This window comes from Cronobacter sp. 153480017-3 (genome assembly GCF_053627815.1).
The window spans coordinates 1-55,140 of sequence record NZ_JBSEYN010000002.1 but is presented as its reverse complement, the minus strand read 5'-3'; the positions used below and the strand labels follow the sequence as shown (position 1 = coordinate 55,140).

The 55,140-nt window shown below is 51.0% G+C and carries 65 protein-coding genes (1 of these 65 only partly in view); 18 read left to right on the top strand and 47 right to left on the bottom strand.

Going from position 1 to position 55,140, the window contains the following annotated elements:
- From tssB to tssH, 6 genes are all read right to left on the bottom strand, one after another.
- Positions 1-291 carry the 5' portion of a type VI secretion system contractile sheath small subunit gene (tssB, locus tag ACUW6V_RS04745; RefSeq protein WP_007848138.1) on the bottom strand. Its footprint begins 240 nt before the window's first position, so 291 of the gene's 531 nt are visible here — the first part of the coding sequence; its start codon is at positions 289-291; its stop codon lies off the left edge, out of view.
- An 89-nt stretch (positions 292-380) separates the two neighbouring features.
- The gene (locus ACUW6V_RS04740) at positions 381-920 is read right to left on the bottom strand and encodes a fimbrial protein (protein ID WP_227001536.1); all 540 of its coding nucleotides are present in this window, start codon (positions 918-920) and stop codon (positions 381-383) included.
- Positions 921-961: 41 nt separating this feature from the next.
- Positions 962-3,562 carry a fimbria/pilus outer membrane usher protein gene (locus ACUW6V_RS04735; protein WP_454038074.1) on the bottom strand — a complete coding sequence of 867 codons (2,601 nt, stop codon included), beginning with the start codon at positions 3,560-3,562 and terminating at the stop codon, positions 962-964.
- A gap of 87 nt (positions 3,563-3,649) precedes the next feature.
- Positions 3,650-4,408 (bottom strand): fimbrial biogenesis chaperone, encoded by a 759-nt coding sequence (locus ACUW6V_RS04730; RefSeq protein WP_180552843.1) that lies wholly within the window; start codon positions 4,406-4,408, stop codon positions 3,650-3,652.
- 86 nt (positions 4,409-4,494) lie between these two features.
- The gene (locus ACUW6V_RS04725) at positions 4,495-5,025 is read right to left on the bottom strand and encodes a fimbrial protein (protein ID WP_007865470.1); all 531 of its coding nucleotides are present in this window, start codon (positions 5,023-5,025) and stop codon (positions 4,495-4,497) included.
- A 63-nt stretch (positions 5,026-5,088) separates the two neighbouring features.
- Positions 5,089-7,782, bottom strand: a complete 2,694-nt coding sequence (gene tssH, locus ACUW6V_RS04720; protein ID WP_454038212.1) for a type VI secretion system ATPase TssH — start codon at positions 7,780-7,782, stop codon at positions 5,089-5,091.
- 530 nt (positions 7,783-8,312) lie between these two features.
- Here tssH and tssF point away from each other — a divergent pair.
- The 8 genes from tssF to ACUW6V_RS04680 are packed head-to-tail and all read left to right on the top strand — an operon-like array spanning position 8,313 to position 17,353.
- On the top strand, positions 8,313-10,193 hold the full coding sequence (tssF, locus tag ACUW6V_RS04715) for a type VI secretion system baseplate subunit TssF (protein ID WP_454038073.1): 1,881 nt from the start codon (positions 8,313-8,315) through the stop codon (positions 10,191-10,193).
- The gene (tssG, locus tag ACUW6V_RS04710) at positions 10,193-11,221 is read left to right on the top strand and encodes a type VI secretion system baseplate subunit TssG (protein WP_014729368.1); all 1,029 of its coding nucleotides are present in this window, start codon (positions 10,193-10,195) and stop codon (positions 11,219-11,221) included. The genes tssF and tssG overlap by 1 nt, the downstream gene beginning before the upstream one ends.
- Before the next feature lie 54 nt (positions 11,222-11,275).
- A complete protein-coding gene (locus ACUW6V_RS04705; protein WP_454038072.1) occupies positions 11,276-12,322 on the top strand; it encodes a type VI secretion system protein TssA in 1,047 nt (348 codons plus the stop codon).
- Positions 12,323-12,326: 4 nt separating this feature from the next.
- Positions 12,327-13,322, top strand: coding sequence for a fimbrial protein (locus ACUW6V_RS04700; protein ID WP_097648934.1), 996 nt, complete (start codon positions 12,327-12,329; stop codon positions 13,320-13,322).
- Positions 13,323-13,333: 11 nt separating this feature from the next.
- The gene (locus ACUW6V_RS04695) at positions 13,334-14,668 is read left to right on the top strand and encodes a GlcNAc-transferase family protein (protein WP_454038071.1); all 1,335 of its coding nucleotides are present in this window, start codon (positions 13,334-13,336) and stop codon (positions 14,666-14,668) included.
- Positions 14,662-15,258: a hypothetical protein gene (locus ACUW6V_RS04690; RefSeq protein WP_454038070.1), complete on the top strand. Its 597-nt coding sequence runs from the start codon at positions 14,662-14,664 to the stop codon at positions 15,256-15,258. Before ACUW6V_RS04695 ends, ACUW6V_RS04690 begins: the two co-directional genes overlap by 7 nt.
- A gap of 57 nt (positions 15,259-15,315) precedes the next feature.
- The gene (locus ACUW6V_RS04685; RefSeq protein WP_454038069.1) at positions 15,316-16,875 is read left to right on the top strand and encodes an OmpA family protein; all 1,560 of its coding nucleotides are present in this window, start codon (positions 15,316-15,318) and stop codon (positions 16,873-16,875) included.
- Positions 16,868-17,353 (top strand): DcrB-related protein, encoded by a 486-nt coding sequence (locus ACUW6V_RS04680; protein ID WP_104658732.1) that lies wholly within the window; start codon positions 16,868-16,870, stop codon positions 17,351-17,353. Before ACUW6V_RS04685 ends, ACUW6V_RS04680 begins: the two co-directional genes overlap by 8 nt.
- A 63-nt stretch (positions 17,354-17,416) precedes the next feature.
- Here ACUW6V_RS04680 and ACUW6V_RS04675 read toward each other — a convergent pair whose 3' ends face one another.
- The 3 genes from ACUW6V_RS04675 to ACUW6V_RS04665 form a co-directional block, all read right to left on the bottom strand.
- On the bottom strand, positions 17,417-18,370 hold the full coding sequence (locus tag ACUW6V_RS04675; RefSeq protein ID WP_319704083.1) for a helix-turn-helix domain-containing GNAT family N-acetyltransferase: 954 nt from the start codon (positions 18,368-18,370) through the stop codon (positions 17,417-17,419).
- A 78-nt stretch (positions 18,371-18,448) separates the two neighbouring features.
- A complete protein-coding gene (locus tag ACUW6V_RS04670) occupies positions 18,449-18,973 on the bottom strand; it encodes a rhodanese-like domain-containing protein (protein WP_171964049.1) in 525 nt (174 codons plus the stop codon).
- Between the two features lies 1 nt (position 18,974).
- Positions 18,975-19,280, bottom strand: coding sequence for an ArsR/SmtB family transcription factor (locus tag ACUW6V_RS04665; RefSeq protein WP_454038068.1), 306 nt, complete (start codon positions 19,278-19,280; stop codon positions 18,975-18,977).
- A gap of 205 nt (positions 19,281-19,485) precedes the next feature.
- Between ACUW6V_RS04665 and ACUW6V_RS04660 the strand changes: the two genes are divergently transcribed.
- Both ACUW6V_RS04660 and ACUW6V_RS04655 read left to right on the top strand, forming a co-directional pair.
- The gene (locus ACUW6V_RS04660; protein ID WP_454038067.1) at positions 19,486-20,679 is read left to right on the top strand and encodes an MFS transporter; all 1,194 of its coding nucleotides are present in this window, start codon (positions 19,486-19,488) and stop codon (positions 20,677-20,679) included.
- A gap of 66 nt (positions 20,680-20,745) precedes the next feature.
- The gene (locus tag ACUW6V_RS04655) at positions 20,746-21,099 is read left to right on the top strand and encodes a DUF1304 domain-containing protein (protein ID WP_063264958.1); all 354 of its coding nucleotides are present in this window, start codon (positions 20,746-20,748) and stop codon (positions 21,097-21,099) included.
- 4 nt (positions 21,100-21,103) lie between these two features.
- Here the strand turns inward: ACUW6V_RS04655 and ACUW6V_RS04650 are convergent, their stop codons facing one another.
- Both ACUW6V_RS04650 and ACUW6V_RS04645 read right to left on the bottom strand, forming a co-directional pair.
- The gene (locus tag ACUW6V_RS04650) at positions 21,104-21,583 is read right to left on the bottom strand and encodes an RES family NAD+ phosphorylase (protein WP_454038066.1); all 480 of its coding nucleotides are present in this window, start codon (positions 21,581-21,583) and stop codon (positions 21,104-21,106) included.
- Positions 21,584-21,633: 50 nt separating this feature from the next.
- Positions 21,634-22,017, bottom strand: coding sequence for a winged helix-turn-helix transcriptional regulator (locus tag ACUW6V_RS04645; RefSeq protein ID WP_097582220.1), 384 nt, complete (start codon positions 22,015-22,017; stop codon positions 21,634-21,636).
- A gap of 100 nt (positions 22,018-22,117) precedes the next feature.
- Here ACUW6V_RS04645 and ACUW6V_RS04640 point away from each other — a divergent pair, with 100 nt between their 5' ends.
- Complete coding sequence (locus tag ACUW6V_RS04640) at positions 22,118-22,846, top strand: SDR family NAD(P)-dependent oxidoreductase (RefSeq protein WP_054623839.1); 729 nt, start codon at positions 22,118-22,120, stop codon at positions 22,844-22,846.
- A gap of 183 nt (positions 22,847-23,029) precedes the next feature.
- Here ACUW6V_RS04640 and ACUW6V_RS04635 read toward each other — a convergent pair whose 3' ends face one another.
- Entirely contained in the window at positions 23,030-23,539 is a 510-nt protein-coding gene (locus tag ACUW6V_RS04635; protein WP_007865408.1) for an AraC family transcriptional regulator, read from the bottom strand.
- Positions 23,540-23,895: 356 nt separating this feature from the next.
- On the opposite strand from ACUW6V_RS04635, the gene ACUW6V_RS04630 reads away from it, so the two are divergent.
- From ACUW6V_RS04630 to ACUW6V_RS04610, 5 genes are all read left to right on the top strand, one after another.
- The gene (locus ACUW6V_RS04630) at positions 23,896-24,288 is read left to right on the top strand and encodes a nuclear transport factor 2 family protein (RefSeq protein WP_007865406.1); all 393 of its coding nucleotides are present in this window, start codon (positions 23,896-23,898) and stop codon (positions 24,286-24,288) included.
- A gap of 72 nt (positions 24,289-24,360) precedes the next feature.
- The gene (locus ACUW6V_RS04625) at positions 24,361-25,047 is read left to right on the top strand and encodes a hypothetical protein (protein ID WP_454038065.1); all 687 of its coding nucleotides are present in this window, start codon (positions 24,361-24,363) and stop codon (positions 25,045-25,047) included.
- Between the two features lie 254 nt (positions 25,048-25,301).
- Positions 25,302-25,664: a GtrA family protein gene (locus ACUW6V_RS04620; protein WP_085343132.1), complete on the top strand. Its 363-nt coding sequence runs from the start codon at positions 25,302-25,304 to the stop codon at positions 25,662-25,664.
- On the top strand, positions 25,661-26,590 hold the full coding sequence (locus tag ACUW6V_RS04615; protein WP_029039584.1) for a glycosyltransferase family 2 protein: 930 nt from the start codon (positions 25,661-25,663) through the stop codon (positions 26,588-26,590). Before ACUW6V_RS04620 ends, ACUW6V_RS04615 begins: the two co-directional genes overlap by 4 nt.
- Positions 26,583-28,046, top strand: coding sequence for a glucosyltransferase domain-containing protein (locus ACUW6V_RS04610; RefSeq protein ID WP_165756517.1), 1,464 nt, complete (start codon positions 26,583-26,585; stop codon positions 28,044-28,046). The genes ACUW6V_RS04615 and ACUW6V_RS04610 overlap by 8 nt, the downstream gene beginning before the upstream one ends.
- Before the next feature lie 56 nt (positions 28,047-28,102).
- Here the strand turns inward: ACUW6V_RS04610 and ACUW6V_RS04605 are convergent, their stop codons facing one another.
- The 28 genes from ACUW6V_RS04605 to ACUW6V_RS04470 form a co-directional block, all read right to left on the bottom strand.
- Positions 28,103-30,091 carry a tail fiber/spike domain-containing protein gene (locus ACUW6V_RS04605; RefSeq protein ID WP_085406969.1) on the bottom strand — a complete coding sequence of 663 codons (1,989 nt, stop codon included), beginning with the start codon at positions 30,089-30,091 and terminating at the stop codon, positions 28,103-28,105.
- Positions 30,092-30,147: 56 nt separating this feature from the next.
- A complete protein-coding gene (locus ACUW6V_RS04600; protein WP_454038064.1) occupies positions 30,148-32,625 on the bottom strand; it encodes a host specificity factor TipJ family phage tail protein in 2,478 nt (825 codons plus the stop codon).
- Positions 32,612-33,028 (bottom strand): NlpC/P60 family protein, encoded by a 417-nt coding sequence (locus ACUW6V_RS04595; protein ID WP_161593535.1) that lies wholly within the window; start codon positions 33,026-33,028, stop codon positions 32,612-32,614. Before ACUW6V_RS04595 ends, ACUW6V_RS04600 begins: the two co-directional genes overlap by 14 nt.
- A complete protein-coding gene (locus tag ACUW6V_RS04590) occupies positions 32,991-33,461 on the bottom strand; it encodes a hypothetical protein (RefSeq protein ID WP_105517433.1) in 471 nt (156 codons plus the stop codon). The genes ACUW6V_RS04595 and ACUW6V_RS04590 overlap by 38 nt, the downstream gene beginning before the upstream one ends.
- Entirely contained in the window at positions 33,461-33,958 is a 498-nt protein-coding gene (locus tag ACUW6V_RS04585) for a hypothetical protein (protein ID WP_454038063.1), read from the bottom strand. Before ACUW6V_RS04585 ends, ACUW6V_RS04590 begins: the two co-directional genes overlap by 1 nt.
- Positions 33,958-36,597, bottom strand: coding sequence for a tape measure protein (locus ACUW6V_RS04580; RefSeq protein WP_454038062.1), 2,640 nt, complete (start codon positions 36,595-36,597; stop codon positions 33,958-33,960). The genes ACUW6V_RS04585 and ACUW6V_RS04580 overlap by 1 nt, the downstream gene beginning before the upstream one ends.
- Before the next feature lie 3 nt (positions 36,598-36,600).
- The gene (locus tag ACUW6V_RS04575; protein WP_129560377.1) at positions 36,601-36,816 is read right to left on the bottom strand and encodes a hypothetical protein; all 216 of its coding nucleotides are present in this window, start codon (positions 36,814-36,816) and stop codon (positions 36,601-36,603) included.
- A 416-nt stretch (positions 36,817-37,232) separates the two neighbouring features.
- Positions 37,233-37,931, bottom strand: coding sequence for a DUF6246 family protein (locus ACUW6V_RS04570; protein WP_085391842.1), 699 nt, complete (start codon positions 37,929-37,931; stop codon positions 37,233-37,235).
- The gene (locus ACUW6V_RS04565; RefSeq protein WP_097604577.1) at positions 37,913-38,506 is read right to left on the bottom strand and encodes a hypothetical protein; all 594 of its coding nucleotides are present in this window, start codon (positions 38,504-38,506) and stop codon (positions 37,913-37,915) included. Before ACUW6V_RS04565 ends, ACUW6V_RS04570 begins: the two co-directional genes overlap by 19 nt.
- Entirely contained in the window at positions 38,488-39,945 is a 1,458-nt protein-coding gene (locus ACUW6V_RS04560; RefSeq protein WP_105597559.1) for a glycosyltransferase family 2 protein, read from the bottom strand. Before ACUW6V_RS04560 ends, ACUW6V_RS04565 begins: the two co-directional genes overlap by 19 nt.
- A 40-nt stretch (positions 39,946-39,985) precedes the next feature.
- Positions 39,986-40,480, bottom strand: a complete 495-nt coding sequence (locus tag ACUW6V_RS04555; protein WP_044594432.1) for a phage tail protein — start codon at positions 40,478-40,480, stop codon at positions 39,986-39,988.
- Positions 40,481-40,503: 23 nt separating this feature from the next.
- Positions 40,504-40,887, bottom strand: a complete 384-nt coding sequence (locus ACUW6V_RS04550; protein WP_105597561.1) for a phage tail termination protein — start codon at positions 40,885-40,887, stop codon at positions 40,504-40,506.
- The gene (locus ACUW6V_RS04545; protein ID WP_012125622.1) at positions 40,884-41,252 is read right to left on the bottom strand and encodes a hypothetical protein; all 369 of its coding nucleotides are present in this window, start codon (positions 41,250-41,252) and stop codon (positions 40,884-40,886) included. The genes ACUW6V_RS04550 and ACUW6V_RS04545 overlap by 4 nt, the downstream gene beginning before the upstream one ends.
- A gap of 1 nt (position 41,253) precedes the next feature.
- On the bottom strand, positions 41,254-41,604 hold the full coding sequence (locus tag ACUW6V_RS04540) for a hypothetical protein (RefSeq protein WP_105597562.1): 351 nt from the start codon (positions 41,602-41,604) through the stop codon (positions 41,254-41,256).
- Positions 41,601-41,873, bottom strand: a complete 273-nt coding sequence (locus tag ACUW6V_RS04535) for a hypothetical protein (protein ID WP_129560331.1) — start codon at positions 41,871-41,873, stop codon at positions 41,601-41,603. The genes ACUW6V_RS04540 and ACUW6V_RS04535 overlap by 4 nt, the downstream gene beginning before the upstream one ends.
- On the bottom strand, positions 41,873-42,253 hold the full coding sequence (locus ACUW6V_RS04530; protein WP_007847582.1) for a DUF7370 family protein: 381 nt from the start codon (positions 42,251-42,253) through the stop codon (positions 41,873-41,875). Before ACUW6V_RS04530 ends, ACUW6V_RS04535 begins: the two co-directional genes overlap by 1 nt.
- 2 nt (positions 42,254-42,255) lie before the next feature.
- Positions 42,256-42,453 (bottom strand): hypothetical protein, encoded by a 198-nt coding sequence (locus tag ACUW6V_RS04525; RefSeq protein ID WP_007847581.1) that lies wholly within the window; start codon positions 42,451-42,453, stop codon positions 42,256-42,258.
- Positions 42,454-42,462: 9 nt separating this feature from the next.
- Positions 42,463-43,554 (bottom strand): major capsid protein, encoded by a 1,092-nt coding sequence (locus ACUW6V_RS04520; protein ID WP_454038061.1) that lies wholly within the window; start codon positions 43,552-43,554, stop codon positions 42,463-42,465.
- 12 nt (positions 43,555-43,566) lie between these two features.
- Complete coding sequence (locus ACUW6V_RS04515; protein WP_007706555.1) at positions 43,567-43,995, bottom strand: hypothetical protein; 429 nt, start codon at positions 43,993-43,995, stop codon at positions 43,567-43,569.
- A gap of 5 nt (positions 43,996-44,000) precedes the next feature.
- Positions 44,001-45,401 carry a DUF2213 domain-containing protein gene (locus ACUW6V_RS04510; protein WP_454038060.1) on the bottom strand — a complete coding sequence of 467 codons (1,401 nt, stop codon included), beginning with the start codon at positions 45,399-45,401 and terminating at the stop codon, positions 44,001-44,003.
- A gap of 162 nt (positions 45,402-45,563) precedes the next feature.
- The gene (locus ACUW6V_RS04505; RefSeq protein ID WP_454038059.1) at positions 45,564-45,743 is read right to left on the bottom strand and encodes a hypothetical protein; all 180 of its coding nucleotides are present in this window, start codon (positions 45,741-45,743) and stop codon (positions 45,564-45,566) included.
- Between the two features lie 25 nt (positions 45,744-45,768).
- A complete protein-coding gene (locus ACUW6V_RS04500; protein ID WP_454038211.1) occupies positions 45,769-46,662 on the bottom strand; it encodes a phage minor head protein in 894 nt (297 codons plus the stop codon).
- 37 nt (positions 46,663-46,699) lie between these two features.
- Complete coding sequence (locus ACUW6V_RS04495; protein WP_454038210.1) at positions 46,700-48,088, bottom strand: DUF1073 domain-containing protein; 1,389 nt, start codon at positions 48,086-48,088, stop codon at positions 46,700-46,702.
- Positions 48,089-48,168: 80 nt separating this feature from the next.
- A complete protein-coding gene (locus ACUW6V_RS04490) occupies positions 48,169-49,464 on the bottom strand; it encodes a PBSX family phage terminase large subunit (protein WP_084997559.1) in 1,296 nt (431 codons plus the stop codon).
- The gene (locus ACUW6V_RS04485; protein WP_041460581.1) at positions 49,448-49,894 is read right to left on the bottom strand and encodes a terminase small subunit-like protein; all 447 of its coding nucleotides are present in this window, start codon (positions 49,892-49,894) and stop codon (positions 49,448-49,450) included. Before ACUW6V_RS04485 ends, ACUW6V_RS04490 begins: the two co-directional genes overlap by 17 nt.
- A gap of 9 nt (positions 49,895-49,903) precedes the next feature.
- Positions 49,904-50,044 (bottom strand): hypothetical protein, encoded by a 141-nt coding sequence (locus tag ACUW6V_RS04480; RefSeq protein ID WP_454038058.1) that lies wholly within the window; start codon positions 50,042-50,044, stop codon positions 49,904-49,906.
- Positions 50,045-50,201: 157 nt separating this feature from the next.
- Positions 50,202-50,888 (bottom strand): Rha family transcriptional regulator, encoded by a 687-nt coding sequence (locus ACUW6V_RS04475; protein WP_069682509.1) that lies wholly within the window; start codon positions 50,886-50,888, stop codon positions 50,202-50,204.
- Between the two features lie 5 nt (positions 50,889-50,893).
- A complete protein-coding gene (locus ACUW6V_RS04470; RefSeq protein WP_179142935.1) occupies positions 50,894-51,103 on the bottom strand; it encodes a hypothetical protein in 210 nt (69 codons plus the stop codon).
- 193 nt (positions 51,104-51,296) lie between these two features.
- Between ACUW6V_RS04470 and ACUW6V_RS04465 the strand changes: the two genes are divergently transcribed.
- Positions 51,297-51,593: a hypothetical protein gene (locus tag ACUW6V_RS04465; protein ID WP_319738021.1), complete on the top strand. Its 297-nt coding sequence runs from the start codon at positions 51,297-51,299 to the stop codon at positions 51,591-51,593.
- Positions 51,594-51,751: 158 nt separating this feature from the next.
- Here the strand turns inward: ACUW6V_RS04465 and ACUW6V_RS04460 are convergent, their stop codons facing one another.
- The 3 genes from ACUW6V_RS04460 to ACUW6V_RS04450 are packed head-to-tail and all read right to left on the bottom strand — an operon-like array spanning position 51,752 to position 52,849.
- Entirely contained in the window at positions 51,752-52,117 is a 366-nt protein-coding gene (locus tag ACUW6V_RS04460; protein WP_105546209.1) for a hypothetical protein, read from the bottom strand.
- Complete coding sequence (locus tag ACUW6V_RS04455) at positions 52,107-52,610, bottom strand: lysozyme (RefSeq protein ID WP_454038057.1); 504 nt, start codon at positions 52,608-52,610, stop codon at positions 52,107-52,109. The genes ACUW6V_RS04460 and ACUW6V_RS04455 overlap by 11 nt, the downstream gene beginning before the upstream one ends.
- A 2-nt stretch (positions 52,611-52,612) precedes the next feature.
- Positions 52,613-52,849 (bottom strand): phage holin, encoded by a 237-nt coding sequence (locus tag ACUW6V_RS04450; protein WP_085371626.1) that lies wholly within the window; start codon positions 52,847-52,849, stop codon positions 52,613-52,615.
- 227 nt (positions 52,850-53,076) lie between these two features.
- Here ACUW6V_RS04450 and ACUW6V_RS04445 point away from each other — a divergent pair, with 227 nt between their 5' ends.
- The gene (locus tag ACUW6V_RS04445; RefSeq protein WP_012125412.1) at positions 53,077-53,358 is read left to right on the top strand and encodes a DUF1456 family protein; all 282 of its coding nucleotides are present in this window, start codon (positions 53,077-53,079) and stop codon (positions 53,356-53,358) included.
- A 260-nt stretch (positions 53,359-53,618) separates the two neighbouring features.
- Here the strand turns inward: ACUW6V_RS04445 and ACUW6V_RS04440 are convergent, their stop codons facing one another.
- The 4 genes from ACUW6V_RS04440 to ACUW6V_RS04425 all read right to left on the bottom strand — a co-directional run.
- On the bottom strand, positions 53,619-54,383 hold the full coding sequence (locus ACUW6V_RS04440) for an antitermination protein (protein ID WP_012125413.1): 765 nt from the start codon (positions 54,381-54,383) through the stop codon (positions 53,619-53,621).
- Positions 54,380-54,559, bottom strand: coding sequence for a hypothetical protein (locus tag ACUW6V_RS04435; protein WP_012125414.1), 180 nt, complete (start codon positions 54,557-54,559; stop codon positions 54,380-54,382). The genes ACUW6V_RS04440 and ACUW6V_RS04435 overlap by 4 nt, the downstream gene beginning before the upstream one ends.
- Entirely contained in the window at positions 54,556-54,813 is a 258-nt protein-coding gene (locus tag ACUW6V_RS04430; RefSeq protein ID WP_029039641.1) for a DUF7740 domain-containing protein, read from the bottom strand. Before ACUW6V_RS04430 ends, ACUW6V_RS04435 begins: the two co-directional genes overlap by 4 nt.
- Positions 54,810-55,140: recombination protein NinG (locus ACUW6V_RS04425; RefSeq protein WP_454038056.1), on the bottom strand; the 331-nt coding region annotated here is incomplete at its 5' end. The genes ACUW6V_RS04425 and ACUW6V_RS04430, both read right to left, overlap by 4 nt.

Here is a 55,140-nt window from a genome sequence, read left to right as displayed (position 1 = left end):
CACCATCAGCTGTCCTTCGCCGGAAAGCGTATTCGGGACACTAATAGCTACGCGCGGTTTCATCGCTTTCATGCGTTCATCGAAATTATCGATGTCGATGTCCAGAAATTTTCTGTCCGCGACAGCCGGCAATGGCTCCAGTGGCTTACCGGATAAATCCGCCAGTACGCCCATAACGAAAGGAAGCTCAATCTTTTTTTCACTGCCATAAATTTCCACATCGTACTCAATTTGTACGCGCGGCGCCCGGTTCCTGGCTATAAATTTCTGTGAATTACTTTTATTTACCATATATACCTTCATCCCTATCCGGTTAACAGCACTACTACTATTCCACGTAGAAATTTCAATTCATTAAATAAGACGTCAGGTTATCGTCTCTATTTATAAATCAGGTCTATATTTGCCAGCGTACCGACTTCGCCTGGCGTAACGTTACCATTGCCTGCCGCATAATAAGCCGCGATGTAATAATGAGTAATGGCATCACCTGTCGCAGGGATAACATATTCTTGCGTGCTGGTCTCATCGTTAATTACCATCTGAGCTCCATCAGCGTTACGCAATCTGATCTGAACGTTTTCGCTATAACCTGTTCCACTTTCGTTAAGCAAATTACCGGTGTTCATATCAGCGAGGCCATTATCATTAACAAACCGCAGCAATACTGTTTTATCAACAGGGCAGTGTGTAAGCGTTACTGAAAATTGCTGACTTCCTGCCTCTGTGCCCGCTTTTTGTAGTACGGTCGTTGACAGTACAGGCAACGTAATTGTCTCTGCCGAAGAGGCATTATTGATATTTACGGCACAGGTTTCTTCCATATAAGTGCCCGTAAAAGACACATTTATTTTGCAGTCACCCGCGTTTATGCATTTCTCAGCAAAGCAACATGTTGCGTAGCAGATGAATAGTAACATTCCTGCAAACCTGGAGAATAGCCGAATTAATCGGGGTAATATTATTGCGGTATACATGACACCTCCATTTGCACGATTTTTCCTGCAGGCATATCCTGTGCATATTGTTTAGCACTATTCGTTTTAATGAGACATTTATTCTTATCCCATTCAACGTAAAGATGCTGTTGCTCCGGATCCCATCCGCGCACGAATGCCATACCGCCCTGACCAATAATGCTTTGGCTTGTATTTTTATCATCAATAATTTGCGCGCCTATCGGCAAAAACTCTCCAGATACATCTCTGACTATCAGAATTATGGGGCGCCCGACGAGGGTTTTCATATCCACGGTAATGGCTGAACCCATACGTGGAACTACGGTTTTCTGGTTTTCAAGCACATCGACCGTGTCCGGCAAACCGGAATAATCAATAGCGACAATATTTTCCTGATACGGGGTCAGAGAAGGAACAATCGCATAACCCGCGCCATCCACTTTGGCACCATGTCCGTTATAAACTCTTGCGCCCTCCGCACCCGGTACGCCGACAATCGCAAACGGATAATCGCCGATGGTCGGGCCAGCAGTGATCCCACCTTTATGGGCAACAAGACTACCGTTAGCTGTTGCCGATAGTTGCCGCGCCGAACGGTTGTTCATTGACGCCGTCGCGGAGAACTGGCCTACCGGCGAATCATAGCTAATGTTGCCCCTGAGTTGCTCTTCACTGGGCATATCGTCATTTTTATTCATTGTGGTGCCAACGCCATAATTTATTACATTTTGTTGGCCCTGAGATCCAGTAGCATTAACCTGCCATAACGTATCCCCAGAATCGTTATTTGACATCGTAGAATATAAAGAGTCGAAGAGTGGTTTTTCATTTTCCCCCTGGCCCAAAGGCACATTGATGGTAACCATATATGTATCATCATAGTTATCATCTTCATCACGCGTTCTCATCGCGCTTAGCGTCCATGAAAAATAGCGCTGCGCCTGCGTCCAGGAAACCGAATATTGCTTTGAGGCTGCTCTGTTGTTCCAGTATCGATAAATACTGGCCCTAAAGTTGATGAAACTCCCGCTCCACAGCGACTGTGATATGTTTGCCGTCAGGCGCTGACGGGTACGGTAATCACTGGCGTAGTAATTATTATCATCTCCATACCGTGCAATGCTGGCCTCCCTGAAGCTATAAAACCCCTTAGAAGAGTATCGATAAGCCGCCAGCGTCAGGTTAGTATCGGTGGGGCTGACATATTTTGTTAAACCAATTTTGAAGCTATTACCGCTGGATTCTTTTGAATCGGCCAAATCGCTTTTCGCATGGGTAATATCGATGGATATGCCGCCAATAGGCGTATTAACAGCATGCCCCACTGCCATAGAATAATAGTGGCCTGAGATCTGAAAGCCAGTATAAACGGTATAATTACTTGTCAGGCCATAATGATAAACGCTTTGAAATATGGTGGGCTCATTATGAACAGCATCATCTTTAAGTTTGCCTGCTGAAATCGCAAAGCGTGAGATTGATTTATGCAACAGCATGGGCGGCGCTGAAAAAGGAATGTTCTGGATACGCTGTCGCCCATCTGCTTCAGTAATCGTCATTTCAAGATCGCCGCCATACCCCATGGCACCGATGTCAGTAATTTCAAATGCGCCTGGTGGCACGACCGTTTCGTAAATTGTCTGACCACGTTGAGTAATCTTTACTCTTGCGTTGGTATCCGCCACACCACGCACGATCGGCGTGTAATTACGTAAACTTTCAGGCAACATCCGTTCGTCCGATTCGAGTTGTGCCCCTCTGATATTGTAGCTATCAAAGAGGTCGCCGGAAGTATTCGAATCGCCGAGCGTCATCTGGCTTTTTAACGGAGTGATGTCGGTTTGCGCATAGCCGGCCAGGTTTTGTGTGCGAAGACTTTTGTCATTACTCCAGTCGGAGTTAATACGTTTACGCAACCTCCAGCCCGCAAAATTCAGACCAGTTAACAAACCGAGATTGCCCTGAAAAGAATCTCCATCTTCTCCACGGTTATTCTGAAAGAGGCTATAAAAATTACCACTATAATCCAAAAAACCTACCGTACTCCCTGCATCCCACCGACTGGGGTCGATATAGCCTCGGGGCTGGGGTATTAAATTAATTTGCGGTACATCGAGTGTCAGTTCGAAATCGGCAGGGTTATAATTAACCTGACTTTTAGGGATAAGTTCATCGAAGCGATAACAACGTTCATCTGAGAGTTGTTTTTCAGATAGTGGTATCTCCAGACGAATCCCGGCCTCTTGCAGTTGCTTCAACAGTAAGCAAGGGCGAGCATTTTTCTCGGCTGCATATTGCTCAAAACGAATATCATGTTGCCCATGATTTTGCCCATTGATAATTAATGTAACGTTATAAACACCAGGGGTGACAGGGTTGCCATCTGCATAACGAGATATATCAAATTTTTGCCCATGAATAAATGCCTGGTTGAAATCCACCGAATCTTTCGCTGATACGGTATTGTTGTCCCTGGCTGCAACGTTAAATACAACTAAAACGGAAAAGGCAGTTACAGACACACTAATAAAAGAATTAACACTGAAAGCAATCCCTTGTAATGCCGGGAGAAAGCGGGCTTTTTTGAAGTGAATTTTAATCATAAGGTTAACTTCTCCCAAAAAGTGAGCGCTTAGAAATCCATTATTTCCCGAAAAAAGTCAGGAGTGACACACACTTTACTTATTCTTTTATTTCCCGGAGAGATTTAAAGAGTTGCCACCTGCTGGTTTAAGTATCTTCATAACGGACGCGCCATAATCATTCAAAAGCCAAAAGGTGACTGAATCAACAGACATTGAGCCGGTCAATTTTTTTGCTGGATAAAATCTTTCTGTAGCGCCTGGGGCCACCATATCCATAATTAAATCTATTTTTGCTGTCTTTGTATTTAACCTGGCGGTATCAAAAGAAAAGAAGTAAGGTGTCGCGTTTGTCACTTCTACGCCAATGCCCTTCACATTATCATTTATTATTTTCCAGCGAAGTTTATCAACATTTGCTTCACTACTACTGGTAAGCGTTTGAGGTCTGAAGAAGATTTTTATACGCGTACGAAATGCCAGCTCCAGGCGATTTTTTTTCACATTTCCATCAGGTGCTGGCGGGATCTCCAGCATATTGAACCAGAAAACCGATTCACGATCTTGTGGTAACGTCATCCCGTTATAAACAAGACGGACACTTTGTCCTCTCCCCGGTTCTACACGATAAACCGGTGGCGTAACAACAAAAGGAACTTTGACCTGATTAATATCAGAATCCGTTTTACCATCATCAACCCATACTTGTACCAGAGCAGGTTGGCTGCCTTTGTTATTCGTGCGTACACTGACATCTTTTTCATTACCAGGAAATATTATGCGCGTACCGCTGATTGTCATTGACGCTGAGCAAACAGAAATGCCGCACAAAAAAACAGCCATTATCTTTAAAAGTTTGAAAGACATAGCAAAACCCTAATTAACTATTTTTATGAAATGATGATATAGCACTCATTAATGGCGACCCTTTTCAGAGTCGCCATATTTAAATATCAGGGATAACTTAAGGTATAATTTACTTTAGCCGTGACATCACCCGCTTCGGTGGCGGCAGTAGCATAATAGCCACCGATATAACGCATTAAAGCTGTCTGGTCAGACTGTACATCAAACGCAGCACCAGTCTCGCCAACGGCAATAACACTTGAGTCGGTATTATATAACCGTACCTCTACGTTTTTAGCGCCTCCCGTTGCAGCAGCATTTGTCAGGTTACCTGTAACCGGATCGAATCCTGTGGAATCCAGGGCTTCAAAATGCGCAGCCACCTTAGTAATGGCAGCAGGGCAACTGACTGCTTTAATCGTAAATGTCGTGCTACCTGCTTCATCTCCCGCTTTAGCAAGGGTTTGTGTGGATATCGTCGGCAGCGTGACGGTTTTATCCACATCATTGGTGTCGATTTCGCATGTTTCAGCAATCAGTTTTCCGTTAAAAGTAACGGTCCCTTGCGAAGCTGCGCTGGCATAACCAGAAATTAAGCCAAGCGCCAGAGCGCAGTATGCAAAACGTAATTTACGCATGATAATCCTTCATTTATTCACATAATAGCTTTCGAAAACGAACCATCCTTGTATGGTTCCCGTTTATTGCACAGTAGTGCTTTTTTCTGCTATGTCATCCTCGCAATAAGGTGCTACCAGAAGACATTCTGTTCCCGTTGAGATCGTCACGCCTGAAAGCTTCGCTTTTTGGGCGTTATTCATAAGAATCCCTCCTATCTGGGGTAAAATATTCTGCTCGATATAACGAATTAACACTCTCGCACCGGTATCGGATACGTGGCATTGGTCAATAATGTAGTTAATCACTTCATCGCTATATTCAAGCGTTACTTTATGATTTTCATAAAGACGCTTTGCCACCCGCTTAAGCTGAGCATTTATAATGAATCCTAATGCTTCTCGCCTCAAAGGGAGATAAGGAATTACCGTTAGCCGGCCGAGAAATGCAGCAGGGAAAAATTTTAATAACTCAGTATGCAGTAGTTCTGCCAGCATTTTCTCTTCAGGCAGTGTATTTTCATCACGCGATAACGAGATTAGCTTTTCACTACCCACATTGCTTGTTAACAGGATGATGGTATTACGAAAATCAATTAATCGGCCCTCGCCATCTTCCATCCGTCCTTTATCAAAAACCTGGAAAAACAACTCATGCACATCAGGATGGGCTTTTTCAATCTCATCCAGCAAAATAACGCTATAAGGTTTACGGCGAACCGCTTCGGTAAGAACGCCTCCTTCACCATAACCAATATATCCCGGCGGTGATCCTTTTAAAGCGGATACGGTATGCGCTTCCTGATACTCACTCATATTAATAGTAATGAGATTATGCTCGCCGCCATACATTTTTTCCGCAATGACCAGCGCGGTTTCCGTTTTACCGGTCCCGGACGGCCCCGTCAGCATAAAGACGCCTGTCGGACGGCCAGGATCCGCCAGGCCTGCACGGGCCATTAAAATACGCTCACTAATTTGCTTAAGCGCAAAAGGCTGGCCGGTGACACGTTCAGCAAGATGCAAAGGAAGTTCGCGGACAATATTCATCTCATCCTGAAGCATCTGGCCAATCGGAACACCTGTCCATTCACTTACAATAGCGGCAACGACATTTGCGCTAACCTCCGTGTGAATCATCGTCTGTTCACCACGAACCCGATTAAGCTGACCCTCTGCCTGTAAAAGTGCCTTTTTTAACGCTGCTTGCTGTTCGTCATCGACGTTTTCCTGCTGGCAATGATTCTGTAGCGTGGCTCGCAGCGCATTAATTTCGCTAACAATATTTTTTTCCTGCTGCCAACGCGATTCAAACGAATCGGCTTCTTTAATCTTCTGTGTGATAACGCGCTTTAATGCATTAACAGATGCCTCATTACCTTTACCAAGCGTACTGGCTTTAACGGCCAGCGAAAGCTGCCTTTTTGCAGATTCCGTCTGGTATTTTAAATCCTGCAACATTTGCGGGGGCGCATATTGCCCTACGGCAACTCTGGCGCAGGCCGTATCCAGCAAACTGATCGCTTTGTCAGGTAACTGCCTGGCGGGGATATAACGATGCGAGAGTTTTACGGCTGCGCGTAATGCTTCTTCTAAAACCCAGACGTTATGATGCGCTTCCAGCACCGGCACCAGACCACGCAACATTTCCGTGGCATTGTCCTCATCAGGCTCCTCTACCTGCAACACCTGAAAACGACGTGTCAGCGCAGGATCTTTTTCAATATGTCGTTTAAATTCACTCCAGGTCGTTGCTCCGATTGTCCTTAACTGACCACGGGCTAACGCTGGCTTCAGTAAATTTGCTGCATCGCCGGTCCCTGCGGTATTTCCCGCGCCGACCAGATTATGTACCTCATCAATAAATAAAATGACCGGTTGCTCAGAAGAGGCCGCTTCTTCCAGCACAGCTTTAAGACGCGCTTCGAATTCGCCTTTCATACTGGCCCCTGCAGAAAGCGCCACGATATCCAGGCTCATTAAGCGCACCTCAGCGAGCGAAGGAGGCACTTCACCTGCGCTAATGGCGAGCGCCAGTCCTTCGACGACAGCCGTTTTGCCAACGCCAGCGTCTCCGGTCAGTAAGGGATTGTTTTGACGGCGACGCAGAAGGATATCGATCATTGTGCTGATTTCGCGATCGCGGCCCAGCACAGGGTCAATCTTTCCTTCTCTGGCAAGCGCGGTGAGGTCGGTTGCATATTGAGCAAGGCTGCCACTGCCTTGTAATTTGATAGCGCCGCTGGCTTCACCCGGCATAGCATTCTGGCTGCTAAGAAATACCGTCGATTCGCTCTCTTTTACTTCAGGTGAATTGCGGGTGATATAGTTGAAATCGCGATTGAATTGCTCGAGTACAATTTTCTCCAGTGGCGCAGCAATCGCTAATAAAGCACGGCGAAGCTCTACAGACGTCAGCAACGCTATTAAAAGATGTCCGCTACGTATTTTACTTTCAGAATGCTCAAGACTGGTATACATCCAGGCCCGTTCAATCGCCAGCTCAATAAGATAAGAAAAATCTGCGACCGCTGTTGCGCCATCAGGTAAATGATTAAGAGAACGCGCTAACTCACGATCCAGGGATTCGCAGTCAACATTGAAATAACGTGCGACATGCTTGAGATCGTTATCTTCCTGGTGCCAGAGCTGATTAATCCAATGGACCAGCCCCACATAAGGATTACCGCGTAACTTACAGAGCGTCGTTGCGCTTTCAATACTTCTGAAGAGCGTGTCACCCAGCTTTGAAAAAAGATTCTTCCTTGAGATAGCCACTTTATGTTTTCTCTTAACATAGTTTCCGAAAAGAACTGCAGCCTGATTACGCGATTGCGCCATTTCTTTTTTTAGAAATTAGACAAAAAGAGAGGAAAGATAAATATGTAATCCAGTTACAGGAACGTTTTAAGAAAGCAATCCAAGCACAATTCCTAAATTGAAACGAATGCCCAGCGTAACAAACTGTTTTATAAGAAAATATCTTTCCAGAACATTTTTCTAAAACGCTACCAGTCAACCTCGTGCGTTGAGCCTGTCCTTTTGTCATGACATACTTTTATCAGATAACCTATTCGCCTGAGCGGCTTTACGACCTTTGGTTAGTGCATTAATGGAACTTTTTTTATACATTCAATGAATGATTCTCATAATTTTTTATAAAAAACGCAAAGGACAAGCTCTCGCTGTAGAAAAGCCAATACTGGTTATCAATCAAAATTGAGAATTGAATAACAGCGTTATGCTCAGCGATCTAAATCGTCCTTTCTAAGCCGAATGGAATGGCAAGCATTTAATCAGGACATGGCATGGATAATAAATTTCTTGATTATTACAATAAAGAACTCACTTACATGCGAGAAATGGCGCAGGAGTTTGCATTGCAGCATCCAAAAATTGCTGCGCGCCTGGGTATGCATGGAATTGAAATTGCCGATCCTTACGTGGAACGTTTGATAGAAGCGTTTTGTTTTATGTCTGCCAGAGTCCAGATTAAACTGGACGCCGGCTTTCCGCAGTTTACACAGCGCCTGTTAGATATTATTTATCCTAATTATACTTCTCCGGTTCCCTCTATGGGGGTAGTGCAATTGAAGCCCGATTTCAAAGAGGGAGATTTAACTCACGGGTATACCGTTGCCCGTCACAGCGCTTTTTATTCCCCCATCGCACCGGGTGAGGCAACCCGCTGTGAATTCCGCAACGGTCACGCGGTCACGCTATGGCCACTGGAGATTACCGAGGCAAGGTTAACCTCTTTACCTCCTGACATTCCTTCGACAGCAAAATTCGTTCTGCCTGTTCAGCGCCTTAAAGGCGCACTGCGTATCAAGCTAAAGCTGCATGAGAATTTACGTTTTTCGCAATTAGCCGGGCTTGAACAACTGCCTGTTTATATTGATGGTGATGAGCGTGTCGTTTCGCACATTTTTGAGCTCATCCATACTGCGCATGTCGCTATGATGATTCACGGTAAGACGTCTGCCGGGAATGTCGACACGTTAGTCACAGAGATGCCGCTTACCTTTGAGGGGTTAAACCCCGAACAGTCCTTACTGCCTGCGCAGTGGAACATCTTTCATGGGCATACGCTTCTTCAGGAATATTTTACCTGCCGCCAGCGCTTCTACTTTTTTACGCTCACACAACTGAGTGAAGGGCTAAAAAAGATAGACAGCAACGAAGCTGAAATCATTATCTTGCTTGATAACGCGCCTCAGGATCTGGTGGCCCATATCACGGCTGCGCGCTTTCTGCTTTTTTGTACACCGGTGATAAATCTGTTTCCCAAACAGATGGACAGAATCGAAATTAACCGGGCATTGAATGAGTTTCATGTTGTTGCCGATCGCAGTCGCCCGCTGGATTACGAAATTTTTTCGATAAGTAAAGTGGCAGGACAGCAGGCTGAAAGCAGCAACGAAGTCACGTTCAGTCCTCTTTTCCAGACGCGTCATTACCATCATGGGAATGCCGGACGTTATTTTTCACATACCCGACGCCCCAGAACGCTGGACAAAAACGTTCGTCATTATGAAACACGCACCTCGTATCGGGGCACCGAAGTGTTTATCTCGTTGGTTGACCAGCATGAGGCGCCTTTTAGCGACGAGCTTCGTTATTTATCGGTCGATGCGCTGGTCACTAATCGCGATCTGCCCGTTTTGCTTTCTCGTTCTGGCCATTTTGATCTTACCATGACCGACGCCGCACCGGTTGAAAGCGCACGATTTGTCTGCGCGCCCTCTTTTCCACACTCTCCTTTTGCAGAAGGCGAATCCGCCTGGCGACTGATACGACAGCTCAGTTTCAATTATCAGCCGCTGGCAGACATGGATCACAGCACGGGTGGAGAAGCGCTACGCAAGATGCTGCGGTTGTTCATCAGCCATTCTGATCATGAGGCCAGTACCCAGATAGATGCCCTGGTGGGATGTAAAAGCGAGCCCATTGTCCGCCGCTTACCCGATGATGGTCTGCTTATTTATGGCAGAGGCGTGCGCTGTACCCTGACGGTAGACGAGGCAGGTTTCTCAGGCATTAGTCCGTATCTCTTCGGTCTTATTATGGAAAATTACATCGCCCGACATGCTGCGATTAATGTGTTCACCGAAACAGAATTAGTCTCCATGCAACGTGGACGCATCAGTCGCTGGAAAGCGCGCCCGGGAAGGCGAGGCGTTTTGTAATGCTTCCCGAAACCCCAGAGAAAACGGCGCTACCCGCTTGCCTGGAAGCGTGGTGTCAACATGAAGCCCCCTGGCAATCAGGGTTTATCAGCGTATTACGTGCTATCGCGGCACGATATTCTCACCGGCCGCAGGTCGGGCGCGCCGCCCTGCCTTCAGAGGAAGCGTTCAGAATTGGACAGCGCGCGTATATGGCATTTGCGCCACGTGAAATCGCCTGCATGGACTGGCGCAACGGCAAGGTAAATCTGCAGGTTTTTGGAACCGGCGTATGGGGCGCGCAAGGAGCAATGCCACTCCATTTTACCGAACTCGTCTACAGCCGAATGGAGAATCACGATCACGCGCTGGCGGATTTTGTCGATCTCTTTCATCACCGCGCGCTTTCTCTTTTTTATCGTGCCTGGTTTATTTCACAGGATTCCGCGACGCTTGACAGAACCGATGACGAAAAATTCGCCTTTTATGTAGGGAGTCTGGCCGGGCTGGATCTTCAGGAAATCACCGCCTCCGCGCTGCCCTCTCACGCAAGGCTGAGATCAACTGCACATCTTGTGCGGGAGGCGCGAAACCCGGAGGGATTGCTTGGCGCTATCCAGGACTATTTCCAGGTACCCGTCAATATAAAGGAGTTTGTCGGTCAGTGGATCGTTCTGGAGCGTTGTGATCAAACGCAATTAGGCAGTAACGACGCCGCGATGTTACTCGGTAAAGGCGCGATACTCGGCGAAACCGTACTGGATCGCCAGCATAAATTTCAGCTCATCATCGGGCCGCTCAGTCTTGAGCAATACCTGCGTTTTAGCCCGTGGGGTCAGGATCTTCCCATCCTGAAAGAATGGGTGCGCAATTTTGTCGGCTTTGAATACGCATGGGAAGTACAACTGCTTCTTAACGCGCAGGCGGTGCCGCATGCCTCGCTGGACGGCACACATCAACTCGGCTACGCCAGTTGGCTTCCCAGAGAAGAGTCTATGAAACCGCTCTATGGCATGTGTTTTGAGCCTGAACTTAACCAACATGGCTGAATTTCCTCACCACGCCCTGGCGCAATAATGCTTGCCGTAAAGGATGAATAACTTATGGACATAGATACTCTGCAGATATCGGAATATTATCAACCACTCACGATGCCTCTCCCAGGTGCATTTCCGTGCGGTGTAAACCTCGAATATGACTCCGATTTCATTTTACTGCTGTCACGATTACAGCCGAGGCTTGATGCGGAATATGGCCAGTTCATCGAGGCCGCAGAACCCGTAAACTGGGCGGAAATTGAACGTGACTGTTTAGCCCTGTTCAACCGCAGTAAAGATATCAGATTGCTGATTATTCTTATGCGGTGCCGCTTGCGACAAACAGGACTGACGGCGCTTGAGGAAGGGCTCATTGCGCTATCTTTTTTTCTCACGCGCTGGCCTGAAGATATTCATCCACAACTTTATGACGAAGGGGAGTTCGATCCCCTGATGCGTATTAACGCGCTAAATGAGCTGGAAGATATTCATGGCATCATTGGCGATTTGCGTAATCAATTGTTGCCCAAAGCCGCCGGTACGCAGATCACACTTAAAATATTCGAAAAATCGCATGCTCTCCCGCGCGACAGCGATGCATTGCCTGAAATAATGCTTTCCGCCTTACGTCTCGAATGGAAAACGCGGAATGATCCTGTAATCCGCTCTTTACAAGTGGCAAAGGCATGGCTCGATAAGATAAAAAATATAATCCCGCAGAAAACCAATATCGATATGCCTGATTTTCCTCAAATGAGCCAGCTTTTGAGCCTGTTTCTCTCAGAGGATGAACAGTCAGCGGTCTATTCCGAAACTCCGGTTGATCCCCTTCAACCGGGCGCGTCAGGAGAGGAGTTAATAGTGCCTGTGCTGATGCCAGAAGAGGTATCTGCGCAAGTAACAATGACAGCGCAACCGCACACTATTAATAGTCGGGCTGAGGCGCTTTCCCGGCTTAAAGAAATCCGCGCCTGGTTTATTCATGCCGAGCCAAGTAGCCCCGTTATACCGCTACTGGCTTTTACCGAGCTGACCATCGGAATGCATTTTAACGAGTTATTAAAGTTTATCCCGGCGGAGTTAATTTCCCGACTGGATACAGAAAAGGATTAAAAAAATGAAAAAATGGCTTTCCATTGTGGCGCTATTTGTTATTACTATTGTAAAAGCTCAGGCCTGTGAGGTTGACCTGAGCGACGGCGTCGGCCCCACGACGTTATCCATTCCTTCCCAGACCATTACTATTGATGCCGCGGCGCAAACCAGCACGACAGTGCCTGTTTACAGCTATGATTCCTCATTACAAAGCACGCGGATTTCTTATATTAACTGCCTGAACGGCACACCATTCGGTAAAAGCCCTTATAATCTTGGTCCACAGGATACCAGCACAAAACTTTACCCAACGTCTGTGCCGGGCATTGGGCTAAAATTGCGCTGGAATAATGCCTCCGCTTTCGGTGATTTTCCCTCCGAAGGTGCCATGAGTTTCCCGTCAACCATGGGGCGATTTATTTATCCTGTAGGCTCATACTTCCGTATAGAGCTTTATAAAACACAGCCAACCGTTTCTCTGAAAAATCCCGATGGTGATATTCTTTTGCCACCCGGCGACATTGCTTATAACTGGGTTTTGATAAATAACATCAGTCACTATGCTCAAAGACTTAATATCGGACAGATACTGGTGGTGAGTACACCAGCATGCACTTTCAACAATAATAAAGTGGTGGACTTCGGGCTTGTTACCGCAGCGGACCTGGCTGCAGGCGGCATCGAAAAAGCTCTCAACTTTGACATTACTTGTCAGTCTGATTATGGGAACTACTCCGCAACAGCCGCTATTTCAACAAATACGCCCTCTGCGGACAATCAATATATTAAAGTTAAAGATAGCGCGGGTAACAGCGACAGGCTTGGCATAGAAATCAAAGACAGCCAGGGGCAGCTGATGTTGTTAGATGGCAGTACCCGCGAGCAACTGACGAATATCGTGGCCAATACCCCGGCGAGCTTTCACTGGAAGGCGCACCTTAAGCCCACGGCAGGCGTTCTCCATCCGGCGAACGGCGATTTTACCGCTCAGGCTGAAATTATCCTGCAAACAAAGTAGCGGCCTGCCCTATGAATCATTCGCTTTCAACCCTGTTCGTTAGTATTGCCAGTTACCGGGATCCTGAACTGATCCCGACGCTTAAAGATATGCTGACGGCGGCTTATCCTGAACGGTTACATATTTCGGTATGCTGGCAGGACGATAACGATATTAAGCAGTTTCTTAATCAAGGATTTACCGTCGTATTTGTGGAAGGGATGGATAACGGCGCGTTGTATAAACTCAGTTTCGCAGGCGTAGTGATTGATGTAATAAGCCTGCACTACTACACCAGCCAGGGGGCGTGCTGGGCGCGTCATATGGCCGAAACGCGATTTAACGATGAAGACTATTTCCTGCAAATCGATTCCCACTGCCGTTTTATTGAAAACTGGGATCAGGAAATGATTAACACAGTCGAAGAATTGCGCTCATCGAGCTCTAAGCCTGTGTTATCAACTTACCCGCCGCCTTATGACCCGGATAATAGTGAAGACAGAAAGCGTTACATCAGTCGGCTTATTTTCCGTGAGTTTACCCCACAGGGTATTGTCATGCTCTCTTCCCGAACGGTAACGTCGTCATCGCCTTTACGCTGCGGCTATCTGGCTGGCGGTTTTATTTTTGCTGATGGCAGTTTTGTCAAAGAAGTGCCCAACGATCCGCATATTTTCTTCGCGGGTGAAGAGATAGCCATGGCGGCACGCGCATGGACCAATGGCTACGATATTTATTGCCCGCATAAGATCCTGCTCTGGCATTTTTATGGCCGCAGGCAACACCCCAAAGTCTGGGCAGACCACAGTAATCAGGCGAAGGCGACGGGAAGCGTCGCGCTTGCGTGGTGGGAACGAGACCAGGTTGCGAAACAACGCGTTCGTACTTTGCTGGGGCTGGAACAACCGCCATGTGAAATGGGGAAATATGGCCTCGGAAGCGTGAGAGATTTTCACTCCTTTGAGCAAGCCATCGGTGTGAATTTCGATAAGCGGGCGGTACATCCGGAGGTCGTGGGTGAAAAGAAACTCAGCTTTTTCTCAGCGGATAAATCGGAAGCACCGCAGGAAGATATCGCATTTATTTACCCCTTCAGGAAAGTCATTAAATTCTCTAAAAAGGAGCTGGATTATCAGCGCTCAGATGTGAGTTGGTGGCATCTCGGTATTTATGATGAGAAAAATACCCTGATTTACCGACAGGAGCTGACACCCGACGCGCTGGTGAAAAAAGTGATCGTCGCTGAGGATAATCTGGATATTGTCGTCGAATTTACGAGCCAGGCGGCCGTAGCACCGGTGTGGGTGCGCTTGTCTTCATTCAGCGACAGTGAGGGCTGGGGAGAGGTGTTGCAAAAGCCATGGTAACGCCCGACGCATTATTTGAAAAAATACTCACGATTGAAATTCTGCTGTCTATGGATGGCATTACTCCTTCGTTTTCAGAGTTAAAACTCAGGCTGACAACAACGCTTGACAGATTCTGCCATTCACTGATGACGGCAGGCGCACCGCAAGAGGATGTCGACAGGCTTTGTAAAATTCTCTGTCTCTGTATAGATGCGCGCGCTCGTACGATTCTCGCCCGACAGGGGCTAAGCTGGGAGGGCCATGCGCTGACCCATCATTATTATGGCTATCACGAGGAACCTGTCATCGTCGCAGAGGTGCTTTCGCCACTGCTGCAACAGCCAGCCTGTCATATTGATCTCTACGCGAAACGGCTTCTGTTTTTACTGGCGGCGCTTTTCCCTACCGACAGCGCACTGCGCACGCTGCGCTTTCAGTATGAAACGGCAATCCCATCTCTAACTTGCGAAAATTTTGTCGCCTCCCCTGTCATGCGCCCTGCCGGCAACGGGATCATTCGTCCGGGAGCCCTTATCGCCTTTGTCATTCTTTTGATGGCCGCGCTTTCGGGTGTGTGGTGGTGGTGCGTACAACGGCTAAGTGAGTAATAGTAAATGTCGGCATTACATCGCAGATCCGCTCGCAGGCTGACGGGCACCACGGCATTGCTGGCGTTTATCGCCACACAACTGATGCCCGGCCCTGCAGGGCTCAACAACGCTTGTGCGGTAGTGGCGCTGCTGGCTGGGTTGTGTTTCATTGGCCAACAATTATTACCTGCCAGACAGCGAACGCTGAAAGCCGCGGAGCCAGCGAACCACCAACAGGTCATTCTTATCGTCGGGCCCTTTGCCGCGCGCTGGTTTAACCGCACCGGCTATGCTTCGGACTTACGGACAGAGCAGGACACCCTGTGGTTGCTCGCCGCCACAGCGGAGGTACTTCAGACCCGCGTTGAAAAGGTGCGCCTGCAGCACCCACAGGCACAGATCCGGCTCTGGCTTCCTTTGCTGCCGGACGGTTATGACGATGTCGCAATGCTCGCGGCGCAACTGGAGGAGTGGCAACGTTCCGTCACAGCCCTGGGCCTGGCGCATCCTTTGCCCTGCTGTGTTGCTATTTACGCAAGGCTAAGCAACACCGATAGCGTTTACTGGACCGGTTTGCACTGTCTCTCGCCCTGGACTGAAACACCGACGACCACACCCTTTGAAACGCTTGCACAGGCTTTCGATGCTATGGGCACGTCGAACAACATCGAAACGCGTCAGCGAAGCCTCATGGGCAAACCGTTGCTGAACTGGCTGCAGACCACGCCGTTACATGAAGCACTGATGCCACTCACGACACATCCCACGCTATGTCTGAGTGGCATTGTGGTGGCCGATGACGGTCAGGGTTTTACGCGCCACGGGGCGTGGGCGCGCTTTCTGGAAAATCAGTATGGCGTGCTTCCGCCGCTCTCTTCCGCGCTGCTGTTGCCGCCGCTGCCGCCAGCATTAAAAGCTGTCTCGCTCTCACCTGATACCGTGAAAAAGCAACGCACCGCAGGAGCGTTACTGAGCGTTACCGCCGTTTTCATCCTGCTTGCCGCCTCGCTGCTCAATGCATTTCATCACGCGCGTGAACAGACTCAGCTGACAACGTCCCTGATTGCGCATACCGAAGCCCTCGAACCGTGGCGAATACGCGCCCGGCGCGCCGCACTGGCGGCACTTGAAGCACAGCAACAGCGTCTTTTAGCGTGCGCGGAAAAACCGCGGCTCATCGACTGGGGTTTATCGCCGTGCTCGCGTCTGCAAGAGGAAGCGCACGACGTCATCGGGCGCTACAGGAGTTTACCTTATTTCAGCTCGCAGGCGCCGGTGTCGCTCTTTTCATCGGGCAGCGCCCGTCTGCGGCCGCACGGCCCGGCTGCACTGCAGCCTTTGTTCACGCTGGTGAATCAACACCCGGAAAACCGTTTTCTGATTATTGGCCACTCGGATAACACCGGCAGCCCTGAGGTTAACCAGCAGCTTTCCGTAAGCCGGGCGATCGCGGTGCGGGAATGGCTTGTGAAAATTACAAAGAGGCCTGCGACCCAATTTGATATTTACGGTCTCGGCGCCAGCGAGCCTGTCGCCGGTAATGACAATGAAACGGGCAGAGAGCTTAACCGGCGGGTTGAAGCCATCGCGCTGCCCGCCGACTCAATGGAAATAAGGAAATTCAAAAATGAGTAATAAAGTGCAGCCCTATTCGCTTTATGAGGGAAATTTTCTGACCACCGCGCCGGTGCTCGACAGAAGCGTTAATGTGCTGATGTTTCGCGACCCGGATAATCAGGAATATAGCCTGATAATTAATCGCGCGACGCTGGATGAAGACCAGACGCCGGAAGCGTTTTGCGAGGCGCAAATGGACATTCTGCGCAACAAACTCCCCGGCTTTCAGCTCGAAGGAAAAATGCTCCGCCACGAAACCGGCCCGTCGCGGCTGCCGGTCGTGCAAATCGCGAACCGCTATTTACAGGAAGGAAAAACCATTCGTCAGGTGCAAACGCTGGTTCAGCTGCCTTTTGACGCGTCCACCAATCCCCTGAACCGGGAAGTTATTATTTTTACGCTCTACGCCGAGGCTGACTTCACCGAGTATCAGCGTAAACACTACGTGCAGATCATTAATAGTTTTAATCCGAACGTATCACCGCTGGTGGAATAGGCTTTTACGCAAAGCCCAAAGAAAATGAGGCGCACTGGCCTCATTTTCTCTTTCTGTATGCATTTATTCAGGACATTTGCGGGTGAACTGCTGTTCCGTAATCGTGCTTCCCCACTGAGAGCCCACCCACTCTTTTGTCAGGGTAAAACCAAACGACTCATACAGGCGTCTCGCCGCGGTCAGTTTATTGAATGTCCATAACTGAACGGCCGGAAATTGCCTTTCATCGCAAAACCGCATGGCTTCTGCCATCAGCGTTCTGCCTGCGCCGCTGCCACGACAGCCATCATCCAGGATAAACCAGCGCAGATGCGCTTCTCCGCTCCCGAGATCTTCCCCGTCAATGGCCACAGAGCCGACAATGCGCCCATCGAGCATCGCAAGCCAAATCTGGTTACAGGGGTTATCCAGACGCCCGGCAAAATCAGCCAGCCCCGCGGCCACTTTGCTTTCAAAAAAAGCGCCAAAGGCATGCTCTCTGGCGTAATAACGGCCGTGCATTTCCGTAATGCGGCCAATCATGCCCGGATGGTAGCCGGTAACGATGTGCAAATTTTCCTTTTCGCCGGTTTCCACGCCATCACGGCAGGCCTGCAGCGCCCCGGCATAATGCGTCAGCCCTTGCGACACCAGCTCGCGCTGGGGTGCAGACAGGTTTTTTAACGCGGCAATAACGCGCTCGTTACCGTAGTGGTTAATCTTTGCGACCGTGGTTTTGCCTTGCGCCGTCAGGCGAAGCAACTTGCTTCTTGCATCCCCGGCAGACCCCGTTTCCTGTAATTCCCCGGCCGCGACGAGTTTTGCCAGCATGCGGCTGACGCTCGATTTCTCAAGCCCCAGAACCTGTACCAGATGCGCTGCTGTGATCGTGCCGCAGCGCTCTGCTTCGAGCAGGGTATGAACGACGGAAGGCGAGTAATTGGTTGCCGCCAGCGTCTGGTTCATAAAGCCGAGCTCACGGACCATCAGACGCGAAGCCACGCGGATATTTTCAACCAGTTGCGGTTCCATGGTCATTCACAGTGCCCTCAAAGATATAGTTGTATAATACAACTATATAACGCGCGCTATTGCAAGTGAGATTGACGAGACCCGTTATTTATTCCAGGGCATCACGGCCAGCAGTTTCGCCATCCCGCACCAGCCGGTGATACCCGCGAACATCAGCCCGGCGCCGACAAACGCCGGAACGATATAAAACGCAGGCGTCACTACCGCGCCCGCAATAGTGCCGCCAAGCGCCAGCGCACCGGCGACAATCTGCACCTGGCGCATCAGCGGTAACGGCTGGCGGCGGTCGGTAATGACCGGCAACCCCGCCGCTTTCCACGCGTTCAGGCCGCCCTGCATAATCCGCACGTTTGCCGGATGCGCCGCCGCTGTCAGTTGCTGTTGGGCTTTCTCTGTTCGCATCCCGCTCTGACAGTGGAAGATCACCATGTCGGTCTGCGCCAGCGCGTCTTTATCAAGACAGCCGGGCTGCATCTGCTCCAGCGGTAATGCGCGGGCATCAGCCAGATGTTCCCGCCGCCACTCATCCTGCCCCCGGATATCGATCAGCATGATCTTCTGCCCGGAAAGCGCGTGTACTTCCTCAGGGGTGATAAATATTGATGACATTTTATTCTCCCGGACAATAAATAGTTTTAAGCGTGTGCACCAGCGCCACAACCGCCTCATTTTTAATGTGATAACGGATGTACCGTGCCTCGCGAATGCCTTCTATCAGCCCTTCCGCTTTCATCCGCGCCAGATGCTGAGAGGTTGCCGAAGGGCTGAGGCCACTCATTTTGCAAAGCTCTCCGGCTTCGGTGCCGGGGTTTTCTATAAGCACGCATAAAATCAGCAATCGCTGCGGGTGGCTCAGCGTTTTGAGAAGCGCGGCGGCACTGGCGGCCTGCCTGTGTAACGCATTCAGATCGGTCATGGTTTAATACTTTAGATTTATCTAAATTTAGAAAATACTAAAATAAAAGCATGACTGTCAATCTCCGCGGCTGTTCTCCCCCGCCTCGCTCGTTTCATTTGGTTACGTTAACGTTGTGTGACTTTTTCTATTGCCTTCATACTTTTGTGATAACAACACGATAACGCTATGACGTACCTTCAAGGATCACAGGGAGATCAAACCGATGCTGCGATCGCTACAGGCACTGTGCCTGATGAGCTTTTTTCTGGCGGATGTGCGCGATGGGCTGGGGCCTTTTCTGGGCATTTTTCTGACGGAGCGGCACTGGCAGCCGGATGACATTGGCTTTGTGATGACGGCGGGCGGGATTGCCGCGCTGCTGGCGACGGTGCCAGCCGGGATTATGATCGATGCCACCCGTAAAAAGCGCCTGTTACTGCTGGCTTGCTGCGCGCTGGTGACGCTCGCGACGCTGCTGCTCTGGTACAGCACGCATTACAGCGTCGCTGTGGTGTCGCAAATCGTCTCCGGGCTTGCCGCCGCGCTGATTGGACCGCTTGTTGCCGGGATCACGCTCGGCCTGACCGGCCAGCACAGCTTCACCCGTCAGATGGGGCGCAACGAAGCGTTTAACCACGGCGGCAATATGGTGGCGGCGGTGCTGGCAGGCGTCGCGATGTGGCTGTGGGGCATCGGTGCCGTATTTATTCTGATGACCGGCATGGCCGTTTTCACCGCGCTTTGCGTGCTGGCTATCCGTGAACAGGATATCGATCATGATGTGGCGCGCGGCATTGAAAAAAATAACCAGGCCCATGCCGTACCGCAACTCTCCGTACTGCTGCGTAACCCGGTGCTTATCACAACCGGGCTTACGCTGCTGCTGTTTCACTTAGGCAATGCCGCGCTGCTGCCGATGCTGAGCATGCGCGTGGCGGCTACCGGCAGCAGCCTGTGGAGCCCCGGTCTTTACGCCGCGGCGACAGTGGTGATTTCGCAGTGCGTCATGATCCCGGTCGCGCTCTTCACCGCCTCGCAGGCACAGCGCTATGGCTATCGCAGGCTTATTCTGATTGCGCTGATCGTGTTGCCAGTCCGCGCCGCGCTCGCGGCAAGCTTTGCCGGGCCGCTGTCCGTGATACCGGTGCAAATCCTTGATGGCGTCGCCGCCGGGATTTTAGGCGTCGCGGTGCCGGGCTATATCGTTAACGCGCTGCGCGGCTCCGGGCACGTCAATGCCGGGCAAAGCGTCATTATGCTGATGCAGGGCGCGGGCGCGGCGTTCAGCCCGGCGCTGGCGGGCAGTATCGTCGCGCACTCGTCGTGGCGCATGGCATTTGCCGCGCTGGGCGTCGTGGCGTTGGGCGCGCTCATCGTCTGGTGGCGTGCGGGCGAGCGGGTATCGGCGACGGCCTGATCGCATCCGTACGGGCCAGCCGCGCGTATACTGTTGTTATTGCATTCTTCCTGATGAGAGTTGCTTATGGTAGCCACCATTCTTATTGCGCTTGTCGCCATTATTCATGTCTATATCGTCGTGCTCGAAATGTTTTTATGGGATACGAAAACAGGCCATAAGGCGTTTAATCTGAGCGCCGACTTCGCGCGCGACAGCCGGGTGCTGGCCGCCAATCAGGGGCTCTATAACGGCTTTTTAGCGGCGGGGTTATTCTGCGGGCTGTGGCTCGGCGACAGCGGTTTAACGTTCAAGTTTTTCTTTCTGGTTTGCGTGCTGATTGCCGGGATCTTTGGTGCCATTACCGCCAGCAGGAAAATACTTTATGTTCAGGCGCTGCCTGCGCTGCTGGCGTTAATCGCGTTGTGGATGGGGCTGTAAGGCCTCATTTAATCATTCGCACCTGAGCGTGGCTGTTCTCATTCCATGAAAACAGCACCAGATGCCAGAGGCCAGGCGCTTTGCGTGAAGGGTCAATCAGTCCGTTCATGCCCAGTGATTCCAGACGCGCGCGCACCTGCCATGACGGCGGAATGCCGCCTGCTTTCACCGTCTCCTGCCACGGCGCAATCGCGTCATTGATGTCGATCCCGGCCGCAATAACGGCGTCAGTATTGCGCAGATCAAAAATCTTCTCGGCCACCACGCTGACGTTGACGATTTCCAGGCTGGCTCTGTTATCGCGATGCGCTTGCATGGCCGCCTCAACGCCCTGCGGTGAAGAACTCAAATACAGCGTGGGTTGATCGCCCCGTGAATACCGCCCCGGCGCCCTGGAGCCTGATAACGCAAAGTCCCGGTACGCGGGATCGATCGCCCGATAAAAAACGCCTTCAATGCGGGTGTAAAAAGGGGTGATATCCATAAATTCTCCGCCATGTTTGGTAAGAAGCGATGCCTGCCAGGCCTTATTCGTCAGACGGTTTCATCAGCAGCAAGACGCTCGTCGTAACCCACCTGCGCCTGTTCGATAGCCGCGCCATGCTGCCTGGCCCAGCTCACCAGCGCCACAAACGGTTCCTGCAGCGTTCGCCCGAGCGGCGTAATCGAATACTCAACCGCCACAGGCGATGACGCAATGACGCGACGGCTGACCAGGCCGTTGCGCTCAAGGCGACGCAGCGCCTCCGTCAGGGCCTTATGCGTGATCGGATCCAGCCTGCGTTTAATGGCGTTAAAGCGCGCGGGCTGGGTGCACAGTACGGTCAGAATCAATACCGACCATTTGTTGGCTACCTGCTCCAGAACAGGGCGGGTGCTGTTGATTTCAGCCAGTTGGGCAGCGATATCCGTCGACATGTGGTTACCTTCTCTATATCTGGTGTACATCAGGTGCGTAATTGACCGTAAATATACAAAATGTATCATCTGGCTTCCACCCCCTCTTTCTGGAGTAGCCATGTTGAAACTTGAAGGAAAGACCGTCCTGGTGACAGGCGGCAACAGCGGTATCGGGCTTGCTATCGCGCGCCGTTTTGTGCAGGAAGGCGCGCATGTGTTTATCACCGCCCGACGCGAAGCGCAGCTCGCCAATGCAGTGGCTGACATCGGCGGTCAGATTGACGCCATTCCCTGCGACCTCACAAAGACCGACGACCTCACCCGCCTTTTTGACACCATTCAGACAAAAGCCGGACGTCTCGACATTCTGGTCTACTCCTCAGGCGTCTCCGAGCCGGCGAGCCTGGAAGAGACCACGGAAGAGCATCTCGACCGCGCTTTCGGCCTCAACGTGCGTGCTATGGTGTTAACGACGCAGCGCGCGGTCCGGCATATGAACGATGGTGGAGCCATCGTGTTGCTCGGCTCGATCGCAGGCTCCATGGCTAATGCCGGTTATGGCACCTATTCTGCGACTAAAGCCGCGGTGCGCTCCTATGCCCGCACGTGGAACGCGGAGCTTGCGCCGCGCGGCATCAGAGTGAATACGCTAAGCCCCGGCCCCACGGATACGCCGATGTTTGACAAAGTGAGTGATGAGTTCAGGCAAATGATGAACGCGCGCATCCCGGCAGGGCGCTTAGGCCACCCCGACGAAGTGGCCGCCGCCGCCCTGTTCCTTGCCTCGGACGAAAGCACGTATATCAGCGGCGCGGAGCTGGTCATTGATGGCGGCATGACGGCGTAAACGGCATTCATTGCAGTACCGCGCGCCGGTGGCAGACAAACCGGCGCGCGTATCTCCGGATGCGCTGTCATCACTCACCAGTGACGCCTGCGTTAGCGGCATCTTTATACGCAAGCGGTGTCTGGGATTAGCGAAGCACGGGCGGAAGAGTGGCTCACGGTTGTTTGTTCAGGCCGCCAGAAATCAAATCTGATACCGACCAGGCGTCGTGCCAAACACCCGGCGAAATAAGGCAATAAACGTGCTGACATTGTCGTAACCCAAATCCAGCGCAACCGCAGTGACAGGTTTACCCGCCGCCAGAAGTTCGAGCGCTTTTAGCAACCGCACGCGCTGTCGCCACTGCGTAAAGCTGAATCCGGTTTCGGCACTGAATCGTCTCGTCAGCGTGCGTGAGGATAGCCCGGCCCATGCGGCCCACTCCTCCAGTCTGCGAGCGTCATCTGGCCTGGCTGAAAGCGCCCGCGCGATCCTGATAAGGCGCGCATCCTGCGGCATGGGCAGCCCGAGGTTAACCTGGGGCAGTGACGCTATCTCATCAAGAATGACGCCAGCGAGCCGTTGCTGCGATGCTGTAAGATGATTTTCCTTCCAGGTTGCCGCGCGTGTCACCGCCTCTCTTAACAGGCCGGAAAGGGTGAGAATACAGGGGGCATCGGGTAAGGCATCGCAGGCCGCCGCCGCGATATACACATTCCATCCTGAATAAGGGCCATGTGAACATAAACCGTGTGGCGTTGCCGGAGGTATCCAGACCGCATGCGTTGCAGGCACCACCCAACGGGCATTCCCGGCATCAACCGTCAGCAGGCCCTGTTCGGCGCCAAGGAGTTGTCCACGCGCGTGCTGATGCAGGGGCGTTTCCCGTATCGCCCCCGATCGGCGCAACACGGCCATTAACACGGGTCCGTCTGTCGATGAAGCAAGGGATAAGGGGATTAGCGAATCAGTCATCCGTGGCGTCAAAAGATTATCAGATGTCTTTTATAGCGTACTGAAGCCACCCTCCTCAACGGTAAACTGTCTGCAAACCACACAGAGGAACTCCCATGCAAACTTTTACCATTGATACCGTTCTGAATGCCCTGCTTAACCAGCAGGAACGCCCGCTTGAAGACGTGCTTGATAGTTACTTTAGCCCTGACTACCGGCAGCGCACCGATGGTGCCTGGGACGACCGTCAGGGGTTCGCTCATCATGCACGTAAACTGAGGGAACTCATTTCGTTCGCCAGCATCGATGTGCTTGATGAACTGCGCGACGGGAGACGCTACGCCACCCGGCACCGTGTTCAGTGCACAAAGCGCGACGGAGAAGAGGTGGTGATGGAGGTCTATATGTTCGCCGAAACCGACGACAAGGGACGTTTCACCCGCATTGAGGAAACGACGCTTATGCTCGAGGGTAAAGCGCACGATCGCGATTTAGGCAGCGCGCGATAAAGGCGGCGAATCTGATAGCAATACCTTTCATAATGAATACTCTGTACTAACCCCCATGCTATAAGGTCAGCCATGAATACTATAAACCTGCAAGAGATGTACCGTACCGCGAACGAAAATACTCTCGCGATCTGGGCGAAAAACGCAGGCATCGGGGAAATCAGAAAAGAAAACTACTACGATCCGCTAAAGCTTGCGCTTGCCACTGGCATACAACCGACCGTGCCCGTGAAGGTTTCACGCCTGCTGTGCGAGCTACAACAGCTCACACAGGATGATCCGCTTGCCGATATTCTTCCCGCACACGGTTTACATTTTACTTTCTTACCCCTGACGCTACCGCTCTATAACATAAACGAGCCATTGCCAGCCAACGTGGAGCAATTGACCACGCTCTGGACTCAGTTTGATGCGAAAAAAATTATTATCAGAAATCTTCAGTTAGTGGCGCTGCCCGGTCAGTTACTGCTGGCGGGCATTCCTGAAAACCCGGCGATAGCCCTGCGTCAGTCATTCTGCGAAAAGGTGCTGGAAACTGACTGGAAAAATGAGTTACTGCGGCGTCATCACGGCAGCGCGTTACCCGCGCCATTCTGGCACAGCACGCTTCTGCGCTATAACGCCGCGTTTTTACCCGCCACGCTACGTCAATTTTTTCTTAAGCGTCAGGACATGGATTTCGGCGATGTCACCGGCGAACTGATATTAGCGAGGGTTAACTACAACTGGACGCAATGTTATCCATTAAGGATTAACTGAAAGCCTGATGAATAATAATGGCGCGCCCTGCAGGACTCGAACCTGCGACCCACGGCTTAGAAGTTCCTAGAACTACCTTTTAACACAATAACTTACAGCGTCATACCTGCGCTCACACGTCCCATGACGCTAAAACATGCAAAGCTGTGCAAACCGGTGCAAAGCCTTGCGCGTCTCACTTCTGTCCCACTCACCGTCGATCGATGCGGCGTCCGATGCTAGACTCTTCCCCTTCAAATCTAACGGACTTAGATATGCTCAAGCTCTTTACAAAGTACGCCTCTGTGGGCGTGCTCAACACGCTAATCCATTGGGTGGTATTTGCCGCGTGCTTCTATGCGCTGGGAACCAGCCAGGCGCTGGCGAACTTCAGCGGATTCGTTGTTGCGGTAAGCTTTAGCTTCTTTGCAAACGCTCGCTTTACGTTCAACAGTTCCACAACCACGTCGCGCTATATGCTTTACGTGGGCTTCATGGGCTCGCTTAGCGCAGCTGTTGGATGGGCCGCTGATAAATGCTCTCTCCCGCCAGTTGTGACACTGGTCGTGTTCTCAGTTATAAGCCTTGTGTGCGGGTTTATCTATTCGAAATACATCGTCTTCAGGGAAGCAAAATGAAGATTTCACTCGTGGTTCCGGTCTTCAATGAAGAAGACACAATCCCTATTTTTTATAAAACCGTCAGAGAATATGAACCACTCAAATCGTTTGAGGTAGAAATAGTATTCATCAATGACGGCAGCAAAGACGCTACAGAGTCGATTATCAATGCGCTGGCCGTTTCTGATCCGCTTGTTGTGCCCCTATCCTTCACCCGCAATTTCGGCAAAGAGCCGGCGCTATTTGCAGGGCTGGACCATGCCACCGGCGACGCAGTGATTCCGATTGACGTCGATTTGCAGGACCCGATTGAAGTTATCCCGCAACTGATTGAACGCTGGCAGGCCGGGGCGGATGTCGTCTTGGCTAAACGTACAGACCGTTCCACTGATGGTCGCCTGAAGCGCAAAAGCGCTGAAATGTTCTATAAGCTGCATAACAAAATCAGTAACCCGAAGATCGAAGAGAACGTAGGTGATTTCAGACTCATGTCTCGGGAAGTCGTGGAAAACATCAAGCTCCTGCCAGAGCGAAACCTGTTCATGAAAGGCGTTCTGTCATGGGTTGGCGGCCGCACTGATATTGTGGAATACACCCGCGCTGAACGTATTGCAGGTAACACAAAATTCAATGGTTGGAAACTGTGGAACCTGGCGCTTGAGGGCATTACAAGCTTCTCCACCTTCCCACTTAGAATGTGGACATACATTGGCCTGGTGGTTGCTGGCTTTGCGTTTATGTATGGCGCATGGATGATTGTCGATACACTGGCCTTTGGAAACCCGGTCAGGGGTTACCCTTCTCTTCTGGTTTCGATTCTCTTCCTGGGAGGAATTCAGCTGATAGGGATTGGCGTTCTTGGTGAGTACATCGGAAGAATTTACATTGAGGTAAAAAACAGGCCTCGTTTTATTATCAAAAGAAAAGGGGATAACCGTGATTGATATAAATAGGGTTTATAGAAACAGGTGGTCTTTAAGTTGGTCATTCTTGTTATCTATATTATTCATACTCCCATTCGCCATTAACAACAACTACTTTGTTGATGACTGGCTAAGGTCTGACACTGGAAACTCAGGATGGGAGGAAAATGGCAGGCCACTTGCATCTTTTATGATGAGCGCCATGTCGCTATTCCCTAATGGTAAAAATGTCTTTGGTGATGGGTCGCTGTTGGATGTTTTCCCTTTAACGCTAATAATATCATCGGCATTATTAGTCGCATCAGCCTACGCCTTTTGTGTGCAAATGGATATCACAAGTAGGCTGAAGGTTTTTCTTATATGCTCTCTGCCGGTTTGCAACCCTTTTTGGGTGGGAAACATTCAGTTCAGGCATGACTCTGCATTGATGGCTGCATCTTTCTTGCTTGCTGTTTTAGCAGCTATTGCAAGCCCCAGGGGCAGGATAATGCTGCTCACCTCTTTTGCCATGTTAACTGCATCATTGAGCTTGTACCAGGCATCCATAAATGCATATATAGCGATGTCTATTTGTATCATATTTAATGATTATTTACGCAGGGATCGCTTTGACATAAAGTTGGCTTTTTATCTTGCTTTGACGATTTTAGTTAGCTACGTCGTATATTCAAAGCTGGTAATGCCAATAGCTCACCTTAGTGACTACGCAATATCCAATTCCAAAATTTTACAATTAAATAAAGAATTTCCTTTAAGGGTGTACAATAATTTTATAAATTACTTTAGGTTTTTGATTGATAATTCACCAAGATTTTATTTAACATTGTGGTTTGTCGCAATTGCCGCATCAATTGCATCATGCGTAAAAAAATTTGGATTTTCACTCAAAGCATTATATTGCGTTCTGTTTATCATTATTTTGTTTCTGTGCTCTTTTGGGGCGCTGTCTATGTTTGAGAGACCAGCTATAGCACCAAGAACCATGATGGCTTCATCAATTATTATGATGTTTTTGGTTTATATTTCTACTGGATGGTCTTCAACTGTAACAGCTACCTGTTCGTCAGCTATGATTATCATTTCTTTTATTTTTTCATACATCATATCAGGAGCGATGAACGCGGTTGAGAGAAATGATAGATTTTTAGCAACGCAAATAGCTAGCGTATACTTCAAACATTATAACGCAGATCACAAAAACATATACATAACTGGCAAACCAAGATTACCAAAATATGCTTTGCGGGTAACTAAATCATTTGGCATGGCTAGATATATGGTTATTTCCGCCTTTAATAACTATAGATTTAAATATAGCCTTATGTCTCAGTATGGTATTTCTTCTGGATACCCTGCACCGAAGATTGCAGAGGAATACGAGATTTTCTTGAGGAAAAATGACAAACAAACAATTTATTCAGACGCACTGTTTGACACTTTTTATTACAAGGATGCCATTGTTTTTAAATTTAAGTAAATACACGGGCGGTTACGCCCGTATATTTTAGATTGCTCATATTATTATGACTTATTCTAACTAAAGAGAGTCAGATCAAAGGTGTAGCTTCCCGTCAGCATACTTAACACAGCACCACCGTTGGTATAAGTGTTAAAAGTTACTGTTTTCGCTCCAATAGAAGCGATGTTGACTTGACCGGCACCAAGCATTCGAATAACAAGGTTATCTACAGCTTTTTGGGTAATGTGGCTAGGGAACGCAATAGTAAAACCTGTTGCAGAAGGTGTTACTGTTGCTGTGATTCCTTCCACGTCAGCTTTAGTAACAGCCCCGGCATTAAATGAAATTCTTGCCTTGCGAGTAAAATCAACCGTCAGATCTGTTACCACGCCAAGTCTTTGAAATACAGGAGAGCGTGATGTTGTTATTCCACGAACAGTAACATTGGATACTGCACTGCCAGTGAATGCTATCAATGGAGCAGGGGTGCCGCTACTACCACCACCAATATTATCGTGAATGTTAGCTATAGTGATGTTCTGGACGCTTTGCGTGTCGTGCCCAACCAAAATAGGCGTTGATTCACCGGGGCAGGTTATCACGGCGTTACTCAACATCCCGTTATTACCGGAGATATTAAACGCAATAATGTCTGTGCGCCCTACAGTTGAGTCTTTAGGAACAGCATAGATGTTCTGGTTAGTAATAAGCCACCTGTTGGATTTGTAAGTTGGAGACTGGCCTTGACCAACGGCATAAACAGGAACTCCAGCGGCGTATTTAATGGTCTGGAAAACCATGTTAGAGGCGATGTAATCAGTAATGTTGTTGTTTTCGTCATTGAAAATCATGCCACCGTTGCCGCCCTCCTGAATCGCGTTATTCAGGATGAAACGTTGAGAAGCGCGGATTGCGAGCATCCACTGGTTGCGGTCGTCTCGACCAATCCAGCGACCTATCATATTGTTGGCAATAACGTTTACGTTGCCGTTAGTATCGCCGCCGGAGCCAGTGGACATATACAGCAGGTGTCGGCCGTTCGGTGCAGCCTCTACCGTCTGCATCACGTTATTGATGATGGTTTCTTTGGCGTTGTCCGTAAGAACTGAATAACCAGCACGACCGCCGCCGACATCATCACCAGTATGGTAGACCTGTTTTTCGGTAATAACGTCATTAACAATCGCGTTCCTTGCCTGGCTGACATAGACGCCACCTGCAAGACCTGCGAAGGAGCGAACCCCACGCACAATCAGGTTTTTGGTGTAACGAGTTAATAACGCGAACGAGGAAATGGCCTCATTAGTGTTATCTGTCGGAGAAGAAGTGCCGCCAGCCTGAATATCATTGATTGTTACATTGGTTGTAGGAGCTGCGTCAGTACCAAGCATCCCGTAAACCGCAGATTTACCTGAGGTATCTGTAACCTTACCTCCTCTTCCTTCAACAAACTGATTGGAATCCAGTCGGTAGACCATGCGGGACTGCATCTCAGGGACATATGTATTGGAGTTCGTTGATATATCTTTATCTATCTCAACATCGCGCCCGTTAGATAAAACCCCGGCCACGCCAGTAGCATACCCATCAGGACGTCGGTCAATGGCGTTCAAGTCTGCAGCAAGGGTTCCACGATGATTGGTTCCAATGAGCCCTGCCCCCGTTGATGACGCCAACATTGACCTAAGCGTAGAGTCTCCAACGCTAATCCATGCTCCAACACCAGTTCCGCCTGTAGATGCAGGAGTAGATCCGGCAGGAATAACCTTCGGCAGAGGCCCATCCCAGCGGTAATATTCACCGTCTGTTGTGTCTTTCAGGATCTGATTTGGCAATGAGATTGTTGCCCCTGCCTGGAAAGTGCCAACCGGTATCCAGCCAAATGCAGCAATAGCCTGGCGTGCAAGTTGGTTCAAGCCCTCTATTGTGTAATGTTCATTACCGAAACGGTCAACATATGTAGTGACAAGCGAAGTAACAAACTCGTCGATTTTACCGGCGTTAAACTTCAGGTCGCGCGGAGATTCACTCGGTACTGGATTATTAGTAGGTTGCGTAGCCATATTTTTTCCATAAAAAAACCCGGCGCTATGGCCGGGTTGGGATTGTCGGGAATGTCTTATTGGTAGATGGCGTCGCTGTATTCCGCGACAGTCAGTGATACCGTGTTATCCGTGTTTGGTTTGATGCTGTTGACAGTCCATAACTGACTGTCCAGCTCTTCCACTGTCGCGATGAGATAACGCGACGGGAGTTGCACCGTATCTCCATTCCAGATATTGAGCTGAATGTTTGGTATTGCCGCGGTGAATCCGTATTTAGTGTCCGTTCGAGGCGAAGCTGGATAGCGTAACGTCGGATTCCCCAGGCTGTCGGTGACAAGCACATACATATCGCCTGTAAAGGTTATCGGCTCGCTGGTATCAAAGTTGTTTCCGGCGCGGCCGGTGATGTATCCCTGCTGCTGATTACTGTCGTAGATGTCCGGCATCTGAATGACGCTACCCACCTGGATAATGCCATCTTCGAAAACTTTTGCGTTCATCTTCACACGCGAGTAAATCAGCCGCTTAACTTCCCTCATCGCCCTATCACGCGCCTGATACTCGTTGCGGAATCCGATAATCTCCAGTTTATTGGGGTTCTCTGCTTCCTGCTCGACGATAGCGCCGTTCAGCACGCGGTAGTTGATGTACGTCTTATTGTTCGTTGTGGGGTGAACATAGGACACCTGAACGCCGTCATAACCGCCGGGAAGAGTGGCCTCGTACGTCATTTTGTATTCGTCCGTCTTCATGTTGGCCCGGTTGAATACTGCGGCCGGATAATCAACCTTTTGGTCGCGGGTGAACGTCAGCACTCCATCATCCCAATATGCGATAACAGACGCCGCATTGCATATCGCCTGCACACGGTCGCCTAACGAGTCGTTTTCGTCGTCAAAAGTGTAGTCGAAGTAACCCAGACGATCGTCAGGCAGACTCTCAGCAATAGAGTACAGACCGTACAGGTCAATGCTGCTGACCGACTGCTCACCCATGATGAGCCAGGTATGCGCCACCGCATCAGCGAACGAGCGAGACGGTCGCAGCGTGTAATCTACAGTCTGCGTGTTCAGGTTGTAAGTGATTGTATGGCGCGTTACGAGAGCGTTATATTTACGTTCGCGACTTCCCAGCGCGTTTTCTGTCGCCCGAACTTTTACACGTACCAGCGTGTCAGTCGGATGAACGACGTTGGTCCTGATGTTGATCGCGTGAATCTCTTCAACTTTTAGCACCGAGGCATCGCTGGAGTTATCAGTGCGCTGGAAGCTGATCGCATACTTACCAAAGCCACCTGACGGGGTTATCTTATCTGTGCGATAAAAAACTTCGCTCGTATGGTCGTGAGGAGTCCCCTGGTAATACGTGAAAGTTTGGGTCGTGCCGGGTATCTGGTTGTAATTATCGTCGATTTTCCAGATAACAACTTTCCAGTTCGTCTGTTTTTTACCGCCCAGGCTCGACTGCGTGTGTAGCCAGAGCTGAGAAGATTCAACTGGCGAGAAGAATGGCCCCACAACAAGCGCTTCGTTGTCGTTGAGAATGAATTTCGTAGTGTTGATGGTGGCATTTGCCGGGATGTCCTGAGGGCCCTGCAGGTCGCTCATCGTGAAAGTGTACCAGCGAACAGGATTAGTAACCGCCCCATTGTTAGTTTCCACCGCAGAGATGAGGGTGCCAGAGAAAGTAGCGTCAGTAGTGACACTGCCAGAAGCCGTGCTGTACGTAACGTTAATGGTGAATGTTACGGCATGCGGCAGCACTAACCCCATGAAATAATCGAAGTCGGATTGCTTCACGATTTTCATGGCTATCTGGCCGCCGGAATATGTCCCGCTGACGACGGTATTTGCCGTCGCCGTTTCTATCGGGAAATCTCCCGCTTCGTTCTGCCCGGGAACCTCCTGTCCATCTACGTCATCAAAGCCATACCCTTCAACAATCTGCGGAATGACCTCTCCAGGCTGATAGAATTGAAACTCGGCACCGGCCAGCGAGCCCAGACTCGATTCAGAGTAGCGCACAGACTCATAATCGTACTTACCGATTCCGACGCACATCCATTCTGTCACGTACTTCAGTCCGCCATCTTTATCATTCTGACGCACATATTCGAAAACAGATTCCTGAATAAGGTCAGGAAATGACCTCACCTGACCATAAATATCCGGCTTGGCTTTATAGACGCGCGCGGTGTTAGTCTGTCCAGTAAGGCTATTATTTGGAGAATCTACTGTATTGCCGCCAGTGTTTGCGATAGCTGGCTTTGGCGCAAGAAAGGAAAAAACCTGCCCAACGACTTTAAATATCGGGCTCAGAACATCTTCTACAATCCCTTTTGGCTGGTCGTGAATCTGGATGTGGTCTAGTTCGCTCAGCTCAAACGCCAGCTCATCGTCGTCACTCAGCTTCACGCCGTTGCGGATGATCAGCAGGTCACGGTGAAAGGTGGCGTCATTGGCCGCCAGCCAGTCATAAAAAAGGGTGCCGTTTGGCACCCTGCAACGCAGCTTAGGCGTTCCTGGAAAATTTGATATCTCAACCAGCGCCATAACAAAAATACTCCACTTTGGTGAATGCCCGCTGAATGACAAGCAACGAGTCCATGCGCACGCTTCCGTTTTCGCCGCGCGAGTGCAGGGCTTGTCTGTTAAGCACCAGTCCAACATGCGCCGGTTGTGCGCCGCGGTACCCCACGAATATCCCGCCCTCTACTGGGTTATCGACCTGACGCCAGAAGACGACGTCTCCCTGATAGCAGGTGAAGAAGTCCTCCCCGGCTTCGTAGTCCGGTGTCTGGTGTAGCTCAATACAGAGCACGTGGCGGTAATAAAGAATAACCAAGCCCCAACAGTCTACCTTCTCGAACGAGCAGGCGCGGTTCGCCCACGGCACGCCAATGACCAGCCTGACGAACTCAGAGGTACTGAAGCCCTGTGTATTCTTGCGGATCATAAAGTCGGCCTATATTGTTGTTTAACGGGTTAGTTACTGAGAGAGTCACTGATGCAGCATCTGCGTCGATATCTACCGTTTTGACGTACAGTTGCCACGACTTAATCGGCGCAGACACATCTCCACTGTCGAATATCTGCCGCGTCGCTGTGATTGCCGTCAATCGGGATGCCCCCTTCCACTTCTTCATCAGCGCTTTGATGTCCGATGAAAGGCGTCCAAGTTTCACAGTGGCGTCAATCACAGGCGTGCCGCTCTGTTGGCTCTCTTCAATTTCGAAACGCGCAGGCTTGTACACTTGGCCGCCAAGTGTTTTATCGAAGAACTGCTTGTCTACCAGGCGGACGTAGCCGAATGAAGGGTGATAGAAAGTAATGGTGTCGAATAACCCACGCGTCGGTCGCTGTTGTTTGTATTCACGAAAGGACGGCATTACGGCACCCTCGGCAGAGACTCCGGATCACGATTATCCGGATAACCAGTCACAACAATATCCAGCCAGCTATTCCACGGCGGCGGCAGCTCAACAATGATGTCGTCAAACTCGTCGTCAGGGTTATAGAGGTGGTTCGCGATAACGGTTCCCGTCCAGGTCACCACGCCGCCGTCGATGCTCGTTTGCACCGGCATCTGCGTGAAATGCAACTCCTGAATCTGCAAGCCACTGCCGCCGATGTTGATGGGCATGCGAAACCAGTTAACACCGCGATTCAGGTAGTTCGGGCTGCGCAGCCACTGCTGGAAAGCGCGCTCCTGGTCCAGAGTGAAAATCCACGTCAGCGACCATGTGGTTTTCAGGTCGTCAGTAAGGTTCTGGAAAATAGCCGGGCCGACTGCTGGCTGGTCAGCCAAAAACCCGGTGTCGAGTGTCATATTCTTGCTGGCTTTTTGTGCCAGCGGCAGCCAGTCTGGGTAGTCGATAATAGCCATCAGCCCTGCCCCCTTGGCGTGCGTTTGACGTTCATATTGCTGGTTATAGCGTTGCTGATTGGGCCGCCATTGTTCAGGTCGGCGACAATTACATCTACTGTCACGCCGCCATTGCCATCAGTTCCGGCCTGAGCATCTACAGAGGACGATGTGTAGTTCTGGATGTTAATTACAACCCCGCCACCTGTCCCCGCTGTCATTTCCTTGTTGCTTATCACCCGGCCATTGTCGCCCGGAATCATATATTGCTTCCCGGTACTGGCCTGGTAAATCTCCGGCATCCCACCTTCACCAACCTGATACATCCCACCCGCTGATACCGGGCCGCCGTTTTTGCGCTTACCAGAAAGAGCGAGTGCTGCTACGACAGCGCCAAGCCCAACCGCAGCGGCACCACCGAATGAACCGATTGATGCAACTATTGCCGCAGGTGTCCATGCCGCTGTCGTGGCTGCTGCTGATGCGGTGCTTGCCGCTGTTGTGGTGGCAAGAGCGCCGACCTGGGTAGCTGTAGTTGCTGCTATGGCTGCCTGCTGAGTAGTGGATCCAATGATGGCGTTCTTAGCCCATTCAACACCCATCTGGACGAATGAGTTAACTAGGCTATTGAGCACCGTGCTTGCCAGCGACCTGGCAGCGCCTTCAGCACTCATGCTTCCTGTAATTATTCCTGTTAGTGCGTTTGAAGCGTTACCAGCAAGTGCATCGAATGAGGCAGCAAGTGCTTCGTTTCCTGCGCTCTGGTTTCGCCATATTTCCCACTGAGCAGCAATGCGTTCCTGCTCATACTTACGATCAGCGGCTGCCTGTAAAGCAAGTGCGTTCTGATGTGAGATAACCCCTTGCTGCTCGAATTGCTGAATGAGAGCAAGTTTTCTGGTGTTTTCATTTACTAACTGCTGAACTGGATCAACACTGCCTGCAGCTTCCTGTTGCGGCGTAACTGCTTGCTGAGAGCGTATTTTGGCGAGGTTAGCTTGATGCTCGGCCTCAAGTCTCTCTGAAGTTTGGTTATATTGTTCCTGGCTTATTTTTTTCGCAGACAATGCAGTATTCAGGTCTTGCACGTCTTGCTTATAGCTGGCGTTCTCTCGCGATTCCGGGAGTAGCTTCTCAGCGGCAGCCTGTGCCTTAATAGCATTGGCTGTGTCCCATTTTGTCGCAGCATACTGCCTTGCCTGTTGGATTTGAGCCTGGGTAGCACCTTTTCCAAGAGAAAGCTCAGCATTTAGCATTGCCTGCTCTCTGCTCAATTCATCAGTTGAGTCGGCAGCAAGTTGAGACTGCTGCTTTAGCGCCTCAAGTTTCTGCGCTATTGACTCAGCCTGGCTGGCTGACTGCTTGCCCTCTTTGTTGCTTTGCTTTCTTGCTTCGGTTACCCGGTATGTCTCGGCATACTCGTCCTGTAGTGCCTTCACGCGTTTCTGGTCAGTAATCCCGGCATCGGCCGCATCATATTGAGCCTGCAACCGTGCGCGAGCCTCACCTTCAAGTTTGGCTAGTGCTAATCTGCGTTCCGAATTTTTGACAAGCTTTTGGGTGGCGGCATCATCACCGTTAGTTGAAGGGCTTTTGAAACCTTGGTTGTTTTTGGCTTCATTTGCAGCCTTGGCACGAATGCTGGATATTTCTTGCTCTGTGCGCTTAAGCTCAAAGGCAGCCTGTCCTCTTCTTTGCTGAAAAACAGCATCGCTTTCATACCAGCGCTGCCCTTCCTGAACTTCCTTATTAAGCTCTTGCTGCAACTTAATAAGTTTTGGCATCCTTCCGGCATCGCCTGCGTTGTTATTGTAATAATTAAGGTTATCAGCAACGCTTTGCATTAATCCCGCAAGTGTGGATGTCAGACCTATTGCCTGGTTCAGATCACTTATTGCGTTTTTAAAGGCAACATCGAGACTGTTTTTAGCTCTGTCGATGCTAACTGGCATTTTGTCGAATTCAGCGTTAACACTCTCCGACTGTTTCTGGATAGCGTTTAGCGCGTCTTGAGCAGTTAGCTTGCCTTCAAGCATTCGCTGTCTTAACTGACCAATCGAAATGCCTAACCCGGCCGCTATCTGCCTTGCCAGTTCCGGCATTTGCTCAAGAATGGAGTTGAACTCCTCAGCACGAACAACACCGCCTGCGATTGATTGCCCGAACTGTCGCAGGGCATTAGACATTTCCTCAGCAGACGACCCGCCGATAGTGCCTATTTTTTGAAGTGTGTCAGTCAGGGAAAGAATCTGTGAATTTGTTGCGCCTGTTTCTTTGAGGGCTGAGGTGAGAGTCTCCCAAAGACGTTCAGTATCAGAAAGGCTATTCCCGGTTTGCGATGCTATAGCTGACAGCGCCTTCATTGACTCTTTCGCGGCATCAACGCTTGGGCTAAGGCGCGCAACCCTGGCCTGCAGGGTATTCATCTGGTCGCCAATTTCGATTAGCCGCCTGGCAGTTTCAATAGTGAAAGCGCCAGCAATAGCAAGTCCAACCTTGTTTAATGCCCCCTCGAAACGACCAGCGGATTGAGATGATTTATTAAAACTCCCGTCCATCTGGTCAAGGCGCTGGTTGACCTTTTGCTGCGCTGTAATGAGTTGAGCAACATCCATTTCTACTTGATAGACGATGTTACCTAACTGCTTATCTCCGGCCATTTATCAACCTCCGGTCATAAAAACCGCCTCAGCAGTTATCATTTTTTTGAAAAATTTATTAATGTGTTTAGTACCACTATTAGCATTCAGGAATGCCATGTCTTTCGTAGAGCCATCATCATTACCTCTTGATGACCCAAAATCAGGAGAGTTAGCAAAATCAATGATAATTTCTGAAGCCGAAGAATTATTCGGAGCGCGAGATACTTCATTTTCCATAAATGAAGCAATCCTCTATCACAACAAGACTCCCCGGGTCGTCGTTGCAACTGAGCCCAATAATCTCTGCATTGTTTATCTTAGTGACGGATCACAAAATAGATGGGACTGCTTTATGTACGAGATGGCTCATGAGTCTGTTCATCTACTCAATCCGCAAAAAATCTCGGCATCTTATTTAGAGGAGGGTGTTGCGGTTTGGTTTTCGATGATGATGTGTAAGAAGTACTCATATGTTTGCAACAAACCCACAGGTAAGTACAGACAGGCTTATGAGCTTTTATTAAAGATATCCGACGATGTCCCAAGTGTAGTGAGGATAATTCGAGAAAAATTTCCCAATCTCACTGACCTTAATGCCGATGATCTTCAGACTACCTTTCCATCTTTAACTCCAATAGATGCGAAAAGACTAGTCAGACGCATGGAGTATTAACTAGTTTTCTTCTCTTTTTAGCAAGGTACATTTCAGCAACTTGATCGTACTCTTCCCTGGTAAAGCCTTTCTGCTCAGGGTATTTCGTTGCCAGCAGCATTTGAAACTTGGTCATCGTCAGATTGCCAGCCTCCTGCTCGGTCATGCCGAAATGGGCCTGCGCGGCCACGATGTAATCGACGGCGCGGAACTCGGTACTGGTCTCTCCGCTTTCATGCCGCTGGAGCTTTCGCACTTTCGCCTTGCCGATAACGCCATGGGTTATCAGTGACTGCGCAATCAGCAGCATGTCAGATTCAGGCAGCGCGCCTTTGCGAATTTTGAATGTGCGACCAGTGCCTTTAGATGGGTGAAAAATACCCGTAAGCGGGCCAGCGTCTTTGTCACAGCAGGCATTGAGAACAACCACTGAAGCGAGAAACGCTTTGCGACCGTAACTGGTGCTTTTAATGTGGTTGATGAGCCATTGCGGAACGTATCCGTAAGCCTCAACAGCACGACTCACCAGACTGGTTACTTCATCATTGTGCAGGTCGTAAAACACCTGCACGATTTCTTCTGGCTCGCCAATGCGCGACATGTTCACAAATGACGGCCGGAAGAAGTAATCCTCGCCGTCAACGCTGATGAGGCACTCGCCAATCTCTTTAAGCGGGATATTCACCGGTAAAGCCTCCACGCTTTTCTTCTCTCGGTTCTCGGCAGGCCGTCGAAAGCCTTTTCCACGGGCATCTCGTCGGCATGGTCTACAAGTGAATAGCAAGGGTAAATAACATCCCTTCCCCATGCGTCGCCGAGGGCATAATCTGCCGGCTTTCGCTGGCTCCAGTTCAGCAGGATGCGGTTAATTCCACTGGCTGGCAGCGCATAGCAGACGCCATGAATCAGTCGGTTCAGGGTGATGTAATCAGCACGGAACTTATCAGCGGCGATAAGGCTTTCAGCAATCTGTTGCTGATACTGCGGCGGGCGACCGGTGCCGAGGTAAAAACTGATTAGCTCATCAGGGAATCTGGCGCACCATTCAGCCGCAAGACCTGCAAAGCCATCCACGGGATGGGAATCATCTTCCAGCACGACCACTCGCGCTGACTGGCCGGCAGCCCACTTGATTGCTCTCAGGTGATTCCAGTTGGCTCCGTGGTCGGCATCATCGATAAAAATCCGCGCATTAAGGCTCTCAGCAAGCCTGTGAGCCTGCTCGGCGCGTCGGTGATGACCTACCACCGCGAATGTTACTTGTGCTGCCACCATGCTGTTTCCTTGCCGATGCCGTTGGTCTTAAACACCGTGTGCACTTTCGGGCCGGTAATCACTCGGTCACCGAACGATTTCGCCACGATACCGAATGCGATCATGTCACCTACCGCCCTTGCTGCCCCTTCTTTATTCCAGAAGCGGTCTGACTCAATGCGGTAGTAAAGCCGCACGATGCGGTGAGCAAACTCCATGACATCTTGGCGTAACCCTCCAAGCAATCCGGCGTTCAGCATAGTGTCACTGGCATACTGCTTCAGGAATGACTGATACACGCGCTCGGGATGGTTTTTGATGGCCCATTCATCGGAATATGTCTTTGGCTCAGAACCGACATAAATCACGCCCGGATGCATCTCACTCCACGGCTCGCGAAGCATCTCGACATCGGTTCCATCGGTACACCAGACGAAACGATATTCCGGATTATCCCGCAGGTGCTGCCAGATATGCAGCCAGCGCCGGAAGTAAACGTTCATGTCGACAACGGGCACTCGCACCGTCGTCTGGCCTGGTGGGGAGTATTCGAACTCGTCAGCGAGAATGACCGCATCGGCACCTTTAATCGATTCTGACCATCTGGCGATAAGCGACTGCTCTGGCTTCATCCTGGTTCCTCGCTGCGGGTCAGGATGACTGGTCAGCAAGGTTGTGATTACGGCATTACGCTGTCTACGGTACGGGGCCCATCCGGTGTAGCCCGTGTCGCGTCGCTCGTTGTGTATTTTTACGTTGTTGCTGACCTGACGCTCGCGCTCTGGCTTGGGTACTGAGCGCTCTACCGACTCATGCTCATCCAGCGAGTAAATCAGCTTCTCAGAGCCGATAACGTCGGCATATGCCCATGAGGTAAGCCCTGCATTATGAATGCGCAGAGCGAGGTCTGAATGCTCATACATCCCGCGCCCGTAAACCGGATCGAATCCGCCGACCTTTTCAATCGCGCTTCGGTGGTAGTAGAGCATCACGCCGCGCTGCCCTGTGTAGGCGATGTGTTTTTCATCGTGGTACAGGACTGAAAGGTCATTCAGCTTGCGTGGGCCAGCCAGGTCGAGAAACTGATATGCCAGATGAGGCTCAGGAGATTCGATATACGGAATATGCCAGCCATCAGCAATCGGCCATGCATCATCGTCCCACAGGAACAGATGCTCGCAACCTGCATCCATCAGGGCTTCAATGCTGGCGTTTTTAGATGCCACGATACCCTGTGATTGCTCATGCCGGATGAGCCGTGCAGATTCTGGTGCTACGGCAGCCGGCACCGAGCCATCATCGACAATCACGACCACCGCGCCGGGCGGCAGATGTTTCTGGTGCTGCTCAAAAGCACGAGCCAGCACGTCGGGGCGGTTGTGAGTGGTGATGGCAATACCAATGCCAGATGAGCGCGCCGACGCGGGCTCGTAAGGAATTCCGTTTATCAGAACCTGCATGTCTCTGTCTCAGAAAGGGGGGCTTGCCCCCCGCTGTGTTTTAGCTGGAAGGTTCGGAGGTATCAGTAACCTGCACGGTGCTGGAGTCGCCCACTTTGAACTCAGTGGAGAAGGTAACGATGTCGTTAGTGCCGCCGTCAGAGCTGAGGGCGGTGATAACCATGTAACCCTGGAAGGTCACCGGGCCGTATTCCATGCGAACCCAGATACCAGGTTGGCGTTTGGCCTTGAGCTCGGTAGCGAAGTACTTGATGAAACGACCGATACCATACTGGTCGAGCTTGTCGTTTTTGCGCACCTCACCTTCAAAGCTGATGGTGAAGTCTGAGTTTGTGGTGATGCTCTCGACAAAGCCGCCGCCATCGTCAGCATCACTGGTCACGGTGTTCGGGCTGAAGTCGAACCCTTTCGACGTACCGGCGGCCAGCGCTTTAAATTCCGATTCAAGCGGCACCGTGTCCGGGCAGCCGTCGGCAACTTCAAGCACAATAGCGCCACCGAACAAGCGTTCGTTGCTGGTTGGGCAATTAGCCATGTTACTTCCTCTTTGACGTTTAATTATTCGCCGTAGTTGGCGACGAATTGAAGCCGATAGACAAGGCGTCCCTCGGTTGTAGGAACTGGTGCGGGCATAGCGCCCATATTCTGAAGATAACCGACACAATCATCGGTCATGGGGTTTTGCTGGACGTAATCGATTATTCGCTGCACGCGCTCATCGACAAAAGCATTGCCACCTTTTGCGCCGATAACGTCGACCAGGATGTACTGCTCATTGCCGAGGCCATTTCGGATATTGCTGCCGCCATTTGGACGGAACACCATGAACCGGTCAGATTCAGTGCCTGAGTCGGTCCACATCAGCAGCTGAACCTTAAAGCCATCTGTCAGGCCAGCATTGATGAAGTAGTTACGCACGCGCGTATGCATTGGCGGATTCATAGTGACAGCTCCTGCTTCATAACCCGGTCGATTTGCTCGCGGGTGTCCTCAAAGCCTTTGGTCAAAAACTCTTTACGGGCGGTAGCGCGGCGGAAGGTTTGCGGAACATTCGGATCGTGAACGTAAACCGCATAGTTGGCCGAGTATCCCACCCTGCCGGTTACTTTTGTGCCGTTAGCGTCAATCTCCCGGAACTGGCTGTTGAGAAGCGTCGATGTGTCGATTGGTGTGTATAGCGCCGCCTGAGCTCCGCCGATTAGCAGCGCTGACTGCACGGCCCTGACGACCTTGCGCCCCTGCACGTCATTAATCAGCGCGTCCAGATTAGCTTTCGCCTGGGCAATGCCGCGAACTTTACCGGCCATATCAGACTCCCGTTATGATGGCGTAGTCGTCGGCGATCCGCTCGAAGGTGTCTTCATAGCGAAGCACCTGCTGCACCTCATCAGCTCCGGCTTCTTTCGGGTCGGTCAGGTCGGAAATGCCAATCAGCACATAGTCGCCATTCTTAGCCAGTGCGTACTCAGTCCAGACTGTGTTTTTCACAACGATTTCTGAACCAATACTGCCGATGCGCTTGCTCAGGCCGCCTTCATAGCCGCAAAGAATCTGCTCAGGCGCTGCATATCCCAGCGGGTCGCCGTAATCGTCCTGACCATCCAGCTTTCGCCAGATTGTCGCTGTTGCGGTGTAAGACCAGTTAGCTACTGAGCTCATAACGCATACTCCAGGTGCTGGTCTGGTTCTAGCCCTGCTTTGATGGGCTTAACCTTTACTCGCGTGACACTTGATGAGCTTACGTAATCACCTTCATCCAATGGAAAGAAAGGTGGTGGTGAATCGCTGTCAAAACCCAGGTACATGAAGAATGCCTTCGGATGTGTCTTGCGGTCTTTGAGGGCTTTATATGTATGCTCACCAGTAGAGTCGATATAGGTGATTTCGACATCCACACCTGAAAAGGATGAATTAATGCAATTTGCCATCAGCAGCCCCCAACGACATCAAAGAAGCCAACACGACTACCCACGTCAATCGGCAGTGACGCCGTACATCCGCTCTTATCCAGTGACAGAAGAGCGTCACGCATCGAAAGCACATCGCCGGTATAGTCGAACGACCGCGACGCCCCTGAAGGCGCTGACTGCGATTTAATGCGCTGACTGTATGCCGTTAAGGCCATGAGAGAGACGGCATAGACCTGAATCAGCACGACGTCACATTCGTCGTAGCCAGACGCCTCCAGGCACTGCTCAATGCTGCTGAGCTTGCAGAGATATGCGTCGATGATGAAATCAGGGATGGAGTAACCGAGGGATGACAGCTGCTGTTTAACCTGCGCTGCTGTGATTGGCGTGATGGCCATGGTTACTCCTTATCTTTTGGTTTCCGTCCGCGCTTGGGTGTGGCGACTTCCAGCTGGCGCTCTTCCAGGTACTCGGCCAGCCCGGCATTAACCCATCGCTCGGCGATTGAATCGGCAACCTCTACCTCAGAGCCAATCTCCAGCTTCTGGAAATTGGCACCGGCAAAAAGGTTTGATGAAATTACTTTTACCAGTGCCATATCACTTCCTTAGCTGGTCGCTTCGCCGGTGGCGTGAACCACGGAGTAGTGACCGTTGATGTCGGTTTTGACCATCAGGCCCATTGCGCCCCAGGTGCGCCAGATGTAATCGCTGTTGTAGAACGGACGCGGGTCGGCAACGGTGCCGATGGCCTGGCCTACAATCGGAGCAACTACCCCTGCCTGCAGAGGAACAATCAGGATTTCGTTACCCTGCAGTTTCGCGTCTTCTTTGATGGCCGCGATGCCGGTCAGGGTCAGGAGCTCCTGCAGTACGGTGCGAGACTGGAAGTTGTCGCTGAAATACTGTTCCAGGTTGGAGACGATTTCAGAGGAAACGTACCAGGTCTGCTGGCCGTACTGGTTGTTCTGCAGCTTGAGAACATCACGCAGACGGATTGCTTCGGCGCGAATTGCTTTCGGATCGGTGCTTGTCGCCATGTTTACGTTCAGCGTCACCTGAGCGACGCGCTCATCTGCGCGGAAGCCCTTCCAGGTCAGGCCGTCGAATACTGCGTAGTTACCAACCGCATCGCGGTAGCCGTCCCACATGTAATCAACGTACTGACGCTGAACATCTTCCACGGAGCCACGCTGGGCGTCAGCCTGAGACTGAAGCGCTGACGGGCTGTTGAAGATTGGGTCACGCCAGTTGAACTTGAAGCCGGAGTCGTGGATCGGAACCATCGTGCCGTCGAAGGTGTAGACGCGAGCGTCAAGCGCTGCGCCAATCTGGCCGGACATTGAGGTGTGCGCCCAACCACGGCCACCGGTACGGGCGTAGTCGTAACGGGATTGCTCAATACGGACAGAGCGTGACAGCGGCATCAGGTCGTTCAGCAGAGTGAACTGCGTGTTCGGCTCGAACTGCTGAAGCACGGTGGTATCGTACGCGCGGTACAGTCGACGGATATCATCAACTGCGTTAACGGCGTCCAGCGTTGGAGCGTCTTCAGCAGCGCCACGCCATTGGGTGCGAGACAGGAAATCAGCAACCGCCTGTGCGGTAGCGTTACGTTCAGCCTGCAGCGCGCGGAACTGAGCCTGGTTTGCTTCCAGGTTGCCAGTCTTCTCGCCAAGAGATGTGGAATATACAAACATTAATCGGTCTCCTTACTTGACCACTACGCGCAGCAGGTCGCCTGCAGCAACGGTTGTCGCTTTGTCTTCTTCCACGAACAGGACTGCGGATGCAGTGCCGCCGGAAGTGACGCGACCGTTAGAGATAGCCAGTGCCTGGCCTTTGTTATAAGTGCCGGCAGCAGCGCGGACGTTCAGGAACATGCCGGGCAGCAGCTGAATGCCGACGACCAGCTCGTTAGCCGGGATGACGTCATCGACGCCCATGCAGCGCAGATAGTCATAGTTCGCCACATACAGCACAGCGCTTTCGCCGCCGTTGGTGGATGCGGTGAATTTGCCGTTAGTGAATACGCCGATGGTGCCCGGCTGAGTCGCTGCGGCTGCCCCGCCTTCGCGGTTCAGAAGCGGGTTCGGGAATACGCCGCCCGCGTGAATTACGTGTTTACCGTCTTTAGCCATTTTTATTACTCCGGCATCTCAGAGAAGGGTTTATCGGTGGAATGGTTGAATGCGCCGGACAGGCTGCGAGTGGTAGCGCACTGTGCATACAGGCCATCCAGAGCCGCGCCGTCGAGAGCGTTAACTGCCAAGTCGTCCAGCTTGAACTTGGCTTTAACCGCTTCGCGCTTGGTGGCTTTTTCCTGGGCTGCGTTAGCTGTCAGGCCGGATTCGATAGAGCTCAGCTTGTCGGCAAACGGCTTAAACCATGCCGGCGCTTCTTCGCTGTTAGTTGCTTTGTCTTTGGCTGCCTTTTCTTCAGCCTCTTTCTTCTCGCGAGCGGCCTTTTCTTCCGGCGTTTCGGTCTTAGAGGCGGCTTTTTCGGCTGCCATCTGATTGAACGCATCCAGCAGCTCAGCGTCTGATTTGCCTTCGGTCGGCTTACCGGCGGCTTTCAGCGCATTGATAATCATGTCTTTCATCGGATCTCTTTCTCCGTTGGTTTTAATTTCGTACTCAGGTGGTTTGCGCACGACTTCTACAGGTTCGCCGACGAATTGAGCCTTGCCGTCATCGTCGATGAGGTAATTCTGTTTGAAATATTTATCTGCATCCCGATAAACGAAGGAGTCCGGCCATACGCTTTCCGGCCATACCCAATCATCGTTGTCACGACCCTCGCGTAGCTTGTCGCTAATAGCCCGCTGGATATCGTCGAATGAGAAATTTGATGCGTTTGTGAAGAAGAATTTGGTCTTGTTAAGCAGCCCTTCCCTGGTGCAGTTAGATGCCTGCGCGAGGTCTGCGTTTTCTACGCTCACTTCCTGCTGGGAGTTATCCGCGTTAACAAAGATTCCGACGCCTTCTTCAGGGGTTGCGGCTCCAGGCTCATCGAGAAGGATTGCCACATGATCGAACTGCATATTGCGCGCGACCCATGAGTAGCTCTTGCCCTTCGACTTGCCGCTGTTCTGCTCGCGGCGCAGAAGGAGGCCGGTAGATACGTGAATCGGCTCGGCGTTTGAGTTGGCCTGCAACTCATCAAGCCGCTCGATAAGACGCTTGCCCTTCTCGCTCGACTGCGCGATGCGCTTATTGACTTTCATGTCCATAACGACGCGATCGCCGTCTTTGCGGACGTTTTCAGCCCACGCGCCGACGTGAAACTGGTTAACCGCTCGCGGGTTGGTGGCGCTGACGTGCTCGTTGCCAATCTTCGGATGCCCGAAAGGCATGGGATTGCCTTCGAGCGTTTTAAAGCTCTTGTTAATCTCCTCAGCCGGATACAACCCGCCATTCATGACAACGTCATCCACGACAGGCACGACGCCACGAATGACGATATGCTCGTCACCGTCGATGGTTTCAGTTGAGATGTTTGAAGAGTTGATGGCGAGGCTTTTTACATGAATGCTGGATAGCTTCATGCTGAGTCCTCTTGACGTTTGATTTGTGGATTTCAGGCAATAAAAAACCCGGCGCATAGGCTGGGTTTTTATTTGTTTTGATTAGCGGACCAACCCATCGTTATGATGGAATTTGCCGAGGGCTTGGGGATATATCCAAGTCCGCCAGAGTATGTCGATAACCTATATGAATTCTTCCTCGCTATACCCTTTTGACTCTGCCCACTCGAGTATTTTCTCTCGAGCTTCACTCTCATCTTCCGTGATAAATCCATAAGAATGAACTTCGTTGCCATGCTGCGGTTTGAAAGTGGCGGTAAATTGCGCCCTGCCACCCTCAACATGACTTTTAACAAGCTTCATAGTACCCCCTTCTCTCGTCGATGAATTAACGAGGATGCCACCGCTTGCTCTCTTTAGCCAACTTATCCGCCAGCCCTTCATTAAAGATGCGCCCTTCATCATCCAACAGCACCGGAATCTGACTGCAATAGCAGTTGTACCTGTTGCCATTCTGCGCGTAGAAAGCCTCTACTTCTTCCGTTGTGAAAGTCTTCCCATGTCGCGCAGCATGCCATGGGCGCGTTGTAGACTTCAGGGCCGATATCCACAACAGCTCAGTATTAAGCCCTAACCTTTCTTTCGACCATTCTGCTTCTGACCACTGAGCCTGCCGTAAAGCTCCTACTTGTTCCGTCTGCGCTATCGTCTTGGCGCGACTCATCGAGACGTCCAGGCGCTTGCTAATCAGGCCTGCCGTTTCTCGCGGGCTCACGCCCCGACCTATCGCATCAGCAACGATGTTCGCCAGGTCAGCACGGGCAGCATCAGCGATTCCTCTCCACTCGCTATAGGTGGAGATATAACCCGCTGCCACCTGATTCTGATAAGCCGGACTGCTTAGCAACTGCTGAAGCGTTGTTGACTGCTCATAGACAGCCGATTGCGCTGACAGATTGGTAAATGCCTGCAATGTGCCACGCTGATACTCATCAGAAACGTACTGAAGCGCCCAAAGGTTGTTACTCCCACCCTCCAGGAGATAATCGTCCAGAATCGTTTCTATGCGCAGTAGCAGGTCAGACAGTTGCTGTGGCGACATGTCATAGATGAAGGTGCCCGCATTCACCTGGTAGAGTGTGTCTGGCTTACTGCCTTCTCTCGCCAGAATGTACCCGTACAGCGAATTGCCACTGCGCTCCCTGCCGACCAGATACGCATCGAGCAACTGCTTCAGCGCCAGTTTTATCTGGTAATAGCGATTCTCGATATCCCGGAACATGCGGTTAACCGGTCGATATGACTGCGTGGGGTCGGCTTTATTGCGCGGAATTATCGGGCTGCCCGGTCGTTGTCGGTTGTTCAATTGGGTCACCTGTCAGCGGGTCTGTCGTTGCGGCTCCGGCAGGCTCTTCTGGCTCACTGATTGGCTCAAGCTCGCCCACAGCACGGATTTCATTCTCAGTAATCGCTGGAGTGCCGTATGCCTGCTGGGTGTCTTTGGCCACGGCTGCCATCGCCTGCATATTTGCGATCTTATCTTTCTCACTCGGCGCGAGTAAGTCAGACCATGCGAGCGTAACCTCGCCAGACTTCGGCGGATCGATGACGCCAATCTGCCAGAAGCGCTCAATGACGCGGGTGATGAAGTCAGACATGAAACCCCAGCGGCGACCATTGCAACGCTTAGCCCAATCAGTTTTGTCCTCATCCGAGGCAAGACGCCCGGTCTGCTGACCAAAGAGAATGGTGAACGGACACTGAATCGTCGCGGCAAACTCGTTAGCTGCTACAGTCCATGTAGGAGTCGGGTCAGCCGCCGCGACTGATAGCACCGATGGCGCGCCAGCCTGCATGACCAGTGCCGAATCTGTACCGCGGTTCATCCTGGAGATCTTGTCATTCAACGCTTCGCCGAGGTCTTTGAATCCAGCGTCGACAGCGGCCTGCTTAAGAGAGGCCATGTCTGTGTCTTTATCGAACGCAATCCCAAGCTGGCGACTCGCATTTTTCAGGAAGCCTTCAGCGCTACCACCTGACGTTTTCTCGATGTCGAGAAGCTTGTTGTAACCGGCACGGAGCATTGGAATGCCGGAGAACATATTCTCGTCTTCTGCGCCTTCGCACAGGATGATGACGCGGCTCGGGTGAATCTGAACGCTACGCACGGGCCCATAAGTACCGCCATCGCCGACTGGCTGCTCGTTAAAATTGTACATCACAGGCTGACCGTAGTTTTCAGACATTGGGTCTGTGTCAACGTCGCCTGGCTTAATCTGAGACTCCCATGCAGGGATGAGTTTAACCACTGCCTTCAGTCGCTCAGTGCCGAGTGACCTGATGTAGGCATCATTGATTGGCTCTTTCCATTCTCGGCCATCCTTAACCTGAATCAACAGCGCCGAATAGCGGCCAACAAGGTTACGGCGGTCAGCGTCTTTCAGCTTCGCCCAATGGCGCTTGAGAAGCTTCTCAACGGTGCGCTCCCATTCAGTGGTCTCGCCAGACTCATCCTTCTCTTCGCCGTCGATGATGGTGGGATTATCGACCCAGCAGGATTCCAGCAGCTTGTGCACCGCCGCATGAGCAACGGCATTACGCTCATAAGCGCGATAGTACTGGTCAAAACCTACCTCGCTCGGGTATCCGAACTCATCCCACAACTTTGTGCGCTTTGTGTTGCCGTTCTGCCCGTGGGCGTACAGCATTCGTTGCCGCCCTATCGCATCAGCAAGGGCGTTCACGAGGAATTGTTCCCCGGTGCTTAATTGACTCACTGATGAGCTCCTTAGAAGAAGATTGCGCCTTTAGATTTGCGCTTGATGTATCCATCCAGACCGTAACGGACTCCATCCCAGCAATGGTTATTCTTGTCCTCAATTACCGGCAAGACTTCGCCAGTGATCCGGTCGGTTTTGTACGAGTAGAGTCGAGCCTCTTTCGCCGTCTCTTTGCAACGCGGGTGAATAATAATTTTCTTGAAACCACGAAGGCACGTTATCCCATCCTCGACGCTTCCCTGCCATTTCTGCGCCGCTGAGATATTGAATCCCTGCCCCTTGATATGGCTGATAGTTTCAGGTCTGGAATTGTCGGCTTTGATAGGCCATTTACGCGCTTCAGGAATGCCGTGGAACCTCTTCTCATCAGTAACCTTCCAGTCTTCAAGCTGTTTAGGCGTGGCATCGGTTTTACCAGCGTAGAACTTCCACATATCGTCGAGCTCTACGCCATTGCCGTAGGCCTCGTATTCGATGTAGAGGTTGTTATCCAGGATAAACATACGAATAAGCGTGCTGGGGTCTTTCGCGAATCCAAAGTCAGCGCCGAACAACAAGCGCTCTGATTTCTTCCAGAGATCGTCTTCGAAGCTCTGCACGACGTATTTGTTCGCCAGTACCTGTTTATCGGAGTTTTCGAGGTAAGCACCTTCCCATATCCACGCATAGTCGGCGTAATCTAGGTTTGCCAAGTCTTCCTGACGCTCTTCCTCAAGCACCGCAGGGAACCATGGGTTGTCCACATAGTTCATCTCGACAATCATCGAGCTTTTTGGCGGGTTCTTTCTGAATAGTTTGTCAGTGGCGCTGCCGTCTTTCTCCGGGTTCCACGTGACCCAAATTTCTGACCCTTCTTCACGAACTGTCGGGCGAAGCTTTTTCCACGCAGTGGCTGATACCGACTCGGCCTCATCAACCCAAGCTACAAGAATTCGCGCTTTTGATTTGATGCTGTCGAGGTTATGGCGTAGACCACAGAATACGTAGCTTACTCTGCGGTTCTTTGTCCGGATGTATTTCTCGCCGATGTCGAAGTAATCATCAAGCCACGGCACCGAGCGGATAGCTTGCTTGACCTCCTCCATGGAGGATTCTTCCAGAGAGTTCATATACTCACGAGCGCAAAGTATTACGCCACTGATATTGGCCTCTGCCGCCTGATAGGCCCTGACAGCAGTCATCAATGCGAAGGTGCGCGTCTTTGCTGAACCACGGCCGCCGTGAGCACCACGATAGCGAACACCTTCGGTAGCGAATACCGGGACTAACTTTGCTGGTATCTGGAGGTCAACTTGGCTTTCCATTGTCTGGGTCAACTCCTACCAAGCGAATCGTCGTTGGCTTTGTAGCCATAGTGCCGTCAGATGATTTATGGTCGATCTCCTGACTGACCTTGTCGCCATACTTCTTAGGGTTCATTCGGGCCAGCGCCCATTTGCGGGTATCAATTCGAAGTCGTGCCTTACCTACTGCGGCAGCCTCTTCAGCTACTGTGTCAGCGATATCGAACATCTCTTCGAAAATAGCGTCGGCGCGCGTCTCCGTGGCTTTCGCGTATTGGTCGCGAAACTCTTCATGCTGAGCAAGCCAGCGGAAGACAGTCGACTTATTCGGCATGCCTGGACGCTCACACACCTTGCGCAGGCTTTCACCATCGGCAAGCAGTGAGCAGATGTCAGCAGCCACCTCTGGTAGATAATCAGAAGGGCGGCCAGTTTTTGATTCGGTCGCCATAGTCATTCCTTAAGATGTTTGTTCTTCAACTTCAGGCTCGGGCACGTATTCCATCTCCTGCACGTTATCAGGTGCCAGGTATACCCATGAGCCGTCTTCGCGAGCGATGCCGATGAAGCCGTTGATAATCTCTGGCTGAGATCGCTTCATCAGACCTTCATGCGTCTAGCCTGTTTTGGTTTTGACTGTGATGCGGTAGATGTCGGCCATGATTTTCTGCCCGTTATATTTTCGAGTGCCATCATCAGGCGCACTCGTAAATGCGCCTTGTGATGAAAGCCGTTGTGAAAGAGGCTCTCAACTCTTCTTAGGCTGCCAGCTTGTGCTGCTCTTCAATCAGAGGCTGTCGGTGATTGCGCTCGAACAGGCCGGTCAAACTCGCCTTCCTTTGCTCGAAATCCCATCCCATCGTGATGAATACCGTGTTCGCTCGTTGTAACTCAGTGATGCAGTGAATCTGCTCTGGCGTCAGGTAATCCCGAATTGGCTCTTTCTTGCCTATTTCGTGATGCACTCGGAACTTAGCTGAGGTCATGCCGAGAGCGATGCGGTTAATCAGGTCGGCTTCGTTACTGAAGTGATGAGGCGCGATCTGCTTACCCTGAGATTCGCGCTCATGCTTAATAGCCTCGGTCATGGGTTTGTATTCAAGGCGCGCGGCGTTGCGGTCCATCTTCTTCTTAGCCAGCTCGCCACGCATCGCGAAGAATTCAGAAACCAGGCGTTTCTTGAATGCCCGGACAACTTCGTTGTTTCGCATGTAGGTGATGAGCAGCGTGGTTTGCTGTTCGTTTAGCAGTGCAATTTCCTGCTTTTGCATACCCCCATCCGTTTGAAAGGGTCGCATTTCAAATTCCACCCTTCCGAACTCTTCGAGGTCGCTTTTGTACTTCCTGATGAGTTGAATCACTGGCTTGTGATCTTTCATAACACCACTCGCGATTACAGCCGAGTTGGTGACCAGGTCGAGTTTTTTTATTTCAACTAATTGCATAGCGATTACCTTTTAGAAAGTTGAGCCTGTTCGCACAGAAAAGCCGCCCCGAGATGGTCGCCACCATATACGGCAGTTCTCAGGCTCAGCTTTCTGAAAGACTCGGGAATGTTATGCGCTGCGACGCGCGTTTTACTGCGGACATAAAAAAGCCCCGCATTAGCGAGGCTGATATTGCTTTGTTGCTGATGGTGAATCTTCTTGGGGTTTGTCATGGTCGCAGGCCTCGCGATTCCTCACAGAATGGCTAACCCACTTATGGCTTACCCGTCAGCGCCTAGAATCTCTTAGCCGAGTAGGCACAGCCCATGATCAAGCCCACCGATGACAGGCTTTGTAATAGGGGCAAAAGACACGCTTTCGGCAAGCTAGGCTATTTGTTACTCTATGCGCTAAGAGGAGATAGGTATGCGCACTTATGCAGTAATGGCTTTGATGCTTGTTTTTTTGATGGCTATATTTTCCGTTTTTGTGCCAGTGATAATATTTTTCAAAACAGCGCTTCTCGCGATCCTTGAGTGCTGGTTAAACCATTACAAATACTCTTTAGTACCCGAAGTTTTGAAAGATTATTTCACACTGAATAAGATCCTGCGTCTCGTTGCTGCGGGCGCGTGGTGTGGATTTCTTATTTCCATACCTCTTTGCTGGAAATTATGGCGCTCAACTCCTAAATATGACCCGCTCGATAAATACTTCAAATAGTTACCTCTGGCACTGCGTTTTAATGTATTCCTGCAGATATCGATCATTTAACCGCGTTATACCAAGCCTGCCAGCGGTACTTATCAAGCCGAAGCTGCCGCAGGCATTCAGTTGTCTCGACGTCTGCCTGCAAGTCAGCATCGCTGTTCGAGCCCGCATCACTTGCCTTGCACGGGGGCTGCATCAAATCCGCTGATGGAGTTGGCAGCGTCGATTGCACGCTGCCGCAACCGGACAGACTCATCATCAAAATCACAGCGGGTACGATTCGGATCTTGAACATATCTCACCACGTCTCGCGTTATGGTTCGGTAGATAACCTTTCCCTCATTGGCAGCCTGCGCGCCTTTCTGCTCTCCAGCCTGAACAGCTTTAGCTGCCCTGTCTTTCTTCTTCGCAGCCAGTGAGTTGATGCGGTCAGCGTGTGCGTACCATCCGTTGCGGTATCTGATTTCGCCGTAACCAACAGCCAGTAGAATCATGGATAAGATGACAATCAGGATTGTTCGCAGGCTAAAGGTCATTTTCGCTTTCCGCCAGACACATGGAGCGCTCCATCTCCCGCCGGTTCTGCAATCCCTTCCACTTCATACCACCTGCATAGACCCAGCGGCGCATTTCTTCACATGCTCCTTCCTGGTCGCCTTTGTTCAGCTTGCGAAGAAGAGTCGATTTAGCGAAGGCATCGCTGCCTACGTTGAACACGAAGCTGTATAGCGAGGCGCGATGGTATTCGTTCAGCGGAACCTTAACCAGCTTGTCTACGGTCGCCTTGGCCGGTTGCAGGTCTTTCCACAAAAGACGATCGCATTCTTTATCGGTGTAGGTCTTGCCGCGAATGATGTCGTTGCCAGTGTGGCCGTCACAGACAGTCCAGACGCCAGCGACATCTTTGTAGGCCTGATACTTCCGGCCCTCTACGCCATCCTTGCCACCAATGAATATCGTGGCGATGACCATCGAGCCCGCACCCGCTGCGGCAATCAGTTTATTTCTCAGTGAGGACGGGATAGCCATCGTTAGTCCTCCTTTGATAACTGCCCGGCTGAGGAAGGCCATCGCTCGTACGCCTGAATCTGCGCCAGCGTGGTTTTTCGTTTGTAATACCAGTTGATACCGAACGTCAGTAGCGCCACGACAATACCGGCGATAACACCTACTGCGCTCCACTCGTCAGGACTTAGCCGGGTTAGCAACCCATTAGCCACCGTCCCGGCAGATGCGCCATAAGCTGCGCCAGAAGCTAATTTGCTCATATGTGACATCTCACACCTCCGATAGGAAGTGCTGTGGTGTAGTTAGGAAAGGCCAGCGAGGCATCGGATGCGAGGGTTCATCTGTGATTGATTGCCTGTGGCCTAATACGAAAAAGGCCCGCCGAAGCGAGCCATTGAATAGGAATTTATTTAGGTGAAAAGTTGATCTACGCACTACAAATCGAACTATTTCCAGGGCATTATCCAATCCATCGAATGGAGGCGTTATGGATAACGGACAGCTAACTGTTAACCTGAAACTGATAGCATCAGCGCTTAAGCTAACGCGCCATGACCTGGTAGAGATAGTGCGCGAAGGCGGGATGGAAATATCATCCACTCACGCAGACAAGTGGTTGCGAGCCAAAGGAGCGACTAAAATCGCTACCGGTAATTCAGCGGATTACGGTGCTCACATTAATCGTACTGAAACGATAAAAGATGACGAATTCCGCGCGTTCTGCATTGGCCTCAAGCCATGGCTTGATAAGTTAAGCGCAGAAAAGTAGCGTGTAATGTTCCCCACTTAGGTGGGGATTAACCGGCAATACTGTACAGTTAAAATGGACAGTCACCTGGTAGAAATACGTTCCCCGCTTCGGCGGGGATTTTCTTTTGTAGCTCTGCAAAAAAAAGCCCCGAGCGATTAACTCAGGGCTTAATGTTTTTAGCGCTTAACAACGTGCGCAACTTCCACTGTTAGAAATCATATCCGCAGGTTCGGGAAAAGTAAATAGTGCACGATAAATTAATGCACTATTTTCGGTTTTTACCTGGTGACTTCTCGTAACTGTGCGTCAGCCCACGATTCTTCCACCTCAAACTTGATGATAAGGCCGTCGTAGAATGGCTTAACTGACTTCTTCCACGTATCGAGGGAGATGGCGTCAGTAATCTGGCATACCGCCGCAAATGCCTCGGTAGATGGCAAGCGAGGATAGCCAACGCCGCCGCAGCGCCTGCAGTCAGAAACCACAGGAACGCCCTGCTTTTCTGTTTCCTCCTGGTTGATCGCCTTGCCACGACCTTTGCAGTCAGAGCACGCGGTCGAGACCACCCCTTTCCCTTTGCACTTCTGGCACAGCACTTTAACCTGCTCCCTTCTGGCCGCAAGGTTAGGCCGGCCAATGTGCTTCATGGTCACTACTTCCGCATGAATGAAGCCAGCGCCATTGCAGCATTCACACTGCCGGGTACTCCCGGCGTTGCGTGAGTAATCTTCAAAGGCGTAAGTTGCGAGCGCTTGCATTACCTTTGGCTTAATATCACTTTCGAGCTTACGCAAGGCGGCAACCTTATCGCAGCGCTCAATTGCATACAGGGTCAGCAGTTCAATAGCTTTCTCACGGTCATTGCTGCTGACGCCCATTTTCCCCATAAAGGCCGCAAAGCCCATCTGCGCGCGATTCTGCACCATTCCCTGAGCTGCCATGATATCAGTGCCGGTCAATGCGTCTGATGCTGTGGCTCGCGGGGAGTCGTTTATCATGGTTGATTTGGCGAAGTGATACTTCAGTGCGTTTTCCAGGTTCATGCTGCATCACCTCCCTCTGGTTTGTTAATGCCAAGCCGGTTTACCAGCTCCCGACGCATTTCCATCAAACGCTTCTCCGTCTCGTGAACGTTGTTGAGCTGCCACTCGATAGCCTCAAGCATCTCCTTATCCTTCTGGCGCTGCTGAGCTAATGCGATGTTTGTTACCGTCGTCATGCTGGCTCTCCCACCATTGAATCGAGTTGTCGGCGCAGCATCTTGAGTGCACCGTCCGGGAATGGCTGGCGCGCCAGTCCGGTGAATATGCCGTGCACTTTCCGGTCGCTCAGCCGCGGCAGTAAGGCGTTCACCGTCGCGCGGATAGCACCGTTAACCTTGCGCCCGTCTTTCTGCGCCAGCTTTGCGGCCAACTCCACAGTCACCAGGGCATCGAGATATTCCTCGCAAACCTCTCTGCTTATTTCGCTCATGCGGCCTCCTCGCGCGAATTGCGCAGGTCTTTAAGCTTCTGCTGATACTCCGCCTTAATCGCTTTGCACTCTTCGATAGTCCAGCGGTGGCGATAGTGGTTAGATTCGACAGCCTCGACTGCTGACAGCCCGATACGCCGGATAAGCTCTGCCCGGTACGGCACGAGATTGCCGCTCTTGTGCTGATTGCACACGACGCATTGCTTATGGATATTGCGTTCATCAAAGCGAAGCTGAGGTGCCGCAGCAGTTGTCCGGTAGTGACCGGCATCCCACTGAGCGGACGTGAAAGTTCCGCACGAGATGCATGGCAGGTCGCGGTCTCTT

Excerpts from the sequence above, each read along its gene's own strand:
- ACUW6V_RS04740 (WP_227001536.1), bottom strand. The coding sequence starts at position 920 with ATGTTACTATTCATCTGCTACGCAACATGTTGCTTTGCTGAGAAATGC.
- ACUW6V_RS04735 (WP_454038074.1), bottom strand. The coding sequence starts at position 3,562 with ATGATTAAAATTCACTTCAAAAAAGCCCGCTTTCTCCCGGCATTACAA.
- ACUW6V_RS04730 (WP_180552843.1), bottom strand. The coding sequence starts at position 4,408 with ATGTCTTTCAAACTTTTAAAGATAATGGCTGTTTTTTTGTGCGGCATT.
- ACUW6V_RS04725 (WP_007865470.1), bottom strand. The coding sequence starts at position 5,025 with ATGCGTAAATTACGTTTTGCATACTGCGCTCTGGCGCTTGGCTTAATT.
- tssF (WP_454038073.1), top strand. The coding sequence starts at position 8,313 with ATGGATAATAAATTTCTTGATTATTACAATAAAGAACTCACTTACATG.
- tssG (WP_014729368.1), top strand. The coding sequence starts at position 10,193 with ATGCTTCCCGAAACCCCAGAGAAAACGGCGCTACCCGCTTGCCTGGAA.
- ACUW6V_RS04705 (WP_454038072.1), top strand. The coding sequence starts at position 11,276 with ATGGACATAGATACTCTGCAGATATCGGAATATTATCAACCACTCACG.
- ACUW6V_RS04700 (WP_097648934.1), top strand. The coding sequence starts at position 12,327 with ATGAAAAAATGGCTTTCCATTGTGGCGCTATTTGTTATTACTATTGTA.
- ACUW6V_RS04695 (WP_454038071.1), top strand. The coding sequence starts at position 13,334 with ATGAATCATTCGCTTTCAACCCTGTTCGTTAGTATTGCCAGTTACCGG.
- ACUW6V_RS04690 (WP_454038070.1), top strand. The coding sequence starts at position 14,662 with ATGGTAACGCCCGACGCATTATTTGAAAAAATACTCACGATTGAAATT.
- ACUW6V_RS04680 (WP_104658732.1), top strand. The coding sequence starts at position 16,868 with ATGAGTAATAAAGTGCAGCCCTATTCGCTTTATGAGGGAAATTTTCTG.
- ACUW6V_RS04675 (WP_319704083.1), bottom strand. The coding sequence starts at position 18,370 with ATGACCATGGAACCGCAACTGGTTGAAAATATCCGCGTGGCTTCGCGT.
- ACUW6V_RS04670 (WP_171964049.1), bottom strand. The coding sequence starts at position 18,973 with ATGTCATCAATATTTATCACCCCTGAGGAAGTACACGCGCTTTCCGGG.
- ACUW6V_RS04665 (WP_454038068.1), bottom strand. The coding sequence starts at position 19,280 with ATGACCGATCTGAATGCGTTACACAGGCAGGCCGCCAGTGCCGCCGCG.
- ACUW6V_RS04660 (WP_454038067.1), top strand. The coding sequence starts at position 19,486 with ATGCTGCGATCGCTACAGGCACTGTGCCTGATGAGCTTTTTTCTGGCG.
- ACUW6V_RS04655 (WP_063264958.1), top strand. The coding sequence starts at position 20,746 with ATGGTAGCCACCATTCTTATTGCGCTTGTCGCCATTATTCATGTCTAT.
- ACUW6V_RS04650 (WP_454038066.1), bottom strand. The coding sequence starts at position 21,583 with ATGGATATCACCCCTTTTTACACCCGCATTGAAGGCGTTTTTTATCGG.
- ACUW6V_RS04645 (WP_097582220.1), bottom strand. The coding sequence starts at position 22,017 with ATGTCGACGGATATCGCTGCCCAACTGGCTGAAATCAACAGCACCCGC.
- ACUW6V_RS04640 (WP_054623839.1), top strand. The coding sequence starts at position 22,118 with ATGTTGAAACTTGAAGGAAAGACCGTCCTGGTGACAGGCGGCAACAGC.
- ACUW6V_RS04630 (WP_007865406.1), top strand. The coding sequence starts at position 23,896 with ATGCAAACTTTTACCATTGATACCGTTCTGAATGCCCTGCTTAACCAG.
- ACUW6V_RS04625 (WP_454038065.1), top strand. The coding sequence starts at position 24,361 with ATGAATACTATAAACCTGCAAGAGATGTACCGTACCGCGAACGAAAAT.
- ACUW6V_RS04620 (WP_085343132.1), top strand. The coding sequence starts at position 25,302 with ATGCTCAAGCTCTTTACAAAGTACGCCTCTGTGGGCGTGCTCAACACG.
- ACUW6V_RS04615 (WP_029039584.1), top strand. The coding sequence starts at position 25,661 with ATGAAGATTTCACTCGTGGTTCCGGTCTTCAATGAAGAAGACACAATC.
- ACUW6V_RS04605 (WP_085406969.1), bottom strand. The coding sequence starts at position 30,091 with ATGGCTACGCAACCTACTAATAATCCAGTACCGAGTGAATCTCCGCGC.
- ACUW6V_RS04600 (WP_454038064.1), bottom strand. The coding sequence starts at position 32,625 with ATGGCGCTGGTTGAGATATCAAATTTTCCAGGAACGCCTAAGCTGCGT.
- ACUW6V_RS04595 (WP_161593535.1), bottom strand. The coding sequence starts at position 33,028 with ATGATCCGCAAGAATACACAGGGCTTCAGTACCTCTGAGTTCGTCAGG.
- ACUW6V_RS04590 (WP_105517433.1), bottom strand. The coding sequence starts at position 33,461 with ATGCCGTCCTTTCGTGAATACAAACAACAGCGACCGACGCGTGGGTTA.
- ACUW6V_RS04585 (WP_454038063.1), bottom strand. The coding sequence starts at position 33,958 with ATGGCTATTATCGACTACCCAGACTGGCTGCCGCTGGCACAAAAAGCC.
- ACUW6V_RS04580 (WP_454038062.1), bottom strand. The coding sequence starts at position 36,597 with ATGGCCGGAGATAAGCAGTTAGGTAACATCGTCTATCAAGTAGAAATG.
- ACUW6V_RS04575 (WP_129560377.1), bottom strand. The coding sequence starts at position 36,816 with ATGGAAAATGAAGTATCTCGCGCTCCGAATAATTCTTCGGCTTCAGAA.
- ACUW6V_RS04565 (WP_097604577.1), bottom strand. The coding sequence starts at position 38,506 with ATGGTGGCAGCACAAGTAACATTCGCGGTGGTAGGTCATCACCGACGC.
- ACUW6V_RS04560 (WP_105597559.1), bottom strand. The coding sequence starts at position 39,945 with ATGCAGGTTCTGATAAACGGAATTCCTTACGAGCCCGCGTCGGCGCGC.
- ACUW6V_RS04555 (WP_044594432.1), bottom strand. The coding sequence starts at position 40,480 with ATGGCTAATTGCCCAACCAGCAACGAACGCTTGTTCGGTGGCGCTATT.
- ACUW6V_RS04550 (WP_105597561.1), bottom strand. The coding sequence starts at position 40,887 with ATGAATCCGCCAATGCATACGCGCGTGCGTAACTACTTCATCAATGCT.
- ACUW6V_RS04545 (WP_012125622.1), bottom strand. The coding sequence starts at position 41,252 with ATGGCCGGTAAAGTTCGCGGCATTGCCCAGGCGAAAGCTAATCTGGAC.
- ACUW6V_RS04540 (WP_105597562.1), bottom strand. The coding sequence starts at position 41,604 with ATGAGCTCAGTAGCTAACTGGTCTTACACCGCAACAGCGACAATCTGG.
- ACUW6V_RS04535 (WP_129560331.1), bottom strand. The coding sequence starts at position 41,873 with ATGGCAAATTGCATTAATTCATCCTTTTCAGGTGTGGATGTCGAAATC.
- ACUW6V_RS04530 (WP_007847582.1), bottom strand. The coding sequence starts at position 42,253 with ATGGCCATCACGCCAATCACAGCAGCGCAGGTTAAACAGCAGCTGTCA.
- ACUW6V_RS04525 (WP_007847581.1), bottom strand. The coding sequence starts at position 42,453 with ATGGCACTGGTAAAAGTAATTTCATCAAACCTTTTTGCCGGTGCCAAT.
- ACUW6V_RS04520 (WP_454038061.1), bottom strand. The coding sequence starts at position 43,554 with ATGTTTGTATATTCCACATCTCTTGGCGAGAAGACTGGCAACCTGGAA.
- ACUW6V_RS04515 (WP_007706555.1), bottom strand. The coding sequence starts at position 43,995 with ATGGCTAAAGACGGTAAACACGTAATTCACGCGGGCGGCGTATTCCCG.
- ACUW6V_RS04510 (WP_454038060.1), bottom strand. The coding sequence starts at position 45,401 with ATGAAGCTATCCAGCATTCATGTAAAAAGCCTCGCCATCAACTCTTCA.
- ACUW6V_RS04505 (WP_454038059.1), bottom strand. The coding sequence starts at position 45,743 with ATGAAGCTTGTTAAAAGTCATGTTGAGGGTGGCAGGGCGCAATTTACC.
- ACUW6V_RS04500 (WP_454038211.1), bottom strand. The coding sequence starts at position 46,662 with ATGTTCCGGGATATCGAGAATCGCTATTACCAGATAAAACTGGCGCTG.
- ACUW6V_RS04495 (WP_454038210.1), bottom strand. The coding sequence starts at position 48,088 with ATGCTGTACGCCCACGGGCAGAACGGCAACACAAAGCGCACAAAGTTG.
- ACUW6V_RS04490 (WP_084997559.1), bottom strand. The coding sequence starts at position 49,464 with ATGGAAAGCCAAGTTGACCTCCAGATACCAGCAAAGTTAGTCCCGGTA.
- ACUW6V_RS04485 (WP_041460581.1), bottom strand. The coding sequence starts at position 49,894 with ATGGCGACCGAATCAAAAACTGGCCGCCCTTCTGATTATCTACCAGAG.
- ACUW6V_RS04480 (WP_454038058.1), bottom strand. The coding sequence starts at position 50,044 with ATGAAGCGATCTCAGCCAGAGATTATCAACGGCTTCATCGGCATCGCT.
- ACUW6V_RS04475 (WP_069682509.1), bottom strand. The coding sequence starts at position 50,888 with ATGCAATTAGTTGAAATAAAAAAACTCGACCTGGTCACCAACTCGGCT.
- ACUW6V_RS04470 (WP_179142935.1), bottom strand. The coding sequence starts at position 51,103 with ATGACAAACCCCAAGAAGATTCACCATCAGCAACAAAGCAATATCAGC.
- ACUW6V_RS04465 (WP_319738021.1), top strand. The coding sequence starts at position 51,297 with ATGCGCACTTATGCAGTAATGGCTTTGATGCTTGTTTTTTTGATGGCT.
- ACUW6V_RS04460 (WP_105546209.1), bottom strand. The coding sequence starts at position 52,117 with ATGACCTTTAGCCTGCGAACAATCCTGATTGTCATCTTATCCATGATT.
- ACUW6V_RS04455 (WP_454038057.1), bottom strand. The coding sequence starts at position 52,610 with ATGGCTATCCCGTCCTCACTGAGAAATAAACTGATTGCCGCAGCGGGT.
- ACUW6V_RS04450 (WP_085371626.1), bottom strand. The coding sequence starts at position 52,849 with ATGAGCAAATTAGCTTCTGGCGCAGCTTATGGCGCATCTGCCGGGACG.
- ACUW6V_RS04445 (WP_012125412.1), top strand. The coding sequence starts at position 53,077 with ATGGATAACGGACAGCTAACTGTTAACCTGAAACTGATAGCATCAGCG.
- ACUW6V_RS04440 (WP_012125413.1), bottom strand. The coding sequence starts at position 54,383 with ATGAACCTGGAAAACGCACTGAAGTATCACTTCGCCAAATCAACCATG.
- ACUW6V_RS04435 (WP_012125414.1), bottom strand. The coding sequence starts at position 54,559 with ATGACGACGGTAACAAACATCGCATTAGCTCAGCAGCGCCAGAAGGAT.
- ACUW6V_RS04430 (WP_029039641.1), bottom strand. The coding sequence starts at position 54,813 with ATGAGCGAAATAAGCAGAGAGGTTTGCGAGGAATATCTCGATGCCCTG.